At 33.3% G+C, this 57,671-nt stretch carries 56 protein-coding genes (2 of these 56 running past the window's edge); 19 read left to right on the top strand and 37 right to left on the bottom strand.

The features are described from left to right. From AAYQ19_RS19610 to AAYQ19_RS19620, 3 genes are all read left to right on the top strand, one after another. Positions 1–59, top strand: the final stretch of a protein-coding gene (locus tag AAYQ19_RS19610; protein ID WP_343538660.1) for a chromate resistance protein ChrB domain-containing protein. The gene continues 784 nt to the left of window position 1, outside the view; only the last 59 of its 843 coding nucleotides appear in the window; its start codon lies beyond the left edge, outside the window; its stop codon occupies positions 57–59. An 80-nt stretch (positions 60–139) separates the two neighbouring features. Then, positions 140–637 carry a hypothetical protein gene (locus AAYQ19_RS19615; protein WP_343538661.1) on the top strand — a complete coding sequence of 166 codons (498 nt, stop codon included), beginning with the start codon at positions 140–142 and terminating at the stop codon, positions 635–637. A gap of 1 nt (position 638) precedes the next feature. Further along, positions 639–1,802 (top strand): chromate transporter, encoded by a 1,164-nt coding sequence (locus tag AAYQ19_RS19620; protein ID WP_343538662.1) that lies wholly within the window; start codon positions 639–641, stop codon positions 1,800–1,802. A gap of 16 nt (positions 1,803–1,818) precedes the next feature. On the opposite strand, the gene AAYQ19_RS19625 is transcribed toward AAYQ19_RS19620, so the two are convergent. Next, positions 1,819–2,424 carry a class I SAM-dependent DNA methyltransferase gene (locus AAYQ19_RS19625; RefSeq protein WP_343538664.1) on the bottom strand — a complete coding sequence of 202 codons (606 nt, stop codon included), beginning with the start codon at positions 2,422–2,424 and terminating at the stop codon, positions 1,819–1,821. Between the two features lie 121 nt (positions 2,425–2,545). Between AAYQ19_RS19625 and AAYQ19_RS19630 the strand changes: the two genes are divergently transcribed. From AAYQ19_RS19630 to AAYQ19_RS19640, 3 genes are all read left to right on the top strand, one after another. Further along, positions 2,546–3,109: a hypothetical protein gene (locus tag AAYQ19_RS19630; protein WP_343538666.1), complete on the top strand. Its 564-nt coding sequence runs from the start codon at positions 2,546–2,548 to the stop codon at positions 3,107–3,109. Between the two features lie 69 nt (positions 3,110–3,178). After that, positions 3,179–3,748 (top strand): Crp/Fnr family transcriptional regulator, encoded by a 570-nt coding sequence (locus AAYQ19_RS19635; RefSeq protein ID WP_343538668.1) that lies wholly within the window; start codon positions 3,179–3,181, stop codon positions 3,746–3,748. Positions 3,749–3,828: 80 nt separating this feature from the next. Beyond that, positions 3,829–4,566 carry an SDR family oxidoreductase gene (locus AAYQ19_RS19640; protein WP_343538669.1) on the top strand — a complete coding sequence of 246 codons (738 nt, stop codon included), beginning with the start codon at positions 3,829–3,831 and terminating at the stop codon, positions 4,564–4,566. Positions 4,567–4,640: 74 nt separating this feature from the next. Here AAYQ19_RS19640 and AAYQ19_RS19645 read toward each other — a convergent pair whose 3' ends face one another. Continuing rightward, a complete protein-coding gene (locus tag AAYQ19_RS19645; protein ID WP_343538670.1) occupies positions 4,641–5,048 on the bottom strand; it encodes a VOC family protein in 408 nt (135 codons plus the stop codon). 133 nt (positions 5,049–5,181) lie between these two features. Here AAYQ19_RS19645 and AAYQ19_RS19650 point away from each other — a divergent pair, with 133 nt between their 5' ends. Both AAYQ19_RS19650 and AAYQ19_RS19655 read left to right on the top strand, forming a co-directional pair. Next, positions 5,182–5,625 (top strand): PepSY-like domain-containing protein, encoded by a 444-nt coding sequence (locus AAYQ19_RS19650; RefSeq protein ID WP_343538671.1) that lies wholly within the window; start codon positions 5,182–5,184, stop codon positions 5,623–5,625. 275 nt (positions 5,626–5,900) lie between these two features. Further along, the gene (locus AAYQ19_RS19655) at positions 5,901–7,352 is read left to right on the top strand and encodes a glycosyltransferase family 2 protein (RefSeq protein WP_343538672.1); all 1,452 of its coding nucleotides are present in this window, start codon (positions 5,901–5,903) and stop codon (positions 7,350–7,352) included. A gap of 66 nt (positions 7,353–7,418) precedes the next feature. Here the strand turns inward: AAYQ19_RS19655 and AAYQ19_RS19660 are convergent, their stop codons facing one another. The 10 genes from AAYQ19_RS19660 to AAYQ19_RS19705 all read right to left on the bottom strand — a co-directional run bounded on the left by AAYQ19_RS19660 (position 7,419) and on the right by AAYQ19_RS19705 (position 14,991). Next, on the bottom strand, positions 7,419–8,474 hold the full coding sequence (locus tag AAYQ19_RS19660; protein ID WP_343538674.1) for a linear amide C-N hydrolase: 1,056 nt from the start codon (positions 8,472–8,474) through the stop codon (positions 7,419–7,421). Between the two features lie 120 nt (positions 8,475–8,594). Continuing rightward, entirely contained in the window at positions 8,595–8,960 is a 366-nt protein-coding gene (locus AAYQ19_RS19665) for a hypothetical protein (protein WP_343538676.1), read from the bottom strand. 176 nt (positions 8,961–9,136) lie between these two features. Continuing rightward, positions 9,137–10,069 carry a transglutaminase-like domain-containing protein gene (locus AAYQ19_RS19670; RefSeq protein ID WP_343538678.1) on the bottom strand — a complete coding sequence of 311 codons (933 nt, stop codon included), beginning with the start codon at positions 10,067–10,069 and terminating at the stop codon, positions 9,137–9,139. Between the two features lie 19 nt (positions 10,070–10,088). Then, a complete protein-coding gene (locus AAYQ19_RS19675) occupies positions 10,089–10,940 on the bottom strand; it encodes a substrate-binding domain-containing protein (protein ID WP_343538679.1) in 852 nt (283 codons plus the stop codon). Positions 10,941–10,993: 53 nt separating this feature from the next. Continuing rightward, the gene (locus AAYQ19_RS19680; RefSeq protein ID WP_343538680.1) at positions 10,994–11,467 is read right to left on the bottom strand and encodes a DUF4265 domain-containing protein; all 474 of its coding nucleotides are present in this window, start codon (positions 11,465–11,467) and stop codon (positions 10,994–10,996) included. Further along, positions 11,467–11,859, bottom strand: a complete 393-nt coding sequence (locus AAYQ19_RS19685; RefSeq protein WP_343538682.1) for a VOC family protein — start codon at positions 11,857–11,859, stop codon at positions 11,467–11,469. Before AAYQ19_RS19685 ends, AAYQ19_RS19680 begins: the two co-directional genes overlap by 1 nt. 5 nt (positions 11,860–11,864) lie before the next feature. Then, on the bottom strand, positions 11,865–12,305 hold the full coding sequence (locus AAYQ19_RS19690; protein WP_343538683.1) for a DinB family protein: 441 nt from the start codon (positions 12,303–12,305) through the stop codon (positions 11,865–11,867). A gap of 324 nt (positions 12,306–12,629) precedes the next feature. Continuing rightward, positions 12,630–13,499 carry a nucleoside phosphorylase gene (locus AAYQ19_RS19695; protein WP_343538685.1) on the bottom strand — a complete coding sequence of 290 codons (870 nt, stop codon included), beginning with the start codon at positions 13,497–13,499 and terminating at the stop codon, positions 12,630–12,632. Positions 13,500–13,600: 101 nt separating this feature from the next. Continuing rightward, positions 13,601–13,933, bottom strand: coding sequence for a translation initiation factor (locus AAYQ19_RS19700; RefSeq protein ID WP_343538686.1), 333 nt, complete (start codon positions 13,931–13,933; stop codon positions 13,601–13,603). Between the two features lie 107 nt (positions 13,934–14,040). After that, positions 14,041–14,991 carry an isopenicillin N synthase family dioxygenase gene (locus tag AAYQ19_RS19705; RefSeq protein WP_343538687.1) on the bottom strand — a complete coding sequence of 317 codons (951 nt, stop codon included), beginning with the start codon at positions 14,989–14,991 and terminating at the stop codon, positions 14,041–14,043. Positions 14,992–15,164: 173 nt separating this feature from the next. On the opposite strand from AAYQ19_RS19705, the gene AAYQ19_RS19710 reads away from it, so the two are divergent. Both AAYQ19_RS19710 and AAYQ19_RS19715 read left to right on the top strand, forming a co-directional pair. Beyond that, positions 15,165–17,141: an alpha-ketoacid dehydrogenase subunit alpha/beta gene (locus tag AAYQ19_RS19710; protein ID WP_343538688.1), complete on the top strand. Its 1,977-nt coding sequence runs from the start codon at positions 15,165–15,167 to the stop codon at positions 17,139–17,141. A gap of 69 nt (positions 17,142–17,210) precedes the next feature. Further along, positions 17,211–18,953, top strand: coding sequence for a DUF885 domain-containing protein (locus AAYQ19_RS19715; RefSeq protein ID WP_343538690.1), 1,743 nt, complete (start codon positions 17,211–17,213; stop codon positions 18,951–18,953). A gap of 57 nt (positions 18,954–19,010) precedes the next feature. On the opposite strand, the gene AAYQ19_RS19720 is transcribed toward AAYQ19_RS19715, so the two are convergent. Both AAYQ19_RS19720 and AAYQ19_RS19725 read right to left on the bottom strand, forming a co-directional pair. Then, positions 19,011–19,481, bottom strand: a complete 471-nt coding sequence (locus AAYQ19_RS19720; protein ID WP_343538692.1) for a hypothetical protein — start codon at positions 19,479–19,481, stop codon at positions 19,011–19,013. Between the two features lie 16 nt (positions 19,482–19,497). Next, positions 19,498–19,902, bottom strand: a complete 405-nt coding sequence (locus AAYQ19_RS19725) for a glyoxalase (protein WP_343538694.1) — start codon at positions 19,900–19,902, stop codon at positions 19,498–19,500. An 86-nt stretch (positions 19,903–19,988) separates the two neighbouring features. On the opposite strand from AAYQ19_RS19725, the gene AAYQ19_RS19730 reads away from it, so the two are divergent. Continuing rightward, positions 19,989–20,420 carry a hypothetical protein gene (locus AAYQ19_RS19730; protein ID WP_343538695.1) on the top strand — a complete coding sequence of 144 codons (432 nt, stop codon included), beginning with the start codon at positions 19,989–19,991 and terminating at the stop codon, positions 20,418–20,420. Between the two features lie 203 nt (positions 20,421–20,623). Here AAYQ19_RS19730 and AAYQ19_RS19735 read toward each other — a convergent pair whose 3' ends face one another. Together AAYQ19_RS19735 and AAYQ19_RS19740 are read right to left on the bottom strand one after the other, a co-directional pair. After that, positions 20,624–21,880 carry a mechanosensitive ion channel family protein gene (locus AAYQ19_RS19735; protein ID WP_343538696.1) on the bottom strand — a complete coding sequence of 419 codons (1,257 nt, stop codon included), beginning with the start codon at positions 21,878–21,880 and terminating at the stop codon, positions 20,624–20,626. Beyond that, positions 21,873–22,160: a DUF3817 domain-containing protein gene (locus AAYQ19_RS19740; RefSeq protein WP_343538697.1), complete on the bottom strand. Its 288-nt coding sequence runs from the start codon at positions 22,158–22,160 to the stop codon at positions 21,873–21,875. The genes AAYQ19_RS19735 and AAYQ19_RS19740 overlap by 8 nt, the downstream gene beginning before the upstream one ends. 142 nt (positions 22,161–22,302) lie before the next feature. On the opposite strand from AAYQ19_RS19740, the gene AAYQ19_RS19745 reads away from it, so the two are divergent. The 4 genes from AAYQ19_RS19745 (at position 22,303) to AAYQ19_RS19760 (ending at position 27,343) form a co-directional block, all read left to right on the top strand. Next, positions 22,303–22,836, top strand: a complete 534-nt coding sequence (locus tag AAYQ19_RS19745) for a DUF6155 family protein (protein ID WP_343538699.1) — start codon at positions 22,303–22,305, stop codon at positions 22,834–22,836. Between the two features lie 109 nt (positions 22,837–22,945). Continuing rightward, positions 22,946–24,484, top strand: coding sequence for a DEAD/DEAH box helicase (locus AAYQ19_RS19750; protein ID WP_343538700.1), 1,539 nt, complete (start codon positions 22,946–22,948; stop codon positions 24,482–24,484). Positions 24,485–24,656: 172 nt separating this feature from the next. Further along, entirely contained in the window at positions 24,657–25,991 is a 1,335-nt protein-coding gene (locus tag AAYQ19_RS19755; RefSeq protein ID WP_343538701.1) for a DEAD/DEAH box helicase, read from the top strand. A gap of 83 nt (positions 25,992–26,074) precedes the next feature. After that, a complete protein-coding gene (locus tag AAYQ19_RS19760; protein WP_343538702.1) occupies positions 26,075–27,343 on the top strand; it encodes an NAD(P)/FAD-dependent oxidoreductase in 1,269 nt (422 codons plus the stop codon). A gap of 143 nt (positions 27,344–27,486) precedes the next feature. Here the strand turns inward: AAYQ19_RS19760 and AAYQ19_RS19765 are convergent, their stop codons facing one another. Further along, positions 27,487–27,759 (bottom strand): DUF4242 domain-containing protein, encoded by a 273-nt coding sequence (locus tag AAYQ19_RS19765; RefSeq protein WP_343538703.1) that lies wholly within the window; start codon positions 27,757–27,759, stop codon positions 27,487–27,489. Between the two features lie 158 nt (positions 27,760–27,917). Further along, positions 27,918–29,147, bottom strand: coding sequence for a multidrug effflux MFS transporter (locus AAYQ19_RS19770; protein WP_343538704.1), 1,230 nt, complete (start codon positions 29,145–29,147; stop codon positions 27,918–27,920). A gap of 146 nt (positions 29,148–29,293) precedes the next feature. On the opposite strand from AAYQ19_RS19770, the gene AAYQ19_RS19775 reads away from it, so the two are divergent. From AAYQ19_RS19775 to AAYQ19_RS19785, 3 genes are all read left to right on the top strand, one after another. Continuing rightward, a complete protein-coding gene (locus AAYQ19_RS19775) occupies positions 29,294–29,710 on the top strand; it encodes a hypothetical protein (RefSeq protein WP_343538705.1) in 417 nt (138 codons plus the stop codon). Positions 29,711–30,495: 785 nt separating this feature from the next. Continuing rightward, a complete protein-coding gene (locus AAYQ19_RS19780) occupies positions 30,496–32,415 on the top strand; it encodes a DUF294 nucleotidyltransferase-like domain-containing protein (protein ID WP_343538706.1) in 1,920 nt (639 codons plus the stop codon). Positions 32,416–32,418: 3 nt separating this feature from the next. Beyond that, entirely contained in the window at positions 32,419–33,015 is a 597-nt protein-coding gene (locus tag AAYQ19_RS19785; protein ID WP_343538707.1) for a 3'-5' exonuclease, read from the top strand. 94 nt (positions 33,016–33,109) lie between these two features. Here the strand turns inward: AAYQ19_RS19785 and acs are convergent, their stop codons facing one another. From acs to AAYQ19_RS19820, 7 genes are all read right to left on the bottom strand, one after another. Next, positions 33,110–35,017, bottom strand: a complete 1,908-nt coding sequence (gene acs / locus AAYQ19_RS19790; protein WP_343538708.1) for an acetate--CoA ligase — start codon at positions 35,015–35,017, stop codon at positions 33,110–33,112. A 503-nt stretch (positions 35,018–35,520) separates the two neighbouring features. Then, entirely contained in the window at positions 35,521–36,990 is a 1,470-nt protein-coding gene (gene ilvC, locus AAYQ19_RS19795; RefSeq protein WP_343538709.1) for a ketol-acid reductoisomerase, read from the bottom strand. A gap of 60 nt (positions 36,991–37,050) precedes the next feature. Continuing rightward, complete coding sequence (gene ilvN / locus AAYQ19_RS19800; RefSeq protein ID WP_035643804.1) at positions 37,051–37,572, bottom strand: acetolactate synthase small subunit; 522 nt, start codon at positions 37,570–37,572, stop codon at positions 37,051–37,053. 64 nt (positions 37,573–37,636) lie between these two features. Next, on the bottom strand, positions 37,637–39,325 hold the full coding sequence (ilvB, locus tag AAYQ19_RS19805) for a biosynthetic-type acetolactate synthase large subunit (RefSeq protein WP_343538710.1): 1,689 nt from the start codon (positions 39,323–39,325) through the stop codon (positions 37,637–37,639). Positions 39,326–39,482: 157 nt separating this feature from the next. Continuing rightward, on the bottom strand, positions 39,483–41,156 hold the full coding sequence (gene ilvD / locus AAYQ19_RS19810; RefSeq protein WP_343538711.1) for a dihydroxy-acid dehydratase: 1,674 nt from the start codon (positions 41,154–41,156) through the stop codon (positions 39,483–39,485). A 269-nt stretch (positions 41,157–41,425) separates the two neighbouring features. After that, on the bottom strand, positions 41,426–42,544 hold the full coding sequence (leuB, locus tag AAYQ19_RS19815) for a 3-isopropylmalate dehydrogenase (protein ID WP_343538712.1): 1,119 nt from the start codon (positions 42,542–42,544) through the stop codon (positions 41,426–41,428). A gap of 74 nt (positions 42,545–42,618) precedes the next feature. Then, positions 42,619–43,794: a 2-isopropylmalate synthase gene (locus AAYQ19_RS19820; protein ID WP_343538713.1), complete on the bottom strand. Its 1,176-nt coding sequence runs from the start codon at positions 43,792–43,794 to the stop codon at positions 42,619–42,621. 155 nt (positions 43,795–43,949) lie between these two features. On the opposite strand from AAYQ19_RS19820, the gene AAYQ19_RS19825 reads away from it, so the two are divergent. Further along, positions 43,950–45,494: a hypothetical protein gene (locus AAYQ19_RS19825; protein ID WP_343538714.1), complete on the top strand. Its 1,545-nt coding sequence runs from the start codon at positions 43,950–43,952 to the stop codon at positions 45,492–45,494. A 337-nt stretch (positions 45,495–45,831) separates the two neighbouring features. Here AAYQ19_RS19825 and AAYQ19_RS19830 read toward each other — a convergent pair whose 3' ends face one another. The 12 genes from AAYQ19_RS19830 to hisG all read right to left on the bottom strand — a co-directional run. Further along, positions 45,832–47,487, bottom strand: a complete 1,656-nt coding sequence (locus AAYQ19_RS19830; RefSeq protein WP_343538715.1) for a M1 family metallopeptidase — start codon at positions 47,485–47,487, stop codon at positions 45,832–45,834. A 165-nt stretch (positions 47,488–47,652) separates the two neighbouring features. Further along, the gene (locus tag AAYQ19_RS19835; RefSeq protein WP_343538717.1) at positions 47,653–49,305 is read right to left on the bottom strand and encodes a M1 family metallopeptidase; all 1,653 of its coding nucleotides are present in this window, start codon (positions 49,303–49,305) and stop codon (positions 47,653–47,655) included. A 52-nt stretch (positions 49,306–49,357) separates the two neighbouring features. Beyond that, entirely contained in the window at positions 49,358–49,894 is a 537-nt protein-coding gene (locus tag AAYQ19_RS19840) for a hypothetical protein (protein ID WP_343538719.1), read from the bottom strand. A 94-nt stretch (positions 49,895–49,988) separates the two neighbouring features. Further along, a complete protein-coding gene (locus AAYQ19_RS19845) occupies positions 49,989–50,696 on the bottom strand; it encodes a hypothetical protein (protein WP_343538721.1) in 708 nt (235 codons plus the stop codon). Between the two features lie 78 nt (positions 50,697–50,774). Continuing rightward, positions 50,775–51,377 carry a bifunctional phosphoribosyl-AMP cyclohydrolase/phosphoribosyl-ATP diphosphatase HisIE gene (gene hisIE / locus AAYQ19_RS19850; protein WP_343538917.1) on the bottom strand — a complete coding sequence of 201 codons (603 nt, stop codon included), beginning with the start codon at positions 51,375–51,377 and terminating at the stop codon, positions 50,775–50,777. A 74-nt stretch (positions 51,378–51,451) separates the two neighbouring features. Next, the gene (hisF, locus tag AAYQ19_RS19855; RefSeq protein ID WP_343538723.1) at positions 51,452–52,207 is read right to left on the bottom strand and encodes an imidazole glycerol phosphate synthase subunit HisF; all 756 of its coding nucleotides are present in this window, start codon (positions 52,205–52,207) and stop codon (positions 51,452–51,454) included. Between the two features lie 166 nt (positions 52,208–52,373). Beyond that, positions 52,374–53,099, bottom strand: a complete 726-nt coding sequence (hisA, locus tag AAYQ19_RS19860; RefSeq protein WP_343538724.1) for a 1-(5-phosphoribosyl)-5-[(5-phosphoribosylamino)methylideneamino]imidazole-4-carboxamide isomerase — start codon at positions 53,097–53,099, stop codon at positions 52,374–52,376. Positions 53,100–53,201: 102 nt separating this feature from the next. Next, on the bottom strand, positions 53,202–53,783 hold the full coding sequence (gene hisH, locus AAYQ19_RS19865; protein WP_343538725.1) for an imidazole glycerol phosphate synthase subunit HisH: 582 nt from the start codon (positions 53,781–53,783) through the stop codon (positions 53,202–53,204). Between the two features lie 68 nt (positions 53,784–53,851). Next, positions 53,852–54,988, bottom strand: a complete 1,137-nt coding sequence (hisB, locus tag AAYQ19_RS19870) for a bifunctional histidinol-phosphatase/imidazoleglycerol-phosphate dehydratase HisB (protein WP_343538726.1) — start codon at positions 54,986–54,988, stop codon at positions 53,852–53,854. A 54-nt stretch (positions 54,989–55,042) separates the two neighbouring features. After that, positions 55,043–56,092: a histidinol-phosphate transaminase gene (hisC, locus tag AAYQ19_RS19875; RefSeq protein WP_343538728.1), complete on the bottom strand. Its 1,050-nt coding sequence runs from the start codon at positions 56,090–56,092 to the stop codon at positions 55,043–55,045. A gap of 91 nt (positions 56,093–56,183) precedes the next feature. Then, positions 56,184–57,467 (bottom strand): histidinol dehydrogenase, encoded by a 1,284-nt coding sequence (gene hisD, locus AAYQ19_RS19880; RefSeq protein ID WP_343538730.1) that lies wholly within the window; start codon positions 57,465–57,467, stop codon positions 56,184–56,186. A gap of 112 nt (positions 57,468–57,579) precedes the next feature. Continuing rightward, on the bottom strand, positions 57,580–57,671 hold the 3' end of the coding sequence (gene hisG, locus AAYQ19_RS19885; protein ID WP_026729805.1) for an ATP phosphoribosyltransferase. Its footprint extends 766 nt past the window's final position; the window shows 92 of its 858 coding nt (coding positions 767–858); the start codon falls outside the window, past its right edge; the stop codon is at positions 57,580–57,582.

The following is a 57,671-nucleotide window of genomic DNA, read 5'->3' on the forward strand; positions in this document are numbered from 1 at the left end:
TCTTCAAACAACACACCGGAAAAAATCCTTCCGCTTACCGAAAAAAAGCAAAAAAGTAAACCAAATACAAAAGGTAAATTTGGTTCTATTTTAAAAAACCATTAGCGATTAGTTTTGTTTTATAACCAAAACTAAAACAATGTATTTAAAATCGACTTTGCTTTTTGCAGTATTCTTTTCCAGTTTTACAGTTTTTTCCCAAACCGTATATCCAAAAATTACAGGCTATTTCGGGATTATGCATCCAATTGTGACGTTTAGCGAAGAAGAAACAACGGTGAATTTCAGAGACTATTATGCGGTTGGATTTCCAACAGGAATCAATATTTGGAAAAGCGAAAAAATTGGTTTTTCACTTGAATTTGTACCTAATATCAAAGACGACAATGGAACAGATAAAGTAACTAATTTGTTGTTTCATCCTGGAGTTTTGGTTGCATTAGGAAAAGGCTACACTTTTGCTGGAAGAGCTGCATTTGAAACTAGCGGAAGATATGGATTTACTCCTGTTTTCAATAAAACGATAATTAAAAACAAAACTTGCAGTTATTATGCAGCTGTTCCTTTGCCAGTTCGTTTTGGCAATGATCATCCAGTCTCTTTTACGGTAGGTTTTCAATTCGGAATTGCTTTTTAATATGGAAAAGACATCAAAATACAGCTTGTTGCAGTTAACACTTTATTTTTTAAAACTAGGAGCTGTCGGTTTCGGAGGTCCAGTTGCTTTGGTAGGCTATATGCACAAAGATTTAGTCGAAAATCGAAAATGGATTACCGAAGAAGAATACAAACAAGGATTAGCATTAGCACAGCTTGCACCGGGACCTCTGGCGGCACAATTAGGGATTTATCTTGGGTTTGTGCATTATAGTTTTTTAGGCGCAACATTGGCAGGTTTTGCCTTCATATTGCCATCTTTTATAATGGTAGTCGCATTGGGTATTGTTTACCAATTATATGGTGGTTTGTCTTGGATTCAGGCTGTTTTTTATGGTGTTGGCGCTTCGGTGGTCGGAATTATAGCGCTGAGTTCGTACAAGCTTACAGTAAAATCTATTGGCAAAATCAATCTTGAATCTTTTAAATCAAAATGGTTACTTTGGATTTTCTTCATCACAGCCGCAATTGTAACATTTATAACAGAAAAGGAGCAAGTTTTACTTTTTATCTTGGCGGGATTATTTTACATGATTATGACCGCTCCGCCAAAATGGTGGAATTTCAAAACCACAAATTCTATCGTTTTGCTTCAATTTGCTTTGTGGAATTCCGAAGAATCGACACTTATAAAATTAGGAGTCTTTTTTGCAAAAGCAGGTGCTTTTGTGTTTGGAAGCGGATTAGCAATTGTCCCATTCTTGCATTCTGGTGTAGTTGCTGAAAATCATTGGTTGACAGAGCAACAATTTTTGGATTCTGTCGCTGTAGCAATGATAACGCCTGGGCCTGTTGTCATAACTGTCGGATTTATTGGTTATTTGGTACATGGAGTTGCCGGCGCTTTGGTGGCTGCTTTGGCAACCTTTCTGCCATGTTATTTATTCACGATTTTATTAGCACCATATTTCAAGAAAATTTCTGACAACAAATCGGTTAAGGCTTTTGTTGAAGGAATTACTGCTGTTGTAATTGGCGCTTTGGTAGGATCTGTCGTTGTTATTGCTTCAAGAAGTATTATTGATATTTCTACAGCTTTAATTGCTGTTTTGACTATTGGAGCTTTGCTTTATTTTAAAAAACTCCAAGAGCCATATGTCATTTTAATTGCTGGAATAATTGGCGTCTTTATAAAACTGATTTAAAATAGTATCGGAAAAATTATTTTTTCTGAACCAAAACAACCCAATCTCTTTCTGTATTCTCTTCCACAAAATTTTCAATTTCGTAAATCAATTCAAAACCTAAATTCTGTATTAAATCCAAAACTTCGTTTCGAGAAAGGCAGCTGTAATAAAATAATTCATCAAACATTTTGTCTGTATGTTCGTCTTCTTGTTTTCCGTGTGTGAAAAGAAAATAACCGCCAGGTAACAGCAAATCATAAATCGTAGAATAAATCTCTTTTTGACGTTCTTTCGGAAAATGAAAAAGAGAATCCCAAGCGATTATTCCTTCGAATTTTTCACTGGTTTTAAAATCAAAAAAATCAGAAACATAAAATGCTGCATTTTTAATTTCCCTTGATTTAGCAATTTCAATCATTTTTTCTGAAATATCTATTCCAGTTACAAAATGATTTTCCTCTGAAAAATACTTCGCAATAGGAAGTCCTGTTCCGCAACCAATATCCAAAATATTGCCATTTGGTTTGACTTTTTCCAAAAAATCAAGAATCGGTTTATTCAAAGCCGAATTGTTTCTGATTTCTTTCCATCGATCAGCAATTTTATTATATGAGTTTTTGTTTAAAGATGAATTTTCCATTCTAAAAAATTGTTCAATAAATGTAAGTACTATTTTTAATAAAAATCAAGAAAATATGTATGAAAACTTGTACATTCGTATCTAACTAATCAAATTAAGCCACACCAAAAAACAAAATCTTATGATTAAAAAAGTACTTTTTACTGCTCTTATAATTGGTTTTCTATCTTTTACAAGCGATAATGCAGATGGAATAATTGAATTTAATTATCCAAAAAACAAGGAAGCTGTGCTTTTAATGAAAACCGATCAATTTGAGAATTTTGAGAAGGAATGGCGCGGGGAAGATTACTATTATTTATGCAAAGGCGGAAAAGACAATATTATATGTTCTGTTCTTTTTTATAAATTAAACAAAGAAGAACAAAAACAAATGGTTGATTCTTTTGATCCTAAAGGACATACTACAAGTCCGATTATTCCTTTTACTTATTTTTTAACAGGTAATTTATCAAAATACGAAAAGAATAATGATTTCTGGGGCGAACCGACTGATGATTTTATGTTCAAACAAAATGACATCACTGAGTTTGAAGGAATCAAAACAAAACAGAAACATATGTACGCTTATGGAATGTTTGGCAAAGATTTGTTTATAAATGTTCATTTGTCGAAAATCAATTATACATCTCAAGATTCTATTACAATGAGAACGATTTTGATGAATCTGCAAAAGAAGAAATAGTGTTTTAGAAACTTTATTTTTTTGCCAAATGACAAATTTTCACCCAAAAGTTATGCTTAACTTTCGCATATGAAAGAATTAGTAAATTACATATTGCAGTTTGGCAATTTAAATCAGCAGCAAATTGATTTAATTTTATCGAAAGGGGAAGAAAGAGAAATCCGCAAAGAGAAGTATTTTGCAGAAGCAGGAAAAGTCGCGGCTGAAGTTGGTTTTATTATTGACGGAATAATGCGTGTTTGTTATTACGACAATAAAGGCGAAGAAATTACCAAATACTTTATTGAAGAAAATAATCTCGTTGTAGATTTAGAAAGTTTCGATAACGGCATTTGCTCGTCGTGTTATGTACAAGCAGTTACCGATTGTAAACTTATTGTGTTTTCAAAAAAAGATTGGCAAGAATTATTAGATACAATTATTGGCTGGGACACTATTGTTCACAAAATAATTTCAAAAGCTTTAATACAAAAAGTTGCCCGAAGAAGTCCGCTAGTTTCAGAAGATGCAACAACGCGTTATTTGTCTTTTATGAAATTGTTCCCGAATGTTATTAATCGAGTTCCGCTTTCGTACTTGGCTTCTTATCTTGGAATTACGCAGTCATCCTTAAGCCGAATTAGAAAAAATATTCGTTAAATTGTTTTTTTTGCCATTTGGCAAATGTTTCTTTTTTTTTGGATTGCAACTTTGTACTCATAAATTTTAAAACGTAAAAAATGAAATCAGTATTAATTACAGGTGCAAACAGAAGCATAGGTTTAGAAATAGTGAAACAACTTTCCAAAAAAGGTTTATTTGTTTATTTGGGAAGTCGCGATCTTGAAAAAGGAGAAAAAGTAGTTGCCGAATTAACTCAAAACGGATTTGAAAATATCAAAGCAATCCAAATTGATACTACGAATCAGGAAAGTGTTGTAGCTGCGAAAGACAGAATAGAAAAAGAACAAGGCAAACTTGATATTTTAATCAATAATGCGGGAATTTTAGGCGTGATGCCACAGAATTCATCAACCACTTCACTTGAAAATATACAGGAAACATTTGACACAAATTTCTTTGGAGTGATCAGAGTTACGCAAACATTTCTTGATTTGCTTAAAAAATCAGAAAGTCCCAGAATCAGTAATATTACCTCTGGTCTTGGCTCGCTTACTTTGCATAGTGATCCAACTTGGAAATATTATCCGTTTAAAGCCGTTTCGTATGTTTCGTCAAAAGCAGCTTTAAACGCTTTTACAGTAACGTTGGCTTTCGAATTGAAAGATTTGCCATTCAAAGTAAATTCAATTGATCCGGGTTATACCGCGACTGATTTCAATAATTTCAACGGGCCAGGAAGTGTAGAAAGCGCAGCAAGCTTTATCATCAAACATACTTTGACCGATGAAAACGGACCAACAGGGAAATTTTTCAGCAGCGATATTGAAGACGAAACTGAAGAAAGTCCGTGGTAAATTATAAGTTTTATTAAAAGAAAAGCTCCAGAATCAATTGATTTTGGAGCTTTTTTTTATTGCTTTTTATTTTCTTAAACCGGTTCCCAGAGTTCGATTTTATTACCATCCGCATCCATAATATGAACAAATTTACCATAATCATAAGTTGCAATATCATCTAAAATTGTTACGCCGTTTTCTTTTAAATTACTTATCAGACCTTCAATATTTTGAACGCGATAATTAATCATAAACTCCTTTTTTGAAGGTGAAAAATAATTATCATTCTTTTTGAACGGGCTCCATTGAAGCGCTTCTTTTATTTCTGGATTATCTAAGTTTCTGGATTCAAACGTCGACCCCCAATCGTTGACTTCGAGCCCTAAATTTTTAGCGTACCATTCTCTGGTTTCTTTCGGATTTTCTGTAAAAAAGAAAATACCGCCAACACCGGTCACTTTCGGAATTACATTTTCATTTTGTTTGTTTGAATCTTCCATAACTTTTGATTTTAGAATATTAAATTTAATAAAAAATGCATTCAGTAAATCATTAAAGGTTTCTTAAATTGATTTGAACCAAACATTAGTTATTGTAAATTAGCTAGTTACAAAATTTAAAATCATAGAAATCATGAAAATATATCATATAATTGCCCTATTGCTATTCAGTTTTGCGATACCGGCGAATGCACAGAAAAAAATTGAAACTACTGAATTGCCAAAACCTGCTCAGGAATTTCTCCAAAAATATTTTAGCTATACAACTGTGGCTACAGCACATAAAGATGCTGAACATGGTGAAAAAGGCTATGAAGTCAAGTTAAAAGACGGAACCGAAGTAGAATTTTGGAAAGATGGCTCTTACCGAGAAGTTGATGGAGGCGATAATCCTATTCCGACCGATTTTATTCCAGCAAACGTTAAGGATTATGTGTCAAAGAATTATCCAAATGAAAAAATCACGCATATCGATTACGGCCATAAAGATTTGGACGTTGATTTAACAAATGATATTGATTTAGAATTTTCAAAAGATGGAAAAATTCTGAAGGACAAAAACAATAATATTAAATAAATTACGTTTTTAAAACCTCTGGAAAGCCTTATTTCTGGAGGTTTTTTCAAAAAATTAAAGTATAAACTTTTTACACCTGTGTAAAGTTTATACAATTATTTTTTAGCTGAAATTTGCTAAACCTCTCATTTTCAATTTTTACTATTTGTGGCACAACGCTTGTAAAATCGGTTAGAGTCGATTTCTTGTATAATTCTCATGATCTGTTTTAACAGAAAAAAAAGAACAAGAAAAATCAATTAAAAGCCATTTTACGAATAAAGCAATAGCCCAAAATGAAAAGTGAAACAATTACTTCAGAACAATTTTATGCTTCTGATAAAACCCTCAGCACAAAAGAACAAACATTAAAAAAATCAATTTTAAGTTCAAATACCAAATCCCAACAAAAATCAGTCGAAGAAACATCAAGTCCGTTAGGAAATATAGTACTTGCAGGTACTTTTTTATTGATGCTTGGTGGCGCGTTTTTAGTCTATAAACTTCAATCTGATTTTGATCAATTTCAATTAGACAGAATAAATTCGAGTTGGGGATTTCCATTTCTAATTTTAGCCACCGTCTTATTCTTTTTCCAGACAGGTTCGTTTTTATATAATCTCTATTTATATTTTAGATACAAACCAATTGAATCCGTTTCTGATGATTTATTGCCAACTTGTACCGTAATTGTTCCGGCATATAACGAAGGAAAGTTAGTATGGCATACTTTGATGAGTCTTGCAGAAAGCGATTTTCCGGCTCAAAAACTGCAATTATTAGCTATTGATGACGGAAGCAAAGACGATACATGGTATTGGATGCAACAAGCAAAAATTAAACTTGGAGATCGTCTTGAAATTTATCAGCAACCCGAAAATAAAGGAAAACGCCATGCTCTTTACCGTGGATTTGAACTAGGAACAGGAGCGGTTTTTGTAACCGTTGATAGTGATTCAATTGTAAAAAAAGATACTTTAAGAAATTTGGTAAGTCCGTTTGCTGTTGATGAAAAATGCGGTGCAGTAGCTGGAAACGTTCATGTTTTGAACAATAAAAAAGCTTTATTGCCAAAAATGCTAAATGTAAGTTTTGTAATGAGTTTTGAATTCATGCGTTCTGCAGAAAGCATGTTGGGATCCGTATTATGTACGCCTGGCGCAGCCGCTGCATATAGGAGAGACGCTGTTTTAACTTGTCTCCCAGAATGGATCAACCAAACTTTTATGGGACAACCATCAGACATTGGGGAAGATAGAGCCATGACCAATATGATTCTAAAACAGGGACTTCATGTTTTGTTCCAAAGAAATGCACTTGTCTTGACAAATGTTCCTGAAGAATACAAAGGTTTGTATAAAATGTTTATCAGATGGGGAAGAAGCAATGTGCGCGAGAATATTATGATGGCGCAATATGTTTTTAAAGATTTTAGAAAGGAATCTAAATTTGGCGCTAGGCTTTTGTTTTTGAATCAGTCTTTCAAAATAATTATGTCGTATCCTTTCTTATTGTTTATGCTGTTTTTTATCGCGGTTCATCCCGTGCTGTTTTTTAGCTCAACACTTTTGAGTATCATGATTGTCTCTACTTTTTCAGTATTGTTTTATGCTAAAAGATATAGCTTTACTGATGCTTTCTGGGCATACTCATACAGCATATTCTATACCTTCAGTTTATTTTGGATTACGCCTTATGCCATTGCTACTGCCAATAAAAAAGGCTGGCTTACACGTGGTTTATCTTAAATCATTTAAAGCTTTATTAGATATAAAAATCCTCTGTATTTTCAAAAATGCAGAGGATTTTTAGTTTTAATCTAAGCCTGCAAATTTAAAAGGCGCCATAGCTTGAAAATTCATCGAAGATTCTCCGGAATAATTTTCATTATTCGCCAGATTTAATTTTCGAACTTTGGCTTTTTCACTAAAATCTAGCTTACTAAATTCAACCCAAACCACATTAGGATTTAAAACATTATCAAAATAATACACCAGATTTTTTTGATCAGCAACGGTTCTCCAACGTGTTGAAGATATATTGGGTTCTGTTGCTGACGAAATTCCAAGTGGCACAGAACAATTTCTTATTACGCCAAAAACGCTTGCAAGCGCAGTTCGTATATTATCTGTTTTCGGAATTGCATCAATGTAATAATGCGCTCTCACAAATCGATCTGCAGCTCTGTTAGTTCCTGGCAGCATAATGGTTCCTGGAATGCTTTTCCAATATGTATTTATAGCCAGCTGTTCATCAAAAATAGGGGAGTTTGTCATGGCAACATAAGCTCTATCATGATGAATGACCAATTTTCCGTTTATATATTCAAAAATGGCATTATCTCCTGATGCATCAGAAATAGACAAATGCACAGTTGCAAAAATATCAGTTCCCGGAATATGTGAAGACGTCACAACAAATTCATTTTTCCCCAAAGCTATTACGGCTTCAGAAACAGTAGAAAAATTATCCAAAACATATTGAAGCCACAATGAAACTGCCAAACCCTTAGCTTTGCTGTTTTTCTCAAATTGAGGGTAAGTCGATTCTGCCAACCAAAGCAAATTTCCAACTAAACCTTTTTCATTCATCCCGTCAGACGAAGCAATATCCCATGAACTTGTTACAACGCTTCCGTACTTTGATTTCCATTTAACAGAGTTGTTTCCAGCCTCGCCAAATCTTTCCATTCCTCTGGGAAAAACCCATAAATTGGCCGGAATTTCACCTCTCCAATCCATTGAGCGAGCAGTAAGAATAGTGCCATTCGGGCCTTGATAAACGATTCTGGTACAAGCGAAAGTTTTTCCATTATTAATTATTGCGCTTAAAAAAGCTAAAACGATTAGAATTCTATTTTTAATCCTCATACAGCTAACTTTTAAATTATTAAAACTAATTGCCGATAAATAAAAAACTCCTAATGTTTGAGATCATTTAGGAGTTTTATTTTTTTTATGTGGTTATTGTTTATTGTGAGTGGAGGAAGCTTAAATCTTTTTAAGCGTAAATTTATAATCATCACCTTCAATAATAAGCTGATCCTCTGTTATCGTACTTACACAAGGATATGGAGTGCCTGTTTCATCCTTAATCACTAAACTTTTTCCTTGTTTTGTTAAGGCGTAGGTACCATCTGTTATTGGTTGTTGCAAATATCCTGTTACTTTTCCGTCTTCAGTAAATGTTAGGTTTCCTTCTGTCAAAATTACATGTTTAATTGAATCAGAAATTGGTCCTTTTTTAGATTCAATTGCAGTAATTTTCCAAGAATTTACCAATTCATTTCTTTTACATGAAATCATTAATAGTGCTGATACTAAAATTCCGAAAATAAATAATTTAGATTTTTTCATAATTCTGTGATTAAAAAATTAGACAGGAAAAGTTACAAAAAAAAACAATATTTAAAACGTTTGTAATCAAATATTTAAATTTGATTGAAAAACCTTGAATCTACTAGGAATTTGGAATTTAACAAGTGACGATTTATTAATTTTTAAATTAATAAATCCGGTTTAGAAAATCAATTTTAGTTCAGTGTAAGCTCTCCAAGAATCTCTTCGTACAAAAATGGACCTCCAGGATATGTAGCCGTGTAATCAAGATTCATCCAAACTTGTCCACGCTCATCGATATGATAATGTATTGTTTTGCCATAACTTTCTTTGACAAAAAGTACATTTTTTATAAGATAATTTACTTTCTCCAAATCAATCATGGAACCAATTAATATTTCGGGATAAATATGTCCTTTTGTGTGAATAAGTCGGGGAGTTCCTCCAATTGCGCGTATCGCTGCCGCCATTAAAATAGAATGATCGTCGCAATCACCAGAAAAATATTCTAATGATTCACTTGCTGTTGCTATATAATCGCCATCTTTAGGATCATTGACGTAATTCCAACGGCCATTAATTTCTTTAAAGACCGCAAAACATTGAATTATAGTTCTATAATCTGAATATCCTTTAATGCCTTTAAAATGCTTATTTGCACTCATAATGGCAAAATTGCGCACCTTTGGATTTTGATATTCAATGGCATTTATGATTTTAGATCGGTTGGGAAACGGGAGCAATTTCGCCACAATAATATCTTGCGGATATGGATTGTCTGACATGGTATAAATCATCGAATTATAATCTTCAGATATCTCGCTGAAACCATAGTTTCCTATAACTGACCCATAAAACAAAACCAGCAAATAAACTGCTACGCATAAAATAATTATGGTTCGGAGCAACATCAATAAAAAGAAAATTGCTGCAAACACAAAAATAAAAATAAAGACGCGATCTAAATTGAATGCCCAATTTAAATCGCGGAGATTTTGGTGCAAAATGATGAAAATAGGAATCGTTATCAAAAGACTCAACAGCATAATAATAATCCTGTCATAAGGCGATTTTACCTGTAATCTGGATTTTAAGCGTGGAAAGTCAATTTTAGGGAATTTCATCATAAAAAAATCAAAGCGATTGTTACAGCGCTTTTACCGTTTCAACAAAAGTACTTTTTTTATCAATAATTCCGAGATCAAATAATTGATTTTGGATTTTGATAAAAGCTTTTTCGCTCAAATGCTTTTGAGACCATTGTGTGAGCTTCAACCACTCGCGAATGTCTTCTTTTTTTTGCTTAAAAAGCTCTGCTAATGTTTTGTCTATATTCGGAATTTGAGCAAAATCCTGTGTCGTTTTATTGATTACTTCAAGGATTTTTTCTATCACTTTTGGATTCTTTTTCAAAAATTCATCACGCACAGCAATTACAAACGATGGCCATGGAGTAGGACAGTCGCCAACGCGTCTGAAAACACCTTTATCCACAAGAGGTTTAGTCATAAAACGCTCCCACATAAAATAATCCGCAGTTCCGTTTGTCAACGCTTCAACAGCACCGTCAATCGTGTTGATGATTTCAAATTTCAGTTCGTCTTGTTCCCAACCTTGTTCAGCAGCATTTACGTATGCCATCAACTGTGAGCCAGATCCAATTCTTGAAATCGCTACTTTTTTATTTTCTAAATCTTTTACAGTCTGAAAATCTGATTTTGCAGCAACATGAATTCCCCAAATCAAAGGAGATTGCACATAAATCTGAACAATTTTGCTTGGATTTCCTGCCAAAATATCTTTGACAATTCCTTCAGTCAAAATCACGGCTATATCAGCATCGCCGTCACGCAGCATCTGACACATTTTACCTGTTCCTTCCGGAATATCCTTCCATTGCAAATCAATATTTTCTGCTTCAAATTCACCATTTTCAATGCATAAATGCCATGGCAAATTGAAGTGTTCGGGAACACCCACAATGTTTACAGTTTTCATTACAGTTTTAAGTTTAAGTTAAGTTTGGTATGCGTATTCTTAAGTTTGTTTGTTTAGTTTTTTAATAAATCTGCTCGATGTTTGTCTGAAAGGCAAGGTTCTGCATATTCAATAATTTCTTCGGCTTCATATTCATTCAAAATGCTTCTTACAAGTGAATAATCAACATCTCTTACGATTTCAACAGCAAATAAAGTTTCATTTAAACCTTCTGATTGACAATTAATTGCTTTTAGTTTTTCTCTGATGATTTCCTGATCAAATCCTTTTTCTAAAATTAAGACCTGAACAATAGAATTACCTGAGTTTTCAATTGTTTCTTTATAGACAAAGCGATTTTCCTTTTCATCAAATTCTGCATAAAACAAATCGTCAGTTGCGATAAGAGGACCAAAAAACGGAATGTTATCCAATTTGAAAAGACCTTTTTCTAAATCAATAATTTCAGCCCACATGGTTTCTGAAACATTGTCTTCTAAATAATCGCTGTAATATTTAAAAAGTATTTTTTTGTGTGTTTCTTGCATTATTCAATTTCGCTGATTTCAGCTTTTAATGGTGATATAACTATTCGATATCCATCTGGATCTTGGATCATTTTTCCGTTTTCATTCCAAAATGGATTAGCTGCAGTTATCGTTGAGATATTTAGATTTTCTAACTTATGAATCAATTCTTTATACGCTAGGATTGATTTCGGATAAAGAACAATTACATCATCTTCGTCAAAAGTATGTTTTGCTTTTGTTGTCGACTGCGTAAATTCAAAATGCCAGTCTAAACCTGATTTCCCAATAAAAATTCCGTTGTAATTATTATGATTTTGAAATTCTCCCAATTGTTCAAAACCAAGCACATTTACATAAAAATCTTCAATTTTTTTTAAATCATCTGTGTGTCGTGCAACTCGTAAAAACATAAACTTTAGGATTTTATCTGATTGATATGATGTTCTAAATGTTCTACATAATCGGTCATAAGAAACTTTAAATCAATACGCGATTCATCGCTCAAAACAATTTCATAATTTAAAGCTTCAGGATCAACAGATTTCATAATTCTGATAATTTGATTATTTAGAACAAACCACAATTGAGTAAGTTCGCCAATATTCATTTCCTGATACTGATTTAAATTTACTAAATCCATTTGACTGTATGGTCTATGCCTATAAGGTTTCTCCATATAGTTAATCTCAGTAAACCGGATCAAATTATGAATCGCTGAATCTACCAAATGACCTAAAATTTCTTTTTTAGACCATTTTCCTGGCTTTCTTTCTTCTAAAACATTTTGACTAATTTCGGGAAAATAGTTCACATTTTCCTGTAATAATTTTTCAAATTTAAGAATTGCGTTTTCCATAAAATATTGGTATTTGAAATGGGAAAATATATTATTACCCTTCGATTTTTTTAATTAAAAATATAAAAATTATAAAAACGATTATTCCGATTAAGAAGTTCTTCTGAGCTACTGTAAATCCATTCTTATCAACCTCGGGATTTTTTTGATCCCAATAATACTCTAGCTTTTTAGGATATTTCTCTTCAATTGACACATTCAATAGTTGAAAAAAACACCATCTAAACAGCCCGCCAATTCCAAGAAAAAATGCACCAAGTACATGCTGTAGCAAATGCACCATAAATTTCAATTATCTAATTTTCAAAATGACACATTATCTAATTATTTACCAGCAAGTTTGTTCAACGTATATGCAATAAGCTCATCGACAGCTTTATAAGGATCTTCACTAAAAGTTCCTGATGCACGATTGGCAATAATTGCATTTAAAGATAATGCATTATGCCCCAAAAGAGCTGAAAGTCCATAAATAGCAGCTGTTTCCATCTCCAAATTAGTGATTTTAGTTCCGTCAAAATCAAAATTATCCATTTTATTATTCAATTCTTCATCTTGAATATTCAAGCGCAAAACGCGTCCTTGAGGGCCATAAAAACCTCCAGCAGTTGCTGTAATTCCTTTGAAAATTCGGTCTGATTCAATCACTTTTTCTAATTTTTCAGAACATGCAATAGCATAAGGCCTTCCTTTACGGATATCCCAATTGGTATGCGTTATAAAAGCATCTTCAATTGCAACATTTGAAACGTCATCGATCAAATAAGAGCGAAGCATATTATCAAGTCCAAGTCCGAATTTTGACATTACAAAACTGTCTACAGGAATATCTTCCTGCAAAGAACCCGAAGTTCCAATTCGTATAATATTCAACGAAGTCAGATTTTCTTTTGGTGTGCGTGTTTTTAAATCGATATTTACCAGAGCATCAAGCTCATTCAAAACGATATCGATGTTATCTGGGCCAATTCCTGTTGAAATCACAGAAATTCGTTTTCCTTTGTAGATTCCGGTTTGGGTTTTGAATTCTCTTTTTTGAGTTGAGAATTCGATTTTATCAAAAAATTGAGTGATTTTTTCCACTCTATTTTGATCTCCAACAAATATAATGTCGTTTGCAATATGTTCAGGACGAAGGTTCAAGTGGTAAACACTTCCGTCAGGGTTAAGTATTAATTCTGATGATTGTATCATTTTTTTAAGGTGCTAAGGTTCTGAGATGCTAAGGTGCTAAGTTTTTTTTGTTTCAGGTTTCAGGTAAAGTAGGAACTTTAAACTTGAAACTTTGAACTTTTTTACCCACCAACTCGTTTTGTTTTAAATCCTTTTTCTTTTAAAATAGCCATAATTTTATCACGATAATCACCTTGAATAATGATTGAATCGTCTTTAAAAGTACCGCCGACGCTTAATTTTGTTTTAATTTCTTTGGCAAGAATTTTAAAATCCTCGTCAGATCCTTCATAACCTTCAATAATTGTGGTCGCTTTTCCTTTTCGCTTCTCAAATTTACAAATCATCGGCTCTTTTTGAACATATAAAACATGCTCTTCTGCCTGAATTTCTTCTGGTTCATTTGATTCAACGTGATCCGGAAATAAGTTTTTTAATTGATCTTTTAAATCCATAATATATTAAATTCCAATAATTAAAGTTGCGTAAAAATTAAATTCCAAATTCCAAAAAATTAAGCTATTTGGAATTTGGAATTTTAAAAATTGAAGATTATAAGGCTTTATTTTTTGATTAAACCTAAATCTACTAAACGTTCATATAAATAATCTCCAGCTGTAATGTCTTCAAATTTCTTAGGATTCTCAGCATCAATACAGTTTTCCAAACAATCTAAACGCATATCACTTACTGGATGCATAAAAAACGGAACAGAATAACGAGAAGTTCCCCATAATTCTCTTGGAGGGTTTACTACCTGGTGAATTGTTGATTTTAATTTATTGTTTGTATGTCTAGACAACATATCTCCAACGTTGATCACTAATTCATCATCAGCTGCGATTGCATCAATCCATTCGCCATCATGATTTTGAACTTGCAATCCTTTTCCTTGCGCTCCCATCAAAAGCGTAATCAAGTTGATATCACCATGAGCTGCAGCACGAATTGCATTTTCTGGCTCAGAAGTAATAGGAGGGTAGTGGATTGGTCTTAAAATAGAGTTTCCTTCTTTTGCATATTGATCAAAATAAAACTCATCTAAACCTAAATGCAAAGCTAAAGCTCTAAGTACGTAAACACCTGTTTTTTCAAGCATTTGGTACGCTTCTTTACCAACTTCGTTAAAGCGTGGCAATTCTTTTACTTGAACATTGTCTGGGTATTCTGAAGCCCATCTTGAATCTTTGTCAACGTATTGGCCAAAATGCCAAAATTCTTTTAAATCTCCTTCTTTGCGTCCTTTAGCATGTTCTTTTCCAAAAGATACATAACCTCTTTGCCCGCCAATACCAGGAATTTCATAATTATGCTTAGTTTCTATTGGCAAAGCGAAAAATTTTCTAATTTCGCTATAAAGCTCGTCTACCAATTGATCATCTAAGAAATGACCTTTTAAGGCTACGAAGCCAATGTTTTCAAATGCACTGCCGATTTCATTTACAAATTTTTGTTTACGTTTCGGGTCGTCCGAAAGGAAATCACGTAAGTCTACACTAGGAATGTTTTGCATACTTTACATTTTTTATTTAAAGATGAAAGGTGTTGAAAAACCTTTCAGAAACAAAGGTAGAGAATATTTTAGAATTGAATTTTAAAAGTTATATAAAAATTGAAATTTCATAACAAAAACAAATAAAATTGTTATATTTTTCTATATTTGAAACAATAAAAAACATAAACCAAATGATCTTTTACAGAGAAAACTTAACCGACACTCAATTATTAGACTTATATAAGAAAATTTTAAAACCTCGATTAATCGAAGAAAAAATGCTCATCCTGATTCGTCAGGGCAAAGTGTCAAAATGGTTTTCCGGAATAGGACAAGAAGCTATTGCTGTTGGAGTTACATCTGTTTTAGATGAATCAGAATATGTTTTGCCAATGCATCGTAATCTTGGCGTTTTTACCACTAGAAATATCCCACTTCATCGTTTGTTCTCGCAATGGCAAGGAAAAGCAAATGGGTTTACCAAAGGAAGAGATCGTAGTTTTCACTTTGGAACGCAAGAATACAAAATCATTGGCATGATCTCACATCTTGGACCACAATTGGGGATCGCAGACGGAATTGCATTAGCCGACAAATTACAACAAAACAAAAAAGTAACCGCTGTTTTTACTGGTGAAGGCGCAACAAGTGAAGGCGATTTTCATGAAGCTTTAAATATTGCTGCAGTTTGGAAATTGCCTGTAATGTTTGTCATTGAAAACAATGGCTACGGACTTTCGACACCTACAAACGAACAATATGTATGCGAAAACCTTGCAGATAAAGGCATCGGTTATGGCATTGAAAGTCACATTATTGATGGAAATAACATTTTGGAAGTTTACAATAAACTTTCACAATTGAAATATGAAATGCAGGAGAATCCACATCCTGTATTGTTGGAATTCAAAACCTTCAGAATGCGTGGGCACGAAGAAGCGAGTGGCACTAAATATGTTCCGCAAGATTTAATGGATGAGTGGGCTGCGAAAGATCCTGTTACGAATTATAGAGAGTATCTAACTGAAAAAGGAATTTTGACAGCCGAATATGACGAACAGCTTCACAACGAAATCAAGCAAGAAATTGATGAAAATTTAGCTATTGCAAATGCTGAACCTGAAATCGTTCCAACATATAGTGGAGAATTAGATGATGTTTACAAACCATTTGAATACGAAGAATATACTCATAATTCAGAATCTAAAAATATTCGCTTTATAGATGCTATCAGAAATGGCTTAGAGCAATCGATGTGGCGTCATAGAAACTTAGTTATTATGGGGCAGGATATCGCTGAATATGGAGGAGCTTTTAAAATTACAGATGGGTTTGTAGCTGCTTTTGGAAAAGAAAGAATCCGTAATACACCAATTTGTGAAAGTGCTGTTGTTTCAACGGGAATGGGATTGTCAATTAATGGATATAAAGCAATTGTAGAAATGCAATTTGCTGATTTTGTTTCAACTGGTTTCAATCCGATTGTGAATTTATTGGCGAAATCACATTACCGTTGGGGAGAAAATGCTGATGTTGTAGTTCGTATGCCTTGCGGTGGTGGTACTCAGGCAGGACCTTTTCACTCACAAACAAACGAAGCTTGGTTTACAAAAACTCCAGGTTTAAAAGTTGTTTATCCAGCATTTCCGTATGATGCAAAAGGCTTATTGAACCAATCGATCAACGATCCAAATCCGGTTTTGTTTTTTGAGCACAAACAATTGTACAGAAGTGTTTATCAAGATGTTCCAACCGATTATTACACGCTTCCTTTAGGAAAAGCTTCTCTAATAAAAGAAGGGAATTCGGTAACTATTATCGCTTTCGGCGCAACTGTGCATTGGGCTTTAGACACTTTAGAAAAAAATCCGCAAATCGATGCTGATTTAATTGATTTGAGAACACTTCAACCTCTTGATACTGAAGCTATTTTTACTTCTGTTAAAAAGACTGGAAAAGCGATAATTTACCAAGAAGACACCATGTTTGGCGGTATTGCAAGCGATATTTCGGCCTTGATTATGGAAAATTGTTTTGAGTTTTTAGATGGCCCTGTAAAAAGAGTAGCTAGTTTAGATTCTCCTATTCCGTTTACTAAAGCTTTGGAAGATCAATTTTTAGCAAAAGATCGTTTTGAAGAAACACTATTGGATTTATTGAAATATTAATGACGAATGACGTATTGTTTTGAAGAAAGAACATTTTTTCTATCTTTAAATCCAACTTAAACCCAAACTATGAAAAAACTGTTTATTCCTATTATTGCTGTTTCGTTGCTTATTTCCTGCAATAAAAACGGCAAAACAACTGTTGACAAAGCTTTAGATCAAAAGTTTGACAAGTATAAAGACAATTTTGTCACTGATTTATGGAAAATTTATCCAGGCTGGGCTTCTGGGGTAGGATATCATAAATTAGATAGTGTTTTAATTGTACCAGACGCAAATGCCAGAAAGACTGAACTTGATTTTGCTAATGCTCAATTAGATTCTTTAAAACATTACGATATTGAAAGTCTTTCAGACAACAATAAAACCGACTTTCAAATGATTAAAAATCAGCTTGAAGGTACAATTTTCAGCATAAACGAATTAAAATCATCTGAATGGAATCCCGCAGAATATAACGTTTGTGGCGCTTTCGCTGAAATTTTAAACGGTAACTATGATTCTTTAGAAGTTCGTCTTCGCGCTTTTAACGTCAAAATGAATAATATCCCAGCTTATTACGAAGCAGCGAAAAAGAACATTAAAAACCCAACTATTGAACACACAGATCTTGCAATTTCGCAAAACATTGGTGGATCAACTGTTTTCGAAGACGATTTAAATGCTGCTTTAAGCAAAAGCAAACTAAGCGAAACCGAGAAAAAAGAAATTCAAAATAAAGCCAAAGTTTCCGTAAAAGCAATTAGAGATTATGCAGAATGGCTTAAAAATATGCCGAACAAAACACCTCGTTCTTTTAGACTTGGCGCTGATTTATATGCAAAGAAATTCAACTTTGATATCCAATCAAGCTATTCTGCTGATGAGATTTATAAAATTGCTGTAGATCATAAAAACGACCTTCACGATAAAATGTTTGTTTTAGCAGATAAACTTTGGAAAAAATACAACGGAAATGCGCCAAAACCTGCTGACAAACTCGATTTAATCAAACAAGTCATTGATAAAATTTCATTGCATCATACAACACCTGAGAAATTCCAATCTGAAATTGAAAAACAAATTCCAGAGCTAACAGCTTATGTAAAAGCTAAAGATTTATTGTATATCGATCCGTCAAAACCTTTGGTTGTTCGTAAAGAACCAGCATATATGGCGGGCGTTGCGGGCGCATCGATTTCAGCTCCTGGGCCTTACGACAAAAATGCAAATACGTACTATAATGTTGGAAGCATGTCGGGATGGACGGCTGAAAATGCCGAAAGTTATTTAAGAGAATACAACGATTATATTCTTCAAATTTTAAACATTCACGAAGCCATTCCAGGACATTACACGCAATTAGTTTATAGCAATCAATCGCCGAGCATTATCAAATCTATTTTAGGAAATGGTGCAATGGTTGAAGGTTGGGCAGTTTACGCAGAAAAAATGATGCTGGAAAGCGGTTATAAAAATTCTGATGAAATGTGGTTGATGTATTACAAATGGAATTTGAGAACCACTTGCAACACGATTTTAGATAACAGCGTTCACACAAAAGATATGTCTAAAGAAGATGCTATGATTTTGCTTACCAGAGAAGCTTTTCAGCAACAAGCTGAAGCAGAAGGGAAGTGGAAACGCGTCACTTTATCTCAAGTTCAATTGTGCTCTTATTTTACAGGATATACTGAAATTTACAATTTAAGAGAAGAACTTAAAACTAAAGAAGGTGACAAGTTTAATTTGAAAAAATTTCATGAGAAATTCTTGAGTTTTGGAAGCGCTCCAGTAAAATATATTAAGGAATTGATGTTGGCGGAGGAGTAAAAAAATTTTAATGTTAACATTAAAAAGGTTTGACAGTTTAACTTGTCAAACCTTTTTTTATTCTTGGTAATTCTTTAATACGGTTCTATCCGAAAAAGCCTCTTTCCATATTTCAATTTTATAATAATCCTGTGGATTCTCGTCATATCCTGATCCAATATTGAAAAAATAGACTCTAACTCTATAATCTCCATTTGAAATCGGAATTTCCAATATAACATCCAAAGAAGGACAGTCTGTAACTTGAATAATTCCAGATCTTATTTCTAATCCTGCCTCAACTACATGGTCGCATTTAGGAAAATCAAATAATGACTTTGAATCTAAGATATCTAATTCACATTTTACAATTCCTACATCATTTTGTAATGAAACACCTAAGATTCCATTTTCTAATGCCAGTTTATCATCAAAGGCCTGCTGAGACCAAAAACTTTCAGAACTTGTATCTCCAGTATAATCTTTATCATTAAGATAAAATTGCCCATATGAAGTACTAAACTCTAGAACAAAGTTTTTTTTTGCCATTATAAATATTTACTCATTATAACTTTGTTTCAACCTCAAACAACTGCACTTGGTTTTTCAAGCGATCAATTAATAAATTCATCATGCGTTTATTTAAGCTTGACGAATTTTGAATATACGTTTCATATTCTTCAAGCGTAAAAAGCGCCATGACAATTCCTTTTAAAGAATTTCGGAATTTTATGTCTTTTTGAATGGAGTTTTCGATTGTCTGGAGTTTCTTTTCAACCGAGTAGGAATAAAAATCGGCTTTGTTTTTATTGATGTAGTTTATAAAAACGGCAATGAACAAATCATTCTGCAGTTTTAAAATAGGTCTGATGGTTTGATTTTGGAACAACTCATCTGCTGAAGACTGAGCACTAACGGTTCCTAAAGTTTCACCTCTAAATTCTCTCAAAAAATTATCTCTGTCTTCCATGTTTTTTCTTTAAATTTAGGAAAAAATCAAATACAAAATATTCTATTTTTGTTTAAGTAATGAACAAAAAAGCAAACAATTTTATTATGTCCAAAACATCCTTCATTTTTCTTTTATCCGTTTTGACCATGATCATTTCGTGTAATTCTAAAGAAAACAAAGAAGAGTATCAAAAATTCACCTATCGCGCCATTCATCAAAAAGATACCGCAATATTGACGATTAACATAAATGACAAACGCTTTTTTGGAAGTTATGAAATCTTGTATCATCAAATTGGAAAAGATTCTGGCGATGTAAGAGGGGATTTGCGAGGAGATACCCTGAGAGGTGATTATCATTTTATTTCCAATGGAGGAAGCTGGAAAAGAATTCCGATTGCCTTATTGAAAAAGAAAGACAAACTTTATTTAGGAACTGGCGTTATCGGTACTTATTTTAATCTTCCGTGTTTCATTCCGGGCGTTCCAATTGAATATGACAATTCAAATTTTGTTTTCGAAAAGATTGAAAAATAGGCTGTAAAAAAAGTTTCAAGTTTCAGGTTTCAAGTTTCAAGTTTCAGGTTTCAGGTTGCTTGAACTTGTGTATTTTAACACAAAGCACGCAAGGTTTAATATGCTAAAAAGTTCGCAAAGCTTTGTGTAAAAACCTTTGCGAACCTTGCGTAATTCTTTGCGTACTTTGCGGTTAAATAACTTGAAACCTGAAACAAAAATTTTTATTCCAAACTTCCAATCTTCGAAGGCAGTTCAAATATTTCAAGATCAAAATATTCTACAGATGCCATGACGTGGTCAAAAATATCGGCCATGATGTATTCGTAATTTGCCCAACGTTTATCACTTGAAAAAGCATAAATTTCTAACGGAACTCCGTGTGCAGTTGATTGCAATTGACGACACATAATATGCATGTCTTTATTCAATCCTGGATGTGTTACAAGATATTGTATAATATATTTTCGGAACAAACCTAAATTGGTCATGTTTCTTCCGTTTAAGGCCAGCGTTTTATCAACACTTCTTAAATCATTATATTTTTCAATTTCAGCTTGTCTTGATTCAATATAAGAAGAAATCAATTGCACTTTTCTCATTTGAACCAAGTCTTCATCAGTCAAAAAGCGAATCGTGCTGCTTTTGATCAAAACATGTCTTTTAATTCGGCGTCCAGCAGATTTCTGCATCCCGCGCCAGTTTTGAAAAGAATCAGAACTTAAAGCATACGTTGGAATCGTTGTAATCGTATTATCAAAATTTCGAACTTTAACGGTCGTCAAATTGATTTCGATTACATCACCATCTGCACCAAATTTATCCATTGTGATCCAGTCTCCAATACGAACCATATCGTTGATCGCCACTTGGACACTCGAAACAAATCCAAGAATTGTATCTCTGAAAATCAAAATAATAATTGCCGAAAGCGTTCCAAGAATTGTCAATAATTCGCCTTTTTTGATTCCGAATAAAGTCGAAATAATCATGGCAACTCCAAAAATCCAAAGCACAATCATAATAACCTGAACAAAGCTGTCAATTGGCTTGTCGCTATATTCTGGTTTTTGCTTTAAATAATCGCGTAAGGAATTAAAAACAGTTCTTACAATCCATAATCCCAACAAAACAATATAAATCCCAACAATTTTCCCGAACATGGATTCCCAATATTCGTATTTATCTAAAATAACCGGAACTGCTTTGTAAATAAAGAAAAACGGAATTAAATAAGCCGTATATCGCGTAGTTTTATTCTGAATTAAATAATCGTCAAATTTGGTTTTGGTGCGTTGCGCAAAAATCGCAGTCAAAGTCACTAAAACAAATTTGGCAATATAATATATGATATAAGCTAATGCCACCAAAATGGCAATATTTAAAACAAGACTGGTATAAGACGCGACGTTGCGACTCATTCCCCAATCTCTGAAAATCGGATATAAAAAATTGAATATTTTATCCAAAAGCTTATGCATTATTTTCTAAATATTTTTTCTCAATATAAAATGTTCCGAATGGAATAAGTGAAGCAACCAGAATGATTCCGAAGGTTTTTAAATCCCAGTTCATTGATTTTTTCAATAAAAAAGCAAGAACAATATAACCAATGAATAAAACGCCATGTGTCATTCCCAACGGACGCAATAGTGTATGATAAAGTTCAGGATTATTGTTTTTGATAATCAACATATTAGCAAATAATACTAAATAAGAGATTCCTTCTAAAATGGCAGTAACTTTGAAAATCTTGAGCATGTATATATTTTTTTTAGGTTTTATGCCAGCAAAATTAAGTATTCTGGATTGATTTTAGAATTTAAAAAATCAAAATAAAATAAGTTGAAACCTGTAAAAATTGGAATTTGGAATTTCAAAAATTGAAAATTATCTTTACTGTATGAGCAAACGCGATTTAAAAAAATATTTAGCCGAATTAAGCAAAGAACAACTCGAAGAACAATTGATCGAGTTATATGAAAAATTCGCACCTGTAAAAGTCTATTACGATTTTGTTTTCAACCCAAAAGAAGACAAACTTTTACAAGAATCAAAGGTTAAGATTTCACATGAATATTTCCCGATAAAAAAGCCGGGAGCAAAATGGCGCCCAAAGGCAAAAATGCGTCGGTCAGTTGCTCAAAAAATCATCAAGCATTTCATTTCACTTGGCGTCGATTCATTTATTATCGCCGATTTGATGTTGTATAATATTGAAATTGCACAAACTTATTCTTCGAAAAATCTTATTAAGCAAGAATTGTTTTACAAAAGCATGTTTAATTCATTTGTACAAGCAGTCAATTTTTTAATTTCAAACGGAATTTTGTTTGACTATAAAGCAAGAATTCTTGCAATTTATGATGAAACTGTTCAACAAAAATGGAAAAATAGATACGACTTTGAGGCTATTTTGGACAAAATTGACCTCTAAATGCACTTCTCATAAAAAATCTTTATTTAAAAAAAACATTTATTTTAGGTTAAATAACGATGAATAACTGTTTTTTCGGTGTATTTTTGCAAAAATCCAAAAATAAACAATGTCTCAAAACACTTTAGAAATAGAAAGAGAAGAGAAAAAAGAACTTTATGCGTACCAAAAAGGTGATATTGATGCCATTTTTGACCGCTTAGACAATGCTCCTCCAAAACATCATTTGCTATACCAATTGCCTACTGGTGGGGGAAAAACCGTAATATTCTCAGAAATTGTACGTCGTTATTTATCTAATAATGACAAAAAAGTGGTTGTTTTAACACACCGTATCGAACTTTGCAAACAAACGTCAAAAATGCTCAAAGGCTTTGGCGTAAGCAATAAAATAATCAACAGTAAAGTTAAGGAGCTTCCTGACCAAAATGATTATTCTTGTTTTGTGGCAATGGTTGAGACTTTGAAAAACCGTATCAATGATGAAAAATTGCATCTTGACAACATCGGTTTGGTTATTATTGATGAGGCGCACTACAATTCATTCCGAAAATTATTAAACTCATTCAAAAATGCTTTTATTCTTGGGGTAACTGCAACGCCGTTGAGTTCAAATATAAAATTGCCAATGCACCAGAGCTACGACGAACTTATAGTTGGAGATACTATTGGTTCATTGATTGATAAAGGATTTTTGGCAAGAGCAACTACTTATAGTTATGATGTTGGTTTGACATCATTAAAAGTAGGGATCAATGGAGATTATACCGTAAAATCTTCTGATGATTTGTATACGAATACCATGATGCAAGAAAAACTGCTTCATGCTTATACAGAGCGTTCTTTAGGTAAAAAGACTTTGATTTTCAATAATGGTATTCATACATCATTATATGTGTACGATACTTTTAGAGAAGCTGGTTATGATATCAGACATCTTGATAACACTAGTAGTTCTGAAGAGCGTAAAGATATTTTGCAATGGTTTAAGAAAACTCCAGATGCGATTTTGACTTCTGTCGGAATCTTGACAACTGGTTTTGACGAACCAACGGTTGAAACGATTATTTTGAACAGAGCAACAAAATCGTTGACTTTATATTTCCAGATGATTGGTCGTGGATCACGTAAATTACCTGGAAAAGATGAATTTACAGTAATTGATTTAGGAAATAACGCCGCTCGTTTTGGATTATGGAGCGAGCCTGTAAACTGGCAACATATTTTCAAATCTCCTGAGTTTTATCTTGAAAATCTTAGAGATGATACTGAAATCGAAATGTTTTTCAAATACAGCATGCCGCCTGAATTAAGAGCAAAATTCAGCAAAACTGCCGATGTTACTTTTGATGTTGATGAAGAGCACAAGTTAGCTATCAAACAAAATTTACGCTCAAAAATTGTATTGGATAAATCATTAGAACAGCATGCTTCAATGTGCGTTGATAATACAGAAACTTTGCAAGAAGCTAAATTATTGGCAAAAGAATTAGACGATGATATTGAATGCCGAATCAAGCGCTATGCGAAATGTTTGAGCCAATGCAGTAAAAACTACCGCGAATGGCTGGTTGACGATTATAAAAAGAATATGACTTTATTAATCGGTAAAAAATACCGTGAAAAAATCATGAACGAACCGGATTGATTTTTGGTTTAGAAAAAATTCAAAGTTTCAGGTTTCACGTTTCAAGTTGTTGAAATCTAAAATATTATATTTAAAGAGGAGAAATCGCATTTTAATGTGATTTCTCCTTTCAAACTTATTAGGCTACATGTAACTTGAAACATGAAACCTTAAACAAAAAAAACAAAAAAGCATGTCTAAACAATTCTCAGCATTAGGAGTTTCAGCGCCAATTTTAAAAGCTTTAGGCGAATTAAATATTGTTGAACCAACAGAAATTCAGCAAAAAACGATTCCGCTTTTATTAGCTGAAAACCATGATGTTGTTGGTTTAGCCAAAACCGGAACTGGTAAAACAGCTGCTTTTGGATTACCATTGTTGCAATTGGTAAAAACGGATTTGCCAGTTGTGCAAGTGGTAATTTTAGTTCCAACAAGAGAACTTGGACATCAAATTTTCAAGAATTTGGAAGATTTTTCAAAGCATCTCCCAAATATTTCAATTGCAGCAACTTGTGGCGGAATTCCAATCAAACCACAAATTGAGCGTCTTACGCAGCCTACACATATTGTAGTAGCAACTCCGGGTCGATTGATTGATTTGATTCAGAGAAAAGCTGTTGACTTAAGTCAGACACAATATCTAGTTTTAGATGAAGCCGATGAAATGGTTGCTATTCTAAAAGAAAGTTTGGATGAAATTATTGCTGAACTTCCAAAAAAGCATCGTACACTTTTATTCTCGGCAACTTTGCCAGGAACAATCAAACAGCTGATTCAGAATTATTTGAACAAAAATGTCGTTCAAATAAGCGCCAGCATGGAAACTACTGGAAATCAAGGCATCGACCATCAATATATTGTGGTTGATCCAATTGAAAAATTGGATGTTTTAATGCATTTCTTGAATTCAAGAGAAGGTGAACGCGGTATTATTTTCTGCAAAACTAAAGCTGCTGTAAATAAATTAGCTAAAAATTTGGCAATTAATCGTTTTTCATCTGGAGCACTTCATGGAAGTTTGACTCAAGGAATTCGCGATCGAATTATGGAGCAATTCCGTGAAGGACACATCAATATTTTAGTCGCAACTGATCTTGCTGCAAGAGGAATTGACGTTAAAGAGATTTCTTATGTTGTAAATTACCATTTACCAGACACCTATGAAAATTACGTGCACCGAAGCGGAAGAACTGCAAGAGCAGGAGCAAAAGGACTTTCATTGACTGTTTTACAGGAAGAAGAAGTTTTTGAAATTCCTGAATTTGAAGAAGAATTAGGAATCAAATTTACCAAATTCGAAAAACCATCGCCTTTGAGTTTAGAAGAAAACAATACGCTTTTATGGGCAAAACAAATCTTTAAAACAAAACCAAATCACGACATTTCATCAGATTTAAAAACAAAAGTAAAAACTGTTTTTCATCACTTGACAAAAGACGAATTGATTGAAAAATTGCTGGCTAATTATGTCCTGCAAAACAAAATCGATGTAGTTGAAAAACCTGTTAAAAAATTCAAAAAGTAATAAATCCAGAAATTGTCATTGCATATTAATGTTGTATATTTATAAGGTATTTTTTTATTAAAGCCTACTTAAAAACAACATATATGAATATAGTCATTATAGGAGGCGGTTTTGCAGGAATCAATCTCGCGAAAGAACTTGTCAACCATCCTCAGATACAAGTAACCCTTGTCGACAAAAACAATTACAACTTTTTCCCACCACTTATATACCAGGTTGCAACCGCTTTTTTGGAGCCGTCAAGCATTAGTTATCCCTTCAGAAAATTTTTTGCAGGGAAAAAGAACCTAAATTTTCGTTTAGGAGAATTGATTTCTGTTGTTCCAGCAGAAAATAAAATAATCCTTAATAATGGTGAATTGACCTACGATCATCTTGTTTTTGCAACCGGTGCAGAAACAAGTTATTTTGGCATGGAAAACGTAATGAAAAATGCCATTCCGATGAAAACATTAAATGATGCCATCGAAATGCGTAACACATTGCTTAAAAACCTTGAAAAAGCTGCTATTTGCAAAGACATGCGCAAACGTCGTAAATTATTGACAATTGTAGTAGCAGGAGGGGGGCCAACCGGAGTGGAAGTTTCTGGAATGTTTGCTGAAATGAGAAAAAGTATTCTACTTAAAGAATACCCAGAATTAGACACCTCTGCCAGCAATGTTTATTTAGTCGATGGAGGAGATGCATTGCTTGCGCCAATGAGCGAGGCTTCGCAAAAAGACACTCTGAAAGCATTGACAGATCTTGGCGTTGTGGTAAAATTAAACAAACGTGTAACTGATTATGTTGATGATACCGTATATTTTGATAATGGTGAAACCATCAAAACCAAAAACTTAATTTGGGCAGCTGGAGTATCTGCAAAACTTTTTGACGGAATTCCGAAAGAAAGTTATGGACGCGGCAAACGTATGGCGACTGATCAATACAATAAAGTAAACGGTTTAGAAAATATCTATGCAATTGGCGACACAGCAATTTTAGCCGGAGATAAAAATTTCCCTGACGGACATCCGCAAGTCGCACAGGTAGCCATTCAGCAAGGAATAAACTTGGCAAAAAACTTCATGAATATGGCTGCTGGAAAACAATTGAAACCTTTTGCTTATCATGACAAAGGCTCTATGGCCATTATAGGAAGAGCGAAAGCCGTAGTAGATTTACCAAGTCCAAAATGGCATTTCAATGGATTCTTTGCTTGGGTTATTTGGTTGTTTATTCACTTGATTTCTTTGATAACTTATAGAAACCGATTAAATACATTCTGGAACTGGATGGTCGCATATTTTGCAAGAGATCAATCCCTTAGAATGATCATCAGACCAGATAAAAGACAGTCTGCGGAATAAAGAAAATAAATTCCAATTTTTTAAATTCCAAACTTTAAAGTTATCTGAATTTTAAAATACAAAAGCCAAAATCTAATGATTTTGGCTTTTGTATTTAGAACCTTTGTCTCTCTGTTACTTTGTCCCTTTGTCACTTTAATAGTTTACTCAGCAGTCGTTGGGTCAATTATTCCCACAACTTCATTTACTGAATTCGCGGGAAATCCGCCTAATTTAGCATGTTCATAAACCATGTCTTTATTTGGCGCTATGTAAATACAATAAAGCTTATCATTTGTAATATAGCTATTTAACCATTGAATTTGCGTTCCTAATTGATTAAGTATACCACAAGAAGTCTGCGAAATACTTTTTAGTTGATCAGTTGTAAGTTCACCTGCATTTGGGATTTCCCTTTCAATAACATACTTCGGCATAATAATTCGAAATTTAACCCTACTCATGTGGCTTTTCGGTTTCGCCCCGTTTTCAAAATGGTCTCTGGATTCCATTAATTTTTATGTACTATAAAATTAATGAATTTAAAGATGCAAAAACAGTAAATATTGATTTTTAGATGGTTACAAGCATTCAATTAATGAACAACTACAGTATCATTTTCCACGCCTAATTCTACTTTATGTTTGATGAAACGCTTTCCAACATTTAGAATTACAAAAGCCGTAATTGTCGTTACCGTCATAATAGCAACCATAGGCGCAACAGAATCTTTCACAAAAATACCAATTGCAAAAGATGCTAAAGCTCCCAAACCTAGCTGAATTGCCCCCATTAATGCTGACGCACTTCCGGTGTTTTTAGCAAATGGCGCCAAAGTAAGTCCAGCGGTATTTGGATTTGAAATTCCTAAACAAGCCAAAAACAAAAACAGCATTCCGATTGTTTCGTATAATCCTAAAAGATCATTTAAAGCTAAAATCAAGAAAATGATACTGATAACGGACTGAGAAATTAAAGCACCAAAAATCATTTGCTCGCTTGAAAATTTCTTTAATAAAATCGAATTTAACTGACTTGAACCGATAAAACTTACTGACATGAAAGCAAAAATCCATCCGTAGGTTTTTCCGTCAACGTGGTAAATATCCATAAAAATGATAGGAGAGGCCGCTACGTATGAAAATAGTCCAGAAAAAGCAATTGCACCAGTAAATGCATAGGTGTAAAATTGAGGCTCTTTCAAGACTTTTATGAAATTGGTCAAAATCGGTTTTGGCTTCAATGACACTGTTAAATCGGGTTGATACGTATTTGGCAATCCAATTTGTGATGCTAATAAAATAAAAATCCCCATGCACATCAAAATAAAAAATACGATATGCCATCCGAAATCTTCAGTTACATAACCTCCAATTGTTGGCGCCAACATCGGAGAAAGCCCAACCACAAGCATTAACAATGAAAAAACTTTAGGAATATCTTTTACAGGAAATAAATCACGAACCATTGCGACAGAAGCTACCGTTGCAGCACAACTACCGATGGCTTGAACAAAACGCAAAAAGATAAAAGAATCAATATCAGCAACATAAATACAGCCTAAAGAAGCTAAAATGTAAACCAAAAGCCCAATAAATAAAGGTTTTTTACGTCCAAAACGATCTAAAAGCGGTCCGTACAATAATTGTCCAGCAGAAATTCCAATGAAATAACTCGACAAACTCATCGAAACTTTTGCAACAGTTGTATTCAAATCCTTTGCAATATCTGAGAAACCAGGCAGATACATATCGATTGAAAAAGGACCAAGTGCTGTTAAAGAACCTAAAATAAGAATCAGTTTAATGTATTTTTTTGTTGTCATTTTCTTAAAAAACTGTAATAAATTTTCTGCAAAGGTAGAGTTTTCATAACTTGTAGTGCCTTTAAGAAGAATTTATAATGAATTATATTCTTTCAGGCTTATAAAATTTGCATAACAGATTTATTAATCAAAAATTTTAAAAAATTATGAAAAAGTACATCTTATTATTAGCGATTCTATTTTCGTCAGTTTCATTTGCCCAAACCATCACATCAAAAATTGAAGATGCAAATGCGGCACAATACGAACTTCTTAAAAAAGTAAATCAGTATTATCCGGATATCACGCTCAGCAAAACCGTTACCAATTTTTATGCGGATGGAAATATTATAGACACACAACAAGATTTTGATTTAAAGGGAACAAAATTTTCAAGCTACAAACTGGGAATTAATCCTGGAAACAAAAAATTATTATTTGAATATGTTTCAGACGAAACTGGAAAAGTTCATGGAGATGTTGAACTTTTTAATGGAAATGTTTTGCGAACAACATTTTCAGAGAAACTAAATCAGATTGAAATTTCACTTAACGGAAAATCTGTTTATTTGAAAAAATTATAAAAAATTTTCAAATATGAGAAATTTGAAGCATCACACATACGTGATGCTTTTTTGATTCTAAAAAATTCGGTCGTCCAAAATTCCAATATTTGAGAAAAAATATTTTTCATTTGAAAATATGGAAAATTTGAACATCTGGTCAGAATCGTTTTTTTGAACAAAAAATCTATTTGCACAGAAATCCAATATTTGAAGAAAAATATTTTTTATTTTCAAATATTTAAAATTTGAGATTTTAAAAATGAAACAAATTAGTATCATTAAATTTATACTTAGATTTTGATCTCAAATTCATTAATAATTTCTATGAAGCAAGTGATAAAAAAAAGTTACAAATATGAGATTTTTTTTATCATCAGATCGAAGATGAGATTCGTAGATATAATCAAGAAAACCAGAAATAACGTAATACAGCGTATAATTGACAGATATCCATTTGAACTATAATTTATATTATGTAAAATAGAATATTTTAAAATACACCACTCTTTAAATTATATCATTAATCGAAACATCTGGTGAAATTAGCTTTAAAATTACACTTCTTCTTTCCGAAGCAATTGTAAATGAGAATTTTACTAAAAAAGTTAAAAATTTCTAGCTCAAACAAAATACACTTTACAGTGATAATTTAAATTTTAAACGTAAAAAAAACATTTTAAAGCCTTGAAATCAGTAATTCTTAACATTTCTTTAAAATATTCAGATTCTACTAAAGATGCTGTCATTGTAAGACTTTATTTTCTTATTTTTACATTCGATACTTTAAAAAAATTATCAAACATATGAATACTATTGCTGAGCATATTGCAGATTTTTTAAAAGAATACCCGCCATTTAATAATTTGACTTTTCAGGAATTATCTGATATTGCAACAAATATCCGCGTATTAAATTTAGAAAAACACACTGTACTATTTCAAAATAATGATACGTTGCATGATAGTTTTTATGTTGTAGCTTCGGGCGTCATCAATTTGACTACAATTGCTGATGCTGAGGAAACTATTATCAATAAGTGTCATGAAGGCGATATTTTTGGCTTAAGACCTTTCTTTGCCAAGAATAATTATATGATGACTGCAAAAGCACGTGAAGAAAGTATTGTTTACGCTATTCCTATTGCGGTTTTCAGACCTTTTGTTGCGAATAACTCAGATGTTTTAAACTTCTTATTGGAAAGTTTTGCAACAAATTCAAGACATACCAAAGACAGTGTAAATTCAAATGGAAAAATGATTTCTGACACTTCTTTTTATGTGGATCAGCAATCAGAAATGCAATATATTCAGTCACTTAACTACAACAATTCACCTTTAACAACTGAAGCAAGTCATATTGTTAAGGACGTTGCTATTTTAATGACCGAAGCAATGGTTGACAATATCATCGTTTGTGGCGAAAAGAATCGCCCGATTGGTATTGTGACTGCAACAGACTTGGCTTCAAAAATTGCTACTGGCCGTTATCCTATTACGGAATCTATTGACAAAATCATGTCATCTCCAGTAGTAACTGTTATTGAAAACGTATCACTTGCTGAAGCGCAATTATTGATGCTGAAACACAATGTAAGCCATTTATGTGTAACGAAAGATGGTACAAGTAAGTCTGCTGTGAAAGGAATTATTTCCGAACATGATTTAATTGTAGCTCAAGCCAGTAACCCTGGTGTCTTAATCAAAGAGATTAAGCGTTCGCAATTACCAAAAGACTTAAAACAAATACGTGATCGACTGTCTGATTTGATTCAGAATTCGATTCAAAAAAATATTCCGATTTCTCATGTTAGCAATATTGCGAGCGAAATCAATTTGGCAATTATCAAACGTTCTGTTGAGTTATCTATTTTAGATTTAGGCTCACCTCCTGCTCGTTTTGCTTGGTTAAGCATTGGAAGCCAAGGACGTAAAGAACAATTATTACTTACGGATCAAGATAGTATTTTGATTTTTGAAGATGTTGCTCCTGAAAAATATAGAGAAGTAAAAGATTATTTTTTAAGATTAGCAAAAAGAGCTACTGCCATTCTAGAAAAAGTTGGTTATGAATTTTGTCCAAACGGCCATATGGGAAGCAATATGTTATGGTGTAAATCATTGACTGATTGGACGAAACAATACAACAGCTGGATGAATACTCCAGGTGAAAACAGCAACGACTTGAGCAGTATTTTCTTTGATTATGAAATTGTTTTTGGAGAGCCAAAAATTGAAGAAGTGATCGAAAACGTAATCTTCAAAAATGCTGTAAACAATACCTTATTCTTTGACTTTTTAGGAAATGATGCCTTGAAAAAGAACTCTCCTTTGAGTTTCTTCAAAAAATTCATTATTGAAGAAGAAGGTCCAAATAAAGGAAAATTTGACATCAAAAATCGCGCGTTAATGCCATTAATTGATGCTGCACGTTTACTAATTTTAAATGCAAACATAAAAGGAATCAAAAACACTTATTTGAGATTCAAACAATTGGCAATAACAGATTCTAAAAATGCTGAAATATACTTAAGCTGTGCTGAAGCATTTTTGATACTTTCAAAATTTAGAACTGTTGAAGGATTAAAAAATGATGATTCTGGACAATATATTAATGTAAGAGATATGTCTAAAACAGACAAAGAGAAGTTAAAAAATGCCTTGACCCCAATGAAAGATCTTGAGGAATTAATTAAGAGTAAATTTCAACTTACACAATTCTCGTAAAATATGCTAGACTGGCTTAAAAATATTAATAAAGAATATCCAGATTTTTGGAAAGATTACCTGAACAAATTCGAAACAAAACCTAACAGATTCGTTGTTTTATCAACGGAAACTTCTGGTTTAAATCCGAATAAGGATGTTATTCTTTCTCTAGGAGCTTTTTCTGTAATTGATGACGGAATTGTTATTAAAGACAATTTTGAATGTGTTTTGCTACAATACAAATTCTTGCAAGATAACGGACTTTCAAATGAGTTTATCATTGAGAGCAAAATGAGCAAAATGCAAGAGCCTGAAGCACTTGAAGCATTTGTGAATTTTCTTGGAAATTCGGTTTTAGTGGGACATCACATTAATTTTGACATAGAAATGCTTAATTCTTCTTTAGAACGTCTTGACTGTGGCCGATTGAAAAATGAGGCTCTCGATGTTGATGTGATGTACAGAAAATTAATGGATATTAATGACAAACAATTTTCACTTGACGATTTGTGCGAAATTTATAAAATCCCGAAAAGCGATAGAAATTCATCTGCTGAAGATGCTTACAGAATAGCGTTGTTGTTCTTAAAATTAAAATCTAGATTAGGAATCAAATAGATTTAAATTTTAAATCTTAAATTTCAAATTCCAATCATAAAAAAAGCCTCTTAAATTCTTAAGAGGCTTTTTTTTTATGTTGTAAATCTAGATTTTAGATTTTTCCTTTTGTAATTTCTTCTACAACTTCAGGATTCAATAAAGTCGAAGTATCTCCAAAATTAGAGAAATCACCTTCAGCTATTTTACGTAGAATTCTACGCATAATTTTTCCTGAGCGTGTTTTTGGCAAACCAGAAACAAATTGAATTTTATCCAATTTTGCAATTGGCCCAATGTGATCTGCAATATATTGATTGATTTCTTTTGCCAAGTTTTCTTTATTTCTAACTTCTCCAGTTTCTTTCAAGATTACGTAACCATACAAAGCATTTCCTTTGATATCGTGTGGAAATCCAACAATCGCAGATTCTGCAACTGCTGGGTGCTCGTTGATAGCATCTTCAATTGGAGCCGTTCCTAAATTATGACCAGAAACAATTACTACGTCATCTACTCGACCAGTGATTCTATAGTAACCAACTTCATCTCTTAAAGCTCCGTCACCTGTAAAATATTTTCCAGGGAAAGCAGAGAAATAAGTTTCTTTATAACGATCGTGATTATTCCAGATTGTTCTTGCAATTCCAGGCCAAGGGAATTTAATACACAAACTTCCAACTACCTGATTTCCTTCAATTTCATTTCGTTTTTCATCCATTAAAACTGGCTGAATTCCCGGCAATGGCAAAGTTGCATAAGTTGGTTTTGTTGGCGTAACAAAAGCAATCGGTGAAATCATGATTCCTCCCGTTTCTGTTTGCCACCAAGTATCCACAACTGGACATCTCTTATCACCTACGTGGTCATTAAACCAGTGCCAAGCCTCTTCGTTGATTGGCTCTCCAACAGATCCAATTACTTTTAAAGATTTCAGAGGATATTTTTGAATATAATCTAAACTTTCTTTTGCTAATGAACGAATTGCTGTTGGCGCAGTATAGAATTGTGTGATTTTGTGTTTTTCGATAATATCCCAAAAACGGCTGAAATCTGGATAAGACGGAACACCTTCAAAAATTACAGTTGTAGCTCCGTTCAATAATGGTCCGTATAAAATATACGAGTGACCAGTAATCCAACCAATATCTGCCGTACACCAGAAAATATCATTTTCCTCATAACTAAATACATTTTTAAATGTATAAGCCGTGTAAACCATGTAACCTGCAGTAGTATGAACCATACCTTTTGGTTTTCCTGTTGATCCTGAAGTATATAAAATAAACAAAGGATCTTCGGCATCCATAATTTCAGCAACACTATTATCTAATGCCGCATCTAAAAGTGGTTGCAACCAAATATCACGACCATCTTTCATTTTCACTTCAGTATTTGTTCTTTTTGCAACCAATACTTTTTCTACTGAAGGACAAGTTTCAAGAGCTTCATCAACAATTCCTTTAAGGTCGATTGTTTTGTTTCCTCTATAACCTCCGTCAGAAGTAATTACCATTTTGCACTCGCAGTCATTAATTCTGGCAGAAACTGCTGAAGCAGAAAATCCAGCAAAAACAACAGAGTGGATTGCTCCAATTCTAGCACAAGCCAAAACTGAAACAGCCAATTCTGGAATCATTGGTAAATAAATACAAACTCGGTCTCCTTTGCGCACGCCTTGCTCACGCAAAACATTTGCCATTTTTGAAACTCTTTCGTATAATTCATTATATGTTATATGCAAAGCCTCCTCAGACGGATTATTTGGTTCAAAAATAATTGCCGTTTTTTCGCCTCTTTTGCTTAAATGTCTGTCGATACAATTTTTTGTAATATTAACTTTGGCGTCAGTAAACCATTTCACTTCAGCATCAGCCATATTAAAATCAACTACTTTTTCCCATTGTTGGTACCATGTGAAATTTTCTTCTGCGATTTTGCCCCAAAATTTTCTTGGTTCCCTTATTGACTTATTGTAATGCTTAAAATATTGTTCTAAATTTTCAATTTTATAATAACTCATATGTTTCTTGGAATTTTTTTTATAAATGTATTAAATCTCGGTGTATTCTTAAAATTATTTAATTCATAAATTTTGGCAAATAAAAACACATATTAAAAAAAATATCTCTTTTTAATGTGTTTAATGCAAAAAAATACTTTTTTACTTCAAAAAGCATATTACAAAAAAGGCGCAGTAGATAAATACTGCGCCTTTTTATTTTTAACAATTTCAATAACAATTAATTTCGTAATTATAGAATTACAATACTTTTCTCTATTTTGAAAATAGCAGCATCTTTATTAATCAAAATGAAATTTCAACAAGTATATTTCTACCAAAAATATACCCCATTTATAAGGGATTAGCTTCACTTAACTTACTCTCACAGAAGTTAAGTGAATGCAACATGCATCTATATCTAGTTTCTTAATAAGTGCTTACTAATTCAAAATATTACAAATCATGATACAGTGCAAATCTCGCAAAATCGAATTTCGCTAGATTTCCCCCAACTTTTTTAATTATCCAATTTTTTTCATTGCTGTCATAGACTCTCTCAACCATGCTCCTACTTCTTCGATAGGATGTTGACGAATTTCTCTGTTTACAGCAATTAATACTGCATTATCTACTCCGTTTGAAGTTGAAAATGGTTTTCCGATAATGTTAGTTTCTACTTTTTTCATGAATTCAGTCAATAATGGCTTACATGCATGATCAAATAAATAACATCCGTACTCAGCAGTATCAGAAATTACACGGTTCATTTCGAATAATTTCTTTCTTGCAATTGTGTTAGCAATTAATGGCAATTCGTGTAATGACTCATAATAAGCTGATTCTTCAATAATTCCAGCTTCAGTCATTGTTTCAAAAGCTAATTCAACACCAGCTTTTACCATTGCAATCATTAATACTCCATTGTCAAAATATTCTTGTTCAGAAATTGGAGCTTCTTGTGGTGCAGTTTTTTCGAAGTTAGTTTCTCCTGTTGCAGCTCTCCATTTCAATAAGTTAACGTCGTCGTTCGCCCAGTCGATCATCATAGTTCTAGAGAATTCTCCAGAAATAATATCGTCTTGGTGTTTTTGGAATAACGGACGCATGATATCTTTTAATTCTTCAGCTAATTCGTAAGCTTCGATTTTTGAAGGATTATTTAAACGATCCATCATATTTGTAATACCACCGTGTTTCAAAGCCTCAGTGATAGTTTCCCATCCGTATTGGATTAATTTTGAAGCATAAGCAGCATCGATTCCTTTTTCAACCATTTTATCAAAACATAAAATAGATCCAGTTTGCAATAACCCGCAAAGGATTGTTTGCTCACCCATTAAATCTGATTTTACTTCAGCTACGAAAGATGATCTCAAAACTCCTGCTCTGTGTCCTCCTGTTCCTACAGCATAAGCTTTTGCTTGATCTAAACCAAAACCGTTTGGATCGTTTTCTGGGTGAACTGCAATAAGAGTTGGAACTCCAAATCCTCTTTTGTACTCTTCACGAACCTCAGAACCAGGACATTTAGGAGCACACATAATTACAGTGATATCTTTACGAATCTGCATTCCTTCTTCAACAATATTGAATCCGTGAGAATATGCAAGAGTCGATCCTTGTTTCATTAATGGCATAATTGCAGTAACTACAGCAGTATGTTGCTTGTCTGGAGTCAAGTTACAAACTAAATCAGCAGTTGGAATCAATTCTTCATAAGTTCCTACTTTAAAACCATTTTCAGTTGCATTTTTATATGAAGCTCTCTTTTCAGCAATTGCATCTGCACGCAATGCATAAGAAATGTCTAAACCAGAATCTCTCATGTTTAAACCTTGATTCAAACCTTGTGCACCACAACCTACGATAACAACTTTTTTTCCTGCTAAAGCTGCGATTCCGTCTGCAAATTCTGACTGCTCCATAAATTCGCAAACTCCAAGTTGCTCTAATTGTAATCTAAGTGGTAATGTGTTGAAATAATTTGCCATTTTTTTTTATTTAATGAATGTGTAATTTAATAAGTAATTTATATTTAAGTATGAATGATATTATTTGAAAGTTTCTAATAATGTTGAAATCTCCATTTTTTCTTTAGAAACCGAAATTCTTCCAGAACGCACAAATTGCATGATTCCGTACGGTTTGAATTTTGCATATAATTCTTCAATTTCCGAACGTCTTCCTGATTTTGAAATCACAAAGAAATCACGAGAAACTGTCACAATTGTTGACTGGCTTTCTTTAATGATATTCTGAATTTGTTTCTCATCAAACAACAAATTAGAAGCAATTTTAAATAATGCATTTTCTAGATAAATTGTTTCTTCATCTGTGTGATAAAATGCTTTTATAACCTCAATTTGTTTTTCAATTTGACCTACAATATTCTGAACCCATTTTTCAGTTGTATTTACTACAATGATAAATCTAGAAACATTCTCTATTTCTGATTCAGAAACATTTAGGCTTAATATATTAATGTGACGCTTTAAGAATATTCCTGATATTCTGTTCAACAATCCAACATTATTTTCTGAGTATACCGATATGGTAAATGTTTTATCTTCCATTTGTTTTTTAGTTTTTTTAGTTTCAATCCCGATAGCTATAGGGATTGAAACATGAAACCTTTTTTTAACTTAATCTAATTTCTGAAACACAAGCTCCTGTTGGAATCATTGGGAAAACATTGTTTTCTTTTTCAACCAATACTTCTAAGAAATAAGAATCTTTTGAAGCCAGCATTTCTGCGACAGCTGCGTCAAGATCTTCTCTTTGTGTAACTTTTTTAGATTTGATATAATATCCTTCTGCAATTGCAATGAAATTTGGATTAATCATTTTTGTAGAAGCATATCTATTATCAAAGAATAATTCCTGCCATTGGCGAACCATTCCTAAGAATTCGTTATTTAAAACCACAATTTTAACTGGAACTTCAGTTTGGAAAATCGTTCCAAGTTCCTGAATTGTCATTTGGAAACCACCATCACCAATTATCGCTACTACTTCTCGTTCTGGTTTTCCCATTTTTGCCCCAATTGCTGCAGGCAATGCAAATCCCATTGTTCCTAAACCTCCTGAAGTAATATTACTTTTTGTTGAATTGAATTTAGCGTAACGGCAAGCAAACATTTGATGCTGGCCAACATCTGAAACGATAATCGCATCTCCTTTTGAATGTTTGTTGATCATTTCAATAGTTTCACCCATTGAAATTCCTTTTCCGTTTGTTGGATTTAATTCTTCTTTGATAACCGAATTAAACTCAACTTCTCTTAAAGCTTTAAATTCATTATGCCATAAATCGTGCGATTTTGCATCCAATAATGGCAATAAGGCCGCTAGAGATTCTTTCACGTCACCTAAAACTGCAATTTCAGTTTTAACGTTTTTATCGATTTCTGCTGGATCAATTTCAAAGTGAATTACTTTTGCTTGTTTTGCATAAGTACTTAATTTACCCGTAACACGGTCGTCAAAACGCATTCCGAAAGCAATTAAAACATCACATTCATTTGTCAATAAGTTTGGAGCGTAATTTCCGTGCATTCCAAGCATACCAACGTTTAAAGGGTGATCTGTTGGCAAAGCCGAAAGACCTAATATTGTCCATGCTGCTGGAATTCCTGATTTTTCAATTACAGCTTTGAATTCTTCTTCAGCTTGACCAAGAATAATTCCTTGTCCAAAAACGATTAATGGTTTTTTGGCACTATTAATTAGAGCTGCTGCTTCAGCAACTTTGTCTAAATTCAATTTTGGAACCGGAACATAACTTCTAATTCCTTTGCATTTTTCATAACTAAAATCAAACTCATCAAATTGAGCATTTTTAGTAATATCAATCAAAACTGGACCTGGACGGCCAGAACGAGCGATATAAAACGCTTTTGCAATAATTTCAGGAATTTGAGAAGCTTCAGTTACCTGAAAATTCCATTTTGTAACTGGAGTTGAAATTCCGATAATATCAGTTTCCTGAAATGCATCAGAACCTAATAAATGTCTTCCAACTTGTCCTGTAATACAAACCATTGGAGTTGAATCGATCTGAGCATCAGCGATTCCTGTAACTAAATTAGTTGCTCCCGGTCCTGAAGTAGCAATAGCAACTCCTACTTTTCCTGTAGCTCTTGCATAACCTTGAGCCGCATGCGTTGCACCTTGCTCGTGACGTACTAAAACGTGGTGCAACTGATCTTGAAATTTATATAACTCATCGTAAACCGGCATGATTGCTCCACCTGGATAACCATAAACTAAGTCTACTCCTTCTTCTAACAAACATCTTATAACGGCTTCAGCCCCTGATATTCTCATAGTATATTGTTTTTTCAATGTCAAAATTCAATTTCAAAAATCAATGGCAATGGTAAAATTCAATTTCAATTCTAAATTTTAAATTGACTTTTTATTTATTGCTATTTGATTTTTGATATCGTCATTGATATTGATTTTTGATATTGTTCTTTTAAAATTAATTATCGGTAACGCAACCTGTAGAAGCGCTTGACACCGATTTAGCGTATTTAAGCAAAACTCCTCTGTCAACTTTTAATTTCGGCTGTACCCAAGCCGCTTTTCTAGCTGCAAATTCTTCGTCAGATATCTTCAAGTCGATTGTATTTTTCACAGCATCAATAGCGATCATATCCCCATCTTTTACTAGTGCAATACCACCACCGTCATATGCTTCTGGTGTAACGTGTCCTACCACGAATCCGTGTGAACCTCCCGAGAATCTACCGTCTGTAATTAGTGCACAACTGCTTCCTAATCCAGCTCCAATAATTGCAGATGTAGGCTTAAGCATTTCAGGCATTCCCGGACCACCTTTTGGTCCACAACCTCTAATGACGACTACATTACCTGGTTTAATTTTTCCGGCTTGAAGACCTGGAATTACTTCAAATTCTCCTTCAAATACTACAGCTGGACCTTCAAAATACTCTCCTTCTTTTCCACTGATTTTTGCTACAGCACCTTCAGAAGCAAGATTTCCGTATAAAACCTGAATATTTCCTGTTGGTTTTAATGCTTTTTGAATTTCATGGATTACTTCTTGTCCATCTTGTAAATCTGGAGTTGCAGCTAAATTTTCAGCAACTGTTTTTCCTGTTACAGTCAAACATTCTCCGTGAATAAGTCCAACTTTCAATAAATATTTCATTACTGCAGGAATACCTCCAACTTCATGAATATCTTCCATCATATATTTTCCACTTGGTTTCATGTCAGCAAGTACCGGCGTTCTGTCGTTAATTGCTTGGAAATCATCCAAAGTGATTGTAATACCAACAGAATGTGCCATTGCAATTAAGTGCATAACCGCATTTGTAGAACCTCCTAAAACCGCTACAATTGTAATTGCGTTTTCGAAAGCTTTACGAGTCATAATATCTCTTGGCTTAATATCTTTTTCTAATAAAATTTTAATTGCAGCTCCAGCAGCAACACACTCGTCTCTTTTTTCCTGACTCAAAGCAGGGTTTGACGAACTGTATGGCATACTCATTCCTAGCGCCTCAATTGCAGAAGACATTGTATTTGCAGTGTACATACCACCACAAGCACCAGCTCCTGGACAAGCATTTTGAATAACTCCTTTAAAATCTTCTGGAGTGATTTCTCCTTTTACTTTTTTTCCTAAAGCTTCAAAAGCAGAAACAATATTCAAAGATTCTCCTTTCCACTTTCCTGAGTGAATTGATCCTCCGTAAACCATCATTGACGGGCGGTTCAATCTTCCCATTGCAATAAGTGCTCCAGGCATGTTTTTATCACATCCAGGAATTGCAATAATACCGTCATACCATTGTGCTCCGGCAACTGTTTCAATAGAATCTGCAATTACATCACGAGAAACTAATGAATAACGCATTCCTTCTGTTCCGTTTGAAATTCCGTCACTAACACCAATAGTATTAAAAATAAGTCCGACCAGATCAGCATCCCAAACACCTTTTTTGACGTCTTTTGCTAAATCATTCAAGTGCATGTTGCACGTGTTACCATCGTAACCCATGCTCACAATTCCAACTTGTGCTTTTTTCAAGTCTTCTTCAGTTAGACCAATCCCGTATAACATTGCTTGCGCTGCAGGCTGTGTTTGATCTTGAGTGATGGTCTTGCTGTACTTATTTAATTCCATTATGTATTATTTTATTTTAATTTTTGTTCAAAAAAAAACCTTCCAGTATTTGGAAGGTTTATAATATAGTCTTTCAATTATATTTATACCATTCCCTGTGCAGATGTGATCACCACATTGACAACAATGACAGAAGTAATAATAATTGAGATTTGCATCTTTTCTATTTTTTAGTGTCACAAAAGTAAACAAACTTTAAGAACTAAAAAAATAAAATCTCAACATTTTAAAGACTTCTTGTTATTTCTTCTACGTTTTAACAAAAAATATTAAACAATTGTTGATTGTCCAATAGTAACATTGTCATTTCTGAAATAAAGTAGATCATCTTTGCTGAAAATAAAATTTGAAACAAACTCCCCTACTTCATTTGTACCGAATTTTGAATCAGGTTTTAAATCAACTGTCACTACTTTAAATTCAATTGCTTTTTCTACAGCTTTATAAATTACATTAGCTTCTTTCGTTAATCCGAAATGTTCCAATAAAAGTGCTGCTGCTAAAATCGAAGCAATCGGATTTGCAATATTTTTTCCTTTTGCTTGAGGATAAGAACCGTGAATTGGCTCAAACAAAGCATTTTTTTCTCCTAAAGAAACTGATGGCAATAAACCAATAGATCCTGTAATTACGCTAGCTTCATCAGACAAAATATCACCGAACAAATTCTCCGTCAAAATCACATCGAATTGTTTTGGATTTAAAATCAGTTGCATTGCCGCGTTATCTACAAACAAAAAGTCTACAGCTACATCTGGATAATTTTCGCTCACTTTCTGAACTACTTTTCTCCATAATCTTGAAGTTTCCAAAACATTAGCTTTATCCACCATTGTTAGCTTTTTACGTCTTTTTTGAGCCGATTTAAAAGCTAGATGTGCAATTCTAGTAATTTCTTCTTCTGAATATTCACATAAATCTGAAGCGTGTGTCCCTTCTTCATTAAGTGTTTTAGTTCCAAAATAAGCTCCACCAGTTAATTCTCTGAAAATAGTAAAATCAGCGCCTTCGATAATCTCTCTTTTCAATGGAGAAGATTCAATTAATGCTTTATAAGGTTTTATCGGGCGAATGTTAGCAAACAAGCCAAGTTCCTTACGTAATTTTAACAATCCTTGCTCCGGACGAACTTTTGCATTTGGGTTGTTATCATATTTTGGATCTCCAATCGCACCAAGTAAAACTGCATCTGTATTAAGACAAAGATTTAGTGTTTGTTCCGGGAGCGGGCTTCCTGTTTTATCAATTGCAACTGCACCCATGAGTGCTTCTTCAAAAACAAATTCATGATTGTAAACCTCTCCAATTGCATACAATGCTTTTTTCGCTTGTGCAATTACTTCTGGTCCAATTCCGTCTCCTGGTAAAACTGCTATTTTCAAATTCATAACGTCTCGTTCTTTATGTATTTAAATCTTTTTCTTTTTTTTACTCTTTCTTCTAACTTCTTTACTCTAGCAGACTAACCTCTTATTAATTCTGCTTGAATTTTTGAAGCTTCAATAATTTGATGAATATCAGCATCAACAACTTCTTTTTTAATATCAGCGAATTTCAAGAACTCAACATATACAATATCCAATTGTACTTTTGTCAATTCGTAACCCACTTTTTTAGCTCTATAAGCCAAAGCCGCTCTTCCGCTTCTTGCTGTCAAAATAATTGACGATTCGTTTACACCAACATCAAGCGGATCCATGATTTCATAAGTCGCTCTGTTTTTGATTACACCATCTTGGTGAATTCCAGAACTGTGTGCAAAAGCATTTGCTCCTACGATTGCTTTATTTGGCTGTACAATCATTCCCATACTCTCAGAAACTAAACGGCTCATTTCGTTTAATTCTCTTGTATTGATGTTTGTATCTAAATTCAAATATGGATGTTGTTTGAAAATCATTACCACCTCTTCAAGTGCAGTGTTTCCAGCTCTTTCTCCAATACCATTAATTGTACATTCAATTTGTCTTGCACCATTAATTGCACCAGCAATAGAGTTTGCCGTAGCCATTCCTAAATCGTTATGACAGTGGCATGAAAGAGTTACGTTTTCGATTCCTTTTACGTTTTCTTTCAAATATTTAATTTTTGCTCCGTACTCTTCTGGAAGGCAATATCCTGTAGTATCAGGAATATTCAATACTGTCGCTCCAGATTTGATTACTTCTTCGCAAACTTTTGCTAAAAAAGCGTTATCAGTTCTACCAGCATCTTCTGCATAGAATTCAACATCTTCTACATATGATTTTGCATGAGCTACTGCGAATTTCGCTCTTGCAATAATATCTTCAGGCGTAGTTTGTAATTTGTGGAGGATATGAGATTCTGAGGTTCCGATTCCGGTATGGATTCTAGGTTTCTTCGCATGCTTTAAAGCAGCTGCAGCAACATCAATGTCGTTTTTCACGGCTCTTGTCAATCCGCAGACGGTTGCATTTTCTACAATTTTACAAATCTCAGAGACCGATAAAAAATCGCCCGGACTTGACACAGGGAAACCTGCCTCGATAATATCAACTCCCATTTTGTCTAGTCGTTCTGCGATAACTAATTTTTGATTAGTATCTAACTTACATCCTGGAACTTGTTCACCATCGCGCAAAGTGGTGTCAAAAATTTGAACTTTCTCTCTATTCATATTCATTAATTTAATGTAATTTCACATTGTGATAACAAATATATATTGTACTTATGCAGTACGAAATTCATTTTAATGAAATTATACTGTTCATAAAACATTTTATAAGCAGTTAACTATTTCATAATCAATAAGTTATATTATTATTTTTTACAATGGCTAACCATCAAAAAGATTTCTTATTTGTTCTGATTAAATCGCTTTCCAAATCTGAAAAAAGACAATTTAAAATTTTTGCGAGTCGCTTAGAAACTAGTTCGAACACAAAATTTATCGAACTTTTTAATATTTTAGATAAATCTGAAACTTATGATGAAAAGCTTATTTTAAAAAGCGGGAGCATCAAAAAAGTTCAGTTATCTAACTTAAAATCATACTTATACAAACAAATTCTTGTTAGTATTCGTTTGAATATTCCGAGCCAAAATATTCGCTATCAATTGCGCGAACAAATAGATTTTGCTGTTATTCTTTATAATAAAGGTTTGTACAAACAGAGTTTGAAAATTCTGGATAAAACAAAACAGCAAGCTTTAGAAAATGATGAAAAATATATGGCGTATGAGATTGTAGAATTCGAAAAACTGATCGAATCACAATACATTACCCGAAGTATTCAAGGCCGTGCTGATGAACTTGTAATCCAGGCAAAAGAATTGAATTACCGAAACACTATTTCAAGCAAATTATCGAATTTGTCGCTTCAGCTGTACGGAATCATGTTGAAAACCGGCTATGTAAAAAGTGACGCCGAATATAAATATATAGACGATTATTTCAATCGACATATTGCAAAACTTGACGAAAGCAAATTTGGTTTCAGAGAGAAATATTGGTTCTATAATGCCAATTTATGGCGCAGTTTCTTGGTTCAGGATTTCTTAGCGAGTTATAAATACGCTTATAAATGGGTGACTTTGTTTTATGACAACCCGAATATGATTTATTTGAATCCGGTGTTTTTCTTAAAAGGAAATCATTATTTCTTGGAATCGCTTTATATGTTGAAATATAAGTCGAATTTCAAGAAATATTTGACGCTTTTAGAAGAAACAATTGCTGATCCCAGATTTCCAGTAAACGATAACATTGCATCACTATCATTTTTGTATATCTATAATAATAAATTGAATTTGCACATTCTGGAAGGTACTTTTGCGGAAAGCGAATACTTGATTCCGGAGATTTTAGAAAAACTAAAACTTCACAGTGAACATCTTGATGAGCATCACGAAATGTTATTTTTCTACAAAATTGCTTCAATTTACTTCGGAAATGAAAAATACAACGAGTGCATCAATTATTTAGATAAAATCATCAACAATAAAAACTTAACAATGCGTGAAGATTTAATGTGCTTCGCCCGACTTTTATCTTTGATTGCGCATTATGAGCTTGGGAAAGATTATTACCTTGAAAATCATCTTAAAAACACGTATAAGTTTTTGTTGAAAATGAATGATTTGCATGAAGTTCAGAAAGAAATTATCAAATTCTTAAGAAACTTGAACAATTTTTATCCTGCAGATATCAAAAAGGAATTCAAAAAAATGCATGCGCGTTTTGTGGAACTCGAGAAGAATACTTACGAAAAAAGGGCTTTCTTATATTTAGATATTATTTCGTGGCTTGAAAGCAAAATCGAGAATCGAAAAATTGCTGATATAATTAAGGAAAAAGCTAGGCTGAATAGTCGATAGGTTTTTTGAAATTCCAATTTTTGAAATTCCAAATTCCAATAAAAGGTCTGAAAAATAGTTTTTCAGGCCTTTTTGTCATTTTGACGAAGGAGACTCGAGCGATAGTGAACAGGCGAAGCTAATCGCACTAGCATTTCCGCAACATGAATCGCCAATCTTTGTAGAGCTGCTTGCGGAGATTTCTCCTTCGTCGAAATGACAAACTTTACGCATACACAACAAACCCGACAGGTTTTTAAAACTTGTCGGGTTTACTATTAAAGATAAAAAATCCCAAATTACCACCGAAATCTCGGACTTGGAATTTGGGATTTTTTTATTGGAATTTGTCGAATTTTTATTCGACTATATTAGAAGTCGTTACATAAAAATCTTTATCAACTTCTACTTTTCGATCTTCATTTGTCGTTTTTTCAGATTGCCATTCTGTTGTTGGTTTCAACCACATTTCAACACCGTTTAATTTTACTCGTACAGGCATGTCAAATTTTGCAACGCAGTTTGTCCAGTGGTAACCAAAAGTTCCATTTTTGAACATGTATTCAAAAACCGGAATTTGAGTTGTAGTCAAATATTGCGCAAAAACTCTGTTGAAATTAATTCCAGATTGCTCGTTGATGTACTCCTGAATTTGCTTTCCGGTAACCGTTTGATGATAGAATTTTTTGTTCATTCCTCTCAAAATCGATTTCCATTTTGCATCATCATTAATTACTTGTCGAATCATGTGAAGCATTGAAGCTCCTTTTGGATACATATCCCCAGAGCCTTCGTTGTTTACATCATAATGACCAATAATTGGAGTATCATTTTTAATGTTTTTTCGGCATCCAACTATATATTCCGCAGCGGCATCTTTTCCATAATAATATTCTAGAAAAAGACTTTCAGAGTAGTTCGTAAAGCTTTCATGAACCCACATATCTGCAATGTCTTTATATGTAATATTATTTGCATACCACTCATGTCCAGACTCATGGATAATGATAAAATCGAATTTCAAGCCCCAGCCTGTTCCGCTTAAATCGCGTCCTAAATAACCGTTTTTATAGCCATTTCCGTAAGTAACAGAACTTTGATGCTCCATTCCTAAATATGGCGCTTCAACCAATTTGTAGCTATCTTCATAAAAAGGATAAGGACCAAACCAGTTTTCAAAAGCTTTCAGCATTCTTGGCGCATCTTTAAATTGTTCTTTAGCCAAAGCCAAATTATCTTTTAAAACATAATAATTACAATCTAAATCGCCTTTTTCTCCTTTATATTTTTCAGAGAAATTCACATAATCTCCAATATTGATGTTTACTCCATAATTGTTGATTGGGTTTGAAACATACCAGTTGAAAGTTTTAGTTCCGTCTTTTTCTTTTTTAACGCTTTTTAATCTTCCGTTTGAAACATCCGTCAAATCTCCCGGAACATTTACGCTAATCAACATATTTTCGACTTCATCATACATATGATCCTTGCACGGCCACCAAACGCTTGCCCCAAGTCCTTGACAAGATGAAGCAATAAAATCTTTTCCGTTTTTATCTTTTTTCCAAGTAATTCCTCCGTCCCATGGCGGTCTTACTGCTTCTTTAGGTTTTCCGCCAAAAGAAACTACAATTTCTTTTGTTTCTCCAACTTTTTGCTTTTCATTCAGAGTGATAAAAAAAGCATTTCCGTCTCTTTCAAATTTTAAATCTTTTCCATTTTGAGTCACTTTCGTGATATTCATCGGTTCTTGCAAATCAATCTGCATTCTGTTATTTTCAGACAAAACAGTATAACGAACAGTATTTGAACCTGTAATTGTTTTCTCTGACGGATTTACTTTGATATCTAAATGATAATATTTCAAATCCCACCAAGCTCTTTCTTTTGTAATGCTCCCGCGTAAAGTATCCTGATGTGTAAAAACAGTTTCTGACTTGTTTAAAAGTCCTTGTGCGTTTGCGCCGAAACCAACTAAAAAAGCGATAAAAGCGCCACTAAAGTATTTCTTCATTATTTAAAAATTTGTAAAAAAAGATACGTAAACCTATGTAGTCTTCAGCAAATGTAAACAAACGGATTAAGTTTTTGAAAATTTTATGATTTCTGAAACAAAAAAACAAATCCCGACAAAAGTCAAAAACTCTTATCGGGATTGATTTTTAAACGTTTACAGAATTTAATTATTCAAATTCGATTCTATGATATAAAAATTCTTGTCAACCACTAAAGCATTCTGTTCTCCTTTCACATTCATTTCCTGCCATTCTGCAGTTGGTTTTAACCAAGTTTCAACGCCATTTAAAGTAACTTTCACAGGCATGTCAAAATTTGAATTGCAGTTGATCCAGTGAAAACCTAATTTATGATTAGCGAAAAAATATTCTAAAGTTGGTATTTGTACCGTTCTTAAATATTGATCAAAAACATGTTCCAAATTAATTCCAGATTGCACACTTATATAATCTTCAATTTGCTTGGTTGTAACGGTTTGATGATAAAAAGTACTATTCAAGCCACGGAGAATACTTTTCCACTTATCATCATCATTTACAAGTTGGCGAATGGTATGCAACATGTTAGCGCCTTTTGGATACATATCGCCAGAACCTTCCTTGTTCACATCATAAATTCCGATAATTGGCGCATTATTACTAATTCCTTTTCTCAATCCTTTTACATAAGCATTCGCCGCATCTTTTCCATAATAATATTCCACAAACAATGCTTCTGAATAATTAGTGAAACTCTCGTGAATCCACATATCAGCAATGTCTTTATAGGTAATATTATTAGCAAACCACTCATGTCCAGACTCATGGATAATGATGTAATCAAATTTTAAACCCCAGCCAGTTCTGCTCAAATCATGTCCTAAATAACCATTTTGAAATCCATTTCCATACGTAACAGAACTTTGGTGCTCCATTCCCAAATAAGGCGCTTCAACCAATTTGTAGCTGTCCTCATAAAAAGGATAAGGCCCAAACCAGTTTTCAAAAGCTTTCAGCATTCTTGGAGTATCTTTAAAATGTTCTTTGGCAACAGCCAAATTATCTTTTAAAACATAATAAATACAATCCAAATCTCCTTTTTCACCTTTAAATTTTTCAGAAAAACTCACGTAATCTCCAATATTGATGTTTACGCCATAATTATTAATGGGATTCGCAACATACCAATTGAACGTTTTGGTTCCGTCTTTCTCTTTTTTAACGCTTTTTAATCTTCCATTTGAAACATCAGTTAAGTTTCCAGGAACATTAACGCTAATCATCATATTTTCGACTTCATCATACATATGATCCTTGCATGGCCACCACACGCTCGCGCCAAGACCTTGACAAGATGAAGCAATAAAATCTTTTCCGTTTTTATCTTTTTTCCAAGTAATTCCTCCATCCCAAGGCGGATTAACAGCTTCCTTAGGTTTTCCTCCAAAAGAAATTACAACTTCTTTGGTTTCGCCAACTTTTTGATTTTCGGTTAAATAAATAAAAAATGCATTTCCTTCACGGTCAAATTTTAATTCTTTTCCGTCTTGGGTTACTTTGTAAATCTGCATGGGTTCCTGCAAGTCAATCTGCATTTTATTGTTTTCAGACAAAACAGTATAGCGAACAGTATTCGAACCTGTAATTGTTTTTTCTGACGGATTTACTTTTATATCTAAATGATAATATTTCAAATCCCACCAAGCCCTTTCTTTTGTAATGCTTCCGCGTAAAGTATCTTGATGCGTCAAGGATTCTGATTTGCTGAAAATGGATTGAGAATGTGCCGTAAAACCAGAAAAAGAGACTGCCAAAATAGCTCCAATAATTTTTTTCATAATTCGTAATTAACAGATTATAAGAAACCGTCTATTTAAATAGATTTTTTATTTAGTTACTCAATTGCAAAGTTGTACTATACTGTATATTTGAGTAATTCATTTGCCTATCGACCAAATATTTAAAAACCTGATTATCCTCTTCCATCTTATAGATTTCAAAAATCGATTTATTTGACAAAAAGTATCCATCTCCAAAAAATCGGTCATTAAAATCACCACATGCTGTAAAAGTTTTCAAAAACATTTTGACTCCTTCTTTGAAAATTGTTGGATTAACAAAATCTTTTGCGATAAAAATATTGATGAAATTATCATTATCAATATATAATTCCCCTGTGCTATCATTAATGGAATCAAAAGTACCAAAGGCATTTTTTTTCAAAAACAAAATTAAACGCTGACCTGGTTTTAGCTCTTTCATTCGTGGATCACAAAGCCATTCTTTCCAAATCACAACATTTATTCTTGAATTTGATTTCCCTTTAACGAATTGATCTACTTTAAATTCATAAGTATTTTTAGAAACCTTTGAAACTGTTCCGTCAACAATTAAATCTGCTTTTGCGATAACAATTGGATAAGGCATCTCTCTTTTTTTATAATCAAAATTAAAAGATGAAAGAAAAACTAAAAATAGACAAATAAAAAGCTTCATAAAAAATAGTGTTACGGACTAAAATTTAACCATAAGACTCAAGCACGATTTGCGCTCCTCTTTTCAATTGTCTTTTCCCTGCAATGCCATTCACAATAAATCCTAAGCCAGACAATACCGCACCATAAAAAATGATTCCGCCACCTGTTCCTATAGAAAAAACCAACCCGAGAGTTAAAAGAATAATACCAATAATAATATTTCTTGTAAATTTTCTTGAAAAGTCTTTTCGAGCAAGACTATTTAAACTGTCGATTTTTTTCAGAATTGAAACTGGAATTTTAATGCTTCGCTGTTCGATAATATTACTGACAATAAAGTAGTTTTCTTTAGAATGATCATCTGAAAATTCACCGAATTTCCCATTTTCATTAATCTTATCGAGAATGCTTTCAAAGTTTTGAAGCAGTTCTTCATCTGTCAAATCTTTGTTGCTGTTTTCGATGATATCCTCGATATTTTCCTCAAATTCAAGTCTTTTTTCGGATAAATATTCGATTTGTTCCAAAGGAGAAAGATCCTCAATATGTCTTTTTTCAGGTTCTTTCTCCGATTGGTTATTTTCTTTCTCTTCTTTCAGAATAGTTTCGATATCAATATTTCTGGAAATTAAGATTTCCTTTGCCACAAATAACGCGTCAGGATTGTATTTGCTGGCATTTTTAGTCAGCATCAAAATTAAATCATCATCTGAATGATCTGTAAAACGTCTTCTGAATGTTTCGATATCCATATTTAAAATATTTACGTAAATATGAAAAAAATAATTTTCATTTTAACATAATTTAGTAAATATTTTTTCGCAAATTAACTATTTCTGACGCTTTTTCAACACTTCTACAACGTCATTTAGCTGATAGCCTTTTGCTTGCAGTAAAATCAAATAATGAAATAATAAATCGGCGCTTTCGCTAAGAAATAAATCGTCATTATCGTCTTTTGCTTCAATAACAACTTCAACCGCCTCTTCTCCAACTTTTTGCGCAATTTTATTGATTCCTTTTTCGAACAAAGACGCTACATAACTTTTTTCAGAATCAGCATTTTCTCGACGAGTTTTGATTGTATTTTCTAATTGAGAAATAAAACCATAATTAGCCGAATTTGGCTCTTGCCAGCAAGTGTCAGCGCCTGTGTGACAAGTTGGCCCAACAGGTTTTGCCTGAATCAAAAGCGTGTCACCATCGCAGTCATTTTTAATGCTTACTAAATTCAAAAAATTGCCACTCTCCTCGCCTTTTGTCCAAAGTCTTTGTTTGGAACGGCTAAAGAAAGTTACTTTTTGCGTTTCTATTGTTTTTTGAAGCGATTCTTCGTTCATATACCCCAGCATCAAAACATTTTTTGTTTCTGAATCCTGAATGATCGCCGGAATTAATCCGTGTGCGCTTTTGATATCGATTTCCATGTCTATTTTAGATTTTAGAGTTCAGATTTTAGATTTAAACTCTGATTATTGGAATTTAGAATTTAAAAATTGGAATTTTCTTAAATTCGGACTTCTATATTGTTATTTCTAAGTTCTTGTTTTAAAGCTTTAATCTCGATTTCTTTAAAGTGAAAAACGCTTGCCGCCAAAGCTGCATCAGCTTTTCCTTCTTTGAACGAATCTACAAAATGCTGTATATTTCCAGCTCCTCCAGAAGCAATAATCGGAATATTTACCAATTCCGAAAGTTTGGCCAAAGCTTCGTTTGCAAAACCATTTTTAGTTCCGTCATTATCCATCGAAGTGAATAAAATTTCGCCTGCGCCGCGTTCTGCGACTTCTACAGCCCAATCGAAAAGATTTAATTCTGTTGGCACTTTTCCACCCACTAAATGCACAATCCATTGTCCATCAATTTGTTTTGCATCGATTGCAACGACAACGCATTGGCTTCCAAATTTCTGAGCCAAATCATTAATCAATTGCGGATTTTTAACTGCCGATGAATTGATCGAAACTTTATCAGCGCCGTTATTTAGCAGAATATCAACATCTTCAACAGACGAAATTCCACCGCCAACAGTAAACGGAATATTGATTTTTTCTGCCACGCTTCGCACCATATTTACAAGTGTTTTACGTCTTTCTTCGGTTGCTGAAATATCCAAAAAAACCAATTCGTCTGCGCCTTCAGCCGAATAAATTTCAGCCAATTCCACAGGGTCTCCAGCATCACGTAAATCAACAAAATTAACGCCTTTTACGGTTCTTCCGTTTTTTATATCTAAGCAAGGTATAATTCTTTTTGCTAACATTTGTTTAATGTGTTAATTAGATAATTAGTCAATTAGATAATTATTCTACGCAATCTGTAAATTATCTAATTATCAAATTTTCTAATTTTTAATGTGTCAATTTGAGAATTAGATAATTAGATAATTTTATGCGATCGCTAAATAATTATCTAATTGACTCATTTTCTCATTTACTAATTATAAAGTTCTCTAGTTGTTTTAAGCTGATTCTTCCTTCGTAAATCGCTTTTCCGATAATGGTTCCTTCACAACCTAATTCCGCTAATTTTGGTAATTCGTCGAAAGTTGAAATTCCTCCTGAAGCGATTAATTTTACTCCTTTTGCTTCTTCTAAAATTTTGCTGTATAGATCAAAACTTGGGCCTTGAAGCATTCCATCTTTTGCAATATCAGTACATATAACATACTGAATTCCTTTTGACTGGTAATCTTGAATGAATGGAATCAAATCTTCATTTGATTCTTCTAACCAACCAGAAACGGCAATTTTCTCGTCTTTAGCATCTGCTCCCAAAATGATTTTTTCAGAACCATATTCAGAAATCCATTTTTCGAAAATGGCTCTGTTTTTAACCGCAATGCTTCCACCAGTAATTTGATTTGCACCGCTTTCAAAAGCAATTCTCAAATCATCATCTGATTTTAATCCCCCACCAAAATCAATTTTCAAGCTTGTTTGCGTTGCGATTTGTTCTAATATCTTATAATTGACAATTTTACTTGATTTCGCACCGTCAAGATCCACTAAATGCAGATATTCGATTCCGTGCGCTTCAAATGATTTTGCCACTTCAAGCGGATTTTCATTGTAAATTATCTTGGTATCATAATCACCTTTGGACAAACGAACGCATTTTCCTTCAATGATATCTATGGCTGGTATTATTCTCATTTTTTGTTAGTCTTAAAGTTTGAAAGTCGAAAGTCTTAAAGTCCCTTCGCAACTTTCAAAAATTATTATTTTGATTGATTTTTTTTGATATTGAAATTGAATTTACATTTTCAAAAAATTTCCAAGAATTTTCTCTCCAACATCACCGCTTTTTTCTGGGTGAAACTGAGTTCCGTAGAAATTATCTTTTTGCAAAGCTGATGCATATTCAACGTCATAATTTGTTGTGGCAATGGCTTCATCGCAATTTGGCGCGTAAAAACTATGAACCAAATACATGAATTCATTTTCAGAAATATCCTTGAACAAATCAGTTTTTAAATCATAAATCTGATTCCATCCCATTTGAGGCACTTTTACATTGTTTGAAAATTTCAAAACATCAACATCAAAAATTCCCAAACCTTCGGTATTTCCTTCTTCTGTTTTATTGCACATCAATTGCATTCCAAGACAAATTCCTAAAACAGGCTGCTTTAATTGCGGAATCAAACTATCCAATCCGCTTTCGCGAAGTTTGGTCATCGCTGAACTTGCCTCGCCCACGCCAGGAAAAATCACTTTATCTGCCGCTTTAATTTCCTCAGGATTGTTACTCAAAACTGCCTTAAAACCTAATCTTTCAATAGCAAACATAATGCTCTGAATATTTCCTGCTCCGTAATTTATAATTACTATTTTCATTTAAAAAGCTTTAAGCTTTAAGCTATATGCTTTAGGCTTATTGCCTATTGCTTACAGCTTATAGCATTTTACAACATTCCTTTCGTAGAAGGCAAAATCATTTTTTCGGTATCTCTTTTTACGGCAACTTTTATTGCTTTCGCGAAAGCTTTAAAAATAGCTTCAATTTTGTGATGCTCGTTGATTCCTTCTGCTTTGATATTTAAGTTGGCTTTTGCTCCGTCTGTGAATGATTTAAAGAAATGATAGAACATTTCTGTTGGCATTTTGCCTACCATTTCACGTTTGAATTCCGTTTCCCAGATCAGCCAATTTCTTCCACCGAAGTCAATTGCAGCTTGCGCTAAACAATCATCCATTGGCAAACAGAATCCGTAACGCTCAATTCCTAGTTTGTTTCCTAACGCTTTCGCGAAAACCTCTCCAAGAGCAATTGCGGTATCCTCGATTGTGTGGTGTTCATCAACTTCTAAATCGCCTTTTACAAGGATTTCTAAGTCCATTTGACCATGACGTGAGATTTGATCCAACATGTGATCGAAAAACGCAATTCCAGTATCGATTTTACTTTTTCCTGTTCCGTCAAGATTTAAGTTGATATAGATATCTGTTTCGTTTGTTTTACGAGTAATCGAAGCCGAACGAGCTTCTAATTTCAAAAACTCATAGATTTTCTTCCAATCCATTGTTTGCAAAACGATTGTTTCATTCAATTCATCACGTTTTGATGAAATCTCTGTACTTCCTGCTCCATCAGTATCGTTCATAAAAATTGCTTTCGCACCAAGGTTTTTAGCCAATTCAACATCAGTCAAGCGATCTCCTAAAACAAAAGAATTTTCTAAATCATATTCTGGATTGTTTAGATATTTTGTCAACATTCCAGTTCTTGGTTTACGAGTTGGCGCATTTTCTTCCGGAAAACTTCTGTCAACAAAGATTTCATCAAAAACAACTCCTTCATTTTCAAATGCTTTCAGAATGAAATTCTGTGTCGGCCAAAACGTGTTTTCAGGAAAACTATCTGTTCCTAACCCGTCCTGATTGGTTACCATTGCCAATTCATAATCTAATTCAGCGGCAATTTTAGCTAAATATTGAAACGCCTTTGGATAAAACTCTAATTTCTCTAAGCTGTCTAACTGATATCCTTCCGGTTCTAAAACAATCGTTCCATCACGATCGATAAAAAGTACTTTTTTCATTTTTGTATTGTTTCAGACCTAACAGGTTTTAAAAACCTCTTAGGTCTTGTTGTGTTATTTCAATTGTTTTAATTCTTTAATTACAACCGCATTTTCTTCTTTTGTTCCAATGGTAAAACGAAGACAATTTTCGCATAAAGGCTGCGTTGTTCTGTTTCTGATTACGATTCCCTTTTCAATTAATTGATCGTATCTTTTGTTAGCATCATCTACCTTTGCTAAAATAAAGTTAGCTTCCGTAGGATACACTTTTTCAACAAAACTAACTTCAAGTAAAACTTTAAGTAATTCCTCTCTTTGCTCAATAATTGAAGCTATTTCTTGTTTGATTTTATCCGAATCTCTTAAACGTTCAATTGCACGCTGCTGCGTCAGTTCGTTTACGTTATAAGGTGGTTTGATTTTATTCAAAATTGCAATCACAGCTTCAGAAGCGTAACATACACCTAAACGAATTCCAGCCAAACCATACGCTTTAGAAAGTGTTTGCGTAATCACCAAATTTGGATAAGCGTCGATTTCTGCCAACCAACTTTCTTTCTCTGAAAAGTCAATATAAGCTTCGTCAATTACCACTAAACCTTTAAAATTTTGAAGCAATTTTACCACACTTTCATCAGAAAATGAATTTCCTGTTGGATTGTTCGGCGAACATAAAAAGATGATTTTAGTATTCTCATCAACTGCTTCCAAAATCTTTTCTACTTGCGGCTGAAAATCTGTTGAAAGCAAAATTTCTCTATTTTCAACCGCATTGATATTTGCCAAAACACCATACATTCCGTATGTTGGTGGAAGCGAAATGACATTATCTTTATTAGGCTCACAGAAAGCTCTAAAAAGCAAATCCAAAACTTCATCACTTCCGTTTCCTAATAAAATCTGGCTTTGTTTTATTAAATTATTTTTAGCTAAAATAGCTTTAACCGAATTCTGTTGCGGATCTGGATAACGATTTACTCCATTTTGAAACGGATTCTCATTCGCATCCAAAAAAATCATTTCGGCTGTATCAAAATCCTCAAACTCATCTCTCGCTGACGAATATGGTTTTAAAGATTTTACGTTTTCACGTGTTATTGTATTTATATCGAAGGCACTCATTTGTTTTTTTTCTTTAAGAAGCAAGAAGAAAGAGAAAAGACACATCATCTTTCTTCTTGCTTCTTTACTCTATATCCTCAATCCAATTCTTTTACTCTAAACTCTTTAATCTTAAGGTTACAGCATTTTTATGGGCTTGCAAACCTTCGGCTTCAGCCATAGTTTCGATTGCTTTTCCAATGGCTAAAATTCCCGTTTTTGTGATTTTCTGAAATGTCATCGATTTCATAAAACTATCCAGATTTACACCACTGTAATTTTTAGCATAACCATTTGTTGGCAATGTATGATTTGTTCCTGAAGCATAATCTCCAGCACTTTCTGGAGTATAGTTTCCAATAAAAACAGAACCTGCGTTTACGATTCCGTTGCAGTAGAAGTCATCATATTCAGAACAAATGATAAAATGCTCTGGCCCATATTCATTGATTAAATCTAAAGCAATTTGATCGTTTTCAACATAAATTAATTTTGAATTTTCGATTGCTTTTTCCGCAATTGCTTTTCTTGGAAGCACATTCAATTGCGATTGCACTTCTTCTTCAACTTCATTAATTAATTTTCTAGAAGTTGAAACCAAAATTACCTGACTATCTGTTCCGTGTTCTGCTTGAGACAATAAATCTGAAGCCACGAAAGCCGGAACTGCGGTATCATCGGCAACAATTAGCAATTCTGATGGCCCTGCAGGCATATCAATTGCAACACCAAATTGCGTTGCTAATTGTTTTGCTACCGTCACAAACTGATTTCCAGGTCCAAAAATTTTATAAACTTTCGGAATTGATTGTGTTCCAAAAGTCATTCCTGCAATAGCTTGAATTCCTCCAACTTTTAGAATTTTTGTCACACCGCATAAATTAGCCGCATACAAAATTGCCGGATTTATTTTTCCTTTTTTATCAGGTGGCGAACACAAAACAATTTCTTTACAACCCGCAATTTCAGCAGGAACTGCAAGCATTAAGACAGTTGAAAACAAAGGTGCCGTTCCTCCTGGAATATATAAACCAATCTTTTGAATTGGTCTTTTTTCTTGCCAGCAGTTTACTCCTTCGATAGTTTCAACTGAGATTCTTTCTGTTTTTTGAGCGTTGTGAAACTTATAAATATTGTTTTTTGCCAATTCAATAGCTTCTTTCAATTCACTCGGAATCAAACTAATGGCTTCTTCAATTTCTTCTTGTGAAACTTCATAATTATCTAATGAAATTCCGTCAAAAATTGAAGTGTATTTTGCTACAGCTTCATCACCTTTTCGTTGAACTTCTTTGAAGATTTCTTTTACCGTAACCTCAATATCATCAATGGTTTGAGTTGGTCTTTTTAATATTTCTGACCAGGTTTCTGATTTTGGATTGTCTATTTTATTCATTTTTTTATGCTTTAGGCTATAAGCTCTAGGCTTTAAGCTTTCTTAACTTTTGTTTTTATCTTTCTTATCTGGCCTAAAGCTTATTGCCTAAAGCCTAAAGCGGGCGAAAGCCCTACAGAACCATTTTCTCAATTGGGCAAACTAGAATTCCTTCTGCACCAACTTCTTTTAATTGGTCGATTACGTCCCAAAAAGTATCTTTAT

Source organism: Flavobacterium mesophilum (assembly GCF_039581405.1).
In the GTDB taxonomy this organism is placed as follows: Bacteria; Bacteroidota; Bacteroidia; order Flavobacteriales; family Flavobacteriaceae; genus Flavobacterium.

Coding starts and splice junctions, on each gene's coding strand:
- AAYQ19_RS19680 (WP_343538680.1), bottom strand. CDS start 11,467: ATGCAAGAAACACACAAAAAAATACTTTTTAAATATTACAGCGATTAT.
- hisA (WP_343538724.1), bottom strand. CDS start 53,099: ATGAGAATAATACCAGCCATAGATATCATTGAAGGAAAATGCGTTCGT.
- AAYQ19_RS19645 (WP_343538670.1), bottom strand. CDS start 5,048: ATGGAAGATTCAAACAAACAAAATGAAAATGTAATTCCGAAAGTGACC.
- AAYQ19_RS19630 (WP_343538666.1), top strand. CDS start 2,546: ATGATTAAAAAAGTACTTTTTACTGCTCTTATAATTGGTTTTCTATCT.
- AAYQ19_RS19620 (WP_343538662.1), top strand. CDS start 639: ATGGAAAAGACATCAAAATACAGCTTGTTGCAGTTAACACTTTATTTT.
- AAYQ19_RS19760 (WP_343538702.1), top strand. CDS start 26,075: ATGAATATAGTCATTATAGGAGGCGGTTTTGCAGGAATCAATCTCGCG.
- ilvN (WP_035643804.1), bottom strand. CDS start 37,572: ATGGAAGATAAAACATTTACCATATCGGTATACTCAGAAAATAATGTT.
- AAYQ19_RS19625 (WP_343538664.1), bottom strand. CDS start 2,424: ATGGAAAATTCATCTTTAAACAAAAACTCATATAATAAAATTGCTGAT.
- AAYQ19_RS19670 (WP_343538678.1), bottom strand. CDS start 10,069: ATGATGAAATTCCCTAAAATTGACTTTCCACGCTTAAAATCCAGATTA.
- AAYQ19_RS19780 (WP_343538706.1), top strand. CDS start 30,496: ATGAATACTATTGCTGAGCATATTGCAGATTTTTTAAAAGAATACCCG.
- AAYQ19_RS19755 (WP_343538701.1), top strand. CDS start 24,657: ATGTCTAAACAATTCTCAGCATTAGGAGTTTCAGCGCCAATTTTAAAA.
- AAYQ19_RS19845 (WP_343538721.1), bottom strand. CDS start 50,696: ATGGATATCGAAACATTCAGAAGACGTTTTACAGATCATTCAGATGAT.
- ilvC (WP_343538709.1), bottom strand. CDS start 36,990: ATGGCAAATTATTTCAACACATTACCACTTAGATTACAATTAGAGCAA.
- ilvB (WP_343538710.1), bottom strand. CDS start 39,325: ATGAGAATATCAGGGGCTGAAGCCGTTATAAGATGTTTGTTAGAAGAA.
- AAYQ19_RS19765 (WP_343538703.1), bottom strand. CDS start 27,759: ATGCCGAAGTATGTTATTGAAAGGGAAATCCCAAATGCAGGTGAACTT.
- AAYQ19_RS19660 (WP_343538674.1), bottom strand. CDS start 8,474: ATGAGGATTAAAAATAGAATTCTAATCGTTTTAGCTTTTTTAAGCGCA.
- AAYQ19_RS19840 (WP_343538719.1), bottom strand. CDS start 49,894: ATGCCTTATCCAATTGTTATCGCAAAAGCAGATTTAATTGTTGACGGA.
- AAYQ19_RS19835 (WP_343538717.1), bottom strand. CDS start 49,305: ATGAAAAAAATTATTGGAGCTATTTTGGCAGTCTCTTTTTCTGGTTTT.
- AAYQ19_RS19720 (WP_343538692.1), bottom strand. CDS start 19,481: ATGGCAAAAAAAAACTTTGTTCTAGAGTTTAGTACTTCATATGGGCAA.
- AAYQ19_RS19700 (WP_343538686.1), bottom strand. CDS start 13,933: ATGGATTTAAAAGATCAATTAAAAAACTTATTTCCGGATCACGTTGAA.
- hisB (WP_343538726.1), bottom strand. CDS start 54,988: ATGAAAAAAGTACTTTTTATCGATCGTGATGGAACGATTGTTTTAGAA.
- AAYQ19_RS19745 (WP_343538699.1), top strand. CDS start 22,303: ATGAGCAAACGCGATTTAAAAAAATATTTAGCCGAATTAAGCAAAGAA.
- AAYQ19_RS19655 (WP_343538672.1), top strand. CDS start 5,901: ATGAAAAGTGAAACAATTACTTCAGAACAATTTTATGCTTCTGATAAA.
- AAYQ19_RS19735 (WP_343538696.1), bottom strand. CDS start 21,880: ATGCATAAGCTTTTGGATAAAATATTCAATTTTTTATATCCGATTTTC.
- AAYQ19_RS19695 (WP_343538685.1), bottom strand. CDS start 13,499: ATGATACAATCATCAGAATTAATACTTAACCCTGACGGAAGTGTTTAC.
- leuB (WP_343538712.1), bottom strand. CDS start 42,544: ATGAATTTGAAAATAGCAGTTTTACCAGGAGACGGAATTGGACCAGAA.
- hisD (WP_343538730.1), bottom strand. CDS start 57,467: ATGAATAAAATAGACAATCCAAAATCAGAAACCTGGTCAGAAATATTA.
- AAYQ19_RS19665 (WP_343538676.1), bottom strand. CDS start 8,960: ATGAAAAAATCTAAATTATTTATTTTCGGAATTTTAGTATCAGCACTA.
- AAYQ19_RS19615 (WP_343538661.1), top strand. CDS start 140: ATGTATTTAAAATCGACTTTGCTTTTTGCAGTATTCTTTTCCAGTTTT.
- AAYQ19_RS19750 (WP_343538700.1), top strand. CDS start 22,946: ATGTCTCAAAACACTTTAGAAATAGAAAGAGAAGAGAAAAAAGAACTT.
- AAYQ19_RS19640 (WP_343538669.1), top strand. CDS start 3,829: ATGAAATCAGTATTAATTACAGGTGCAAACAGAAGCATAGGTTTAGAA.
- hisC (WP_343538728.1), bottom strand. CDS start 56,092: ATGAGTGCCTTCGATATAAATACAATAACACGTGAAAACGTAAAATCT.
- AAYQ19_RS19730 (WP_343538695.1), top strand. CDS start 19,989: ATGTCCAAAACATCCTTCATTTTTCTTTTATCCGTTTTGACCATGATC.
- AAYQ19_RS19675 (WP_343538679.1), bottom strand. CDS start 10,940: ATGAAAACTGTAAACATTGTGGGTGTTCCCGAACACTTCAATTTGCCA.
- AAYQ19_RS19775 (WP_343538705.1), top strand. CDS start 29,294: ATGAAAAAGTACATCTTATTATTAGCGATTCTATTTTCGTCAGTTTCA.
- ilvD (WP_343538711.1), bottom strand. CDS start 41,156: ATGGAATTAAATAAGTACAGCAAGACCATCACTCAAGATCAAACACAG.
- AAYQ19_RS19725 (WP_343538694.1), bottom strand. CDS start 19,902: ATGGAAGACAGAGATAATTTTTTGAGAGAATTTAGAGGTGAAACTTTA.
- AAYQ19_RS19825 (WP_343538714.1), top strand. CDS start 43,950: ATGGCTAACCATCAAAAAGATTTCTTATTTGTTCTGATTAAATCGCTT.
- AAYQ19_RS19710 (WP_343538688.1), top strand. CDS start 15,165: ATGATCTTTTACAGAGAAAACTTAACCGACACTCAATTATTAGACTTA.
- AAYQ19_RS19650 (WP_343538671.1), top strand. CDS start 5,182: ATGAAAATATATCATATAATTGCCCTATTGCTATTCAGTTTTGCGATA.
- AAYQ19_RS19685 (WP_343538682.1), bottom strand. CDS start 11,859: ATGTTTTTACGAGTTGCACGACACACAGATGATTTAAAAAAAATTGAA.
- hisF (WP_343538723.1), bottom strand. CDS start 52,207: ATGTTAGCAAAAAGAATTATACCTTGCTTAGATATAAAAAACGGAAGA.
- acs (WP_343538708.1), bottom strand. CDS start 35,017: ATGAGTTATTATAAAATTGAAAATTTAGAACAATATTTTAAGCATTAC.
- AAYQ19_RS19740 (WP_343538697.1), bottom strand. CDS start 22,160: ATGCTCAAGATTTTCAAAGTTACTGCCATTTTAGAAGGAATCTCTTAT.
- AAYQ19_RS19635 (WP_343538668.1), top strand. CDS start 3,179: ATGAAAGAATTAGTAAATTACATATTGCAGTTTGGCAATTTAAATCAG.
- AAYQ19_RS19705 (WP_343538687.1), bottom strand. CDS start 14,991: ATGCAAAACATTCCTAGTGTAGACTTACGTGATTTCCTTTCGGACGAC.
- AAYQ19_RS19690 (WP_343538683.1), bottom strand. CDS start 12,305: ATGGAAAACGCAATTCTTAAATTTGAAAAATTATTACAGGAAAATGTG.
- AAYQ19_RS19715 (WP_343538690.1), top strand. CDS start 17,211: ATGAAAAAACTGTTTATTCCTATTATTGCTGTTTCGTTGCTTATTTCC.
- hisH (WP_343538725.1), bottom strand. CDS start 53,783: ATGAAAATAGTAATTATAAATTACGGAGCAGGAAATATTCAGAGCATT.
- AAYQ19_RS19830 (WP_343538715.1), bottom strand. CDS start 47,487: ATGAAGAAATACTTTAGTGGCGCTTTTATCGCTTTTTTAGTTGGTTTC.
- AAYQ19_RS19785 (WP_343538707.1), top strand. CDS start 32,419: ATGCTAGACTGGCTTAAAAATATTAATAAAGAATATCCAGATTTTTGG.
- AAYQ19_RS19820 (WP_343538713.1), bottom strand. CDS start 43,794: ATGAATAGAGAGAAAGTTCAAATTTTTGACACCACTTTGCGCGATGGT.
- AAYQ19_RS19770 (WP_343538704.1), bottom strand. CDS start 29,147: ATGACAACAAAAAAATACATTAAACTGATTCTTATTTTAGGTTCTTTA.